52 protein-coding genes and 1 tRNA gene are annotated in these 52,434 nt (G+C 66.6%); 50 read left to right on the top strand and 3 right to left on the bottom strand.

The window, feature by feature from the left end; translation table 11 throughout:
* From B4F19_RS02760 to B4F19_RS02565, 40 genes are all read left to right on the top strand, one after another.
* Window positions 1–1,550: alanine--tRNA ligase-related protein (locus tag B4F19_RS02760; RefSeq protein WP_292732706.1), on the top strand; the 1,550-nt coding region annotated here is incomplete at its 5' end.
* Window positions 1,547–2,020: a Holliday junction resolvase RuvX gene (gene ruvX / locus B4F19_RS02755; protein ID WP_228178752.1), complete on the top strand. Its 474-nt coding sequence runs from the start codon at window positions 1,547–1,549 to the stop codon at window positions 2,018–2,020. The genes B4F19_RS02760 and ruvX, both read left to right, overlap by 4 nt.
* A 379-nt stretch (window positions 2,021–2,399) precedes the next feature.
* Complete coding sequence (mltG, locus tag B4F19_RS02750) at window positions 2,400–3,686, top strand: endolytic transglycosylase MltG (protein WP_292732704.1); 1,287 nt, start codon at window positions 2,400–2,402, stop codon at window positions 3,684–3,686.
* Between the two features lies 1 nt (window position 3,687).
* Window positions 3,688–4,527 carry a shikimate dehydrogenase family protein gene (locus B4F19_RS02745; protein ID WP_228178750.1) on the top strand — a complete coding sequence of 280 codons (840 nt, stop codon included), beginning with the start codon at window positions 3,688–3,690 and terminating at the stop codon, window positions 4,525–4,527.
* Window positions 4,528–4,531: 4 nt separating this feature from the next.
* A complete protein-coding gene (gene aroC, locus B4F19_RS02740) occupies window positions 4,532–5,776 on the top strand; it encodes a chorismate synthase (protein WP_228178748.1) in 1,245 nt (414 codons plus the stop codon).
* Entirely contained in the window at window positions 5,763–6,314 is a 552-nt protein-coding gene (locus B4F19_RS02735; protein WP_228178747.1) for a shikimate kinase, read from the top strand. Before aroC ends, B4F19_RS02735 begins: the two co-directional genes overlap by 14 nt.
* Window positions 6,311–7,387: a 3-dehydroquinate synthase gene (aroB, locus tag B4F19_RS02730; RefSeq protein ID WP_228178745.1), complete on the top strand. Its 1,077-nt coding sequence runs from the start codon at window positions 6,311–6,313 to the stop codon at window positions 7,385–7,387. Before B4F19_RS02735 ends, aroB begins: the two co-directional genes overlap by 4 nt.
* Window positions 7,388–7,455: 68 nt before the next feature.
* The gene (locus B4F19_RS02725) at window positions 7,456–7,944 is read left to right on the top strand and encodes a GNAT family N-acetyltransferase (protein ID WP_292732701.1); all 489 of its coding nucleotides are present in this window, start codon (window positions 7,456–7,458) and stop codon (window positions 7,942–7,944) included.
* A gap of 4 nt (window positions 7,945–7,948) precedes the next feature.
* On the top strand, window positions 7,949–8,410 hold the full coding sequence (gene aroQ, locus B4F19_RS02720; RefSeq protein ID WP_292732699.1) for a type II 3-dehydroquinate dehydratase: 462 nt from the start codon (window positions 7,949–7,951) through the stop codon (window positions 8,408–8,410).
* Between the two features lie 190 nt (window positions 8,411–8,600).
* Window positions 8,601–9,161, top strand: a complete 561-nt coding sequence (gene efp, locus B4F19_RS02715) for an elongation factor P (RefSeq protein WP_228178738.1) — start codon at window positions 8,601–8,603, stop codon at window positions 9,159–9,161.
* Window positions 9,162–9,174: 13 nt separating this feature from the next.
* The gene (gene nusB / locus B4F19_RS02710; RefSeq protein ID WP_228178737.1) at window positions 9,175–9,609 is read left to right on the top strand and encodes a transcription antitermination factor NusB; all 435 of its coding nucleotides are present in this window, start codon (window positions 9,175–9,177) and stop codon (window positions 9,607–9,609) included.
* 77 nt (window positions 9,610–9,686) lie between these two features.
* Window positions 9,687–11,252 carry a Rieske 2Fe-2S domain-containing protein gene (locus B4F19_RS02705; protein WP_228178736.1) on the top strand — a complete coding sequence of 522 codons (1,566 nt, stop codon included), beginning with the start codon at window positions 9,687–9,689 and terminating at the stop codon, window positions 11,250–11,252.
* A 71-nt stretch (window positions 11,253–11,323) separates the two neighbouring features.
* On the top strand, window positions 11,324–11,854 hold the full coding sequence (gene pyrR, locus B4F19_RS02700) for a bifunctional pyr operon transcriptional regulator/uracil phosphoribosyltransferase PyrR (protein ID WP_228178734.1): 531 nt from the start codon (window positions 11,324–11,326) through the stop codon (window positions 11,852–11,854).
* On the top strand, window positions 11,851–12,831 hold the full coding sequence (locus B4F19_RS02695) for an aspartate carbamoyltransferase catalytic subunit (RefSeq protein ID WP_228178733.1): 981 nt from the start codon (window positions 11,851–11,853) through the stop codon (window positions 12,829–12,831). The genes pyrR and B4F19_RS02695 overlap by 4 nt, the downstream gene beginning before the upstream one ends.
* Entirely contained in the window at window positions 12,828–14,138 is a 1,311-nt protein-coding gene (locus B4F19_RS02690) for a dihydroorotase (RefSeq protein ID WP_228178732.1), read from the top strand. Before B4F19_RS02695 ends, B4F19_RS02690 begins: the two co-directional genes overlap by 4 nt.
* Entirely contained in the window at window positions 14,135–14,656 is a 522-nt protein-coding gene (locus B4F19_RS02685) for a hypothetical protein (RefSeq protein ID WP_228178730.1), read from the top strand. Before B4F19_RS02690 ends, B4F19_RS02685 begins: the two co-directional genes overlap by 4 nt.
* On the top strand, window positions 14,653–15,810 hold the full coding sequence (carA, locus tag B4F19_RS02680) for a glutamine-hydrolyzing carbamoyl-phosphate synthase small subunit (protein ID WP_228178728.1): 1,158 nt from the start codon (window positions 14,653–14,655) through the stop codon (window positions 15,808–15,810). The genes B4F19_RS02685 and carA overlap by 4 nt, the downstream gene beginning before the upstream one ends.
* Entirely contained in the window at window positions 15,803–19,090 is a 3,288-nt protein-coding gene (gene carB / locus B4F19_RS02675) for a carbamoyl-phosphate synthase large subunit (protein ID WP_292732698.1), read from the top strand. Before carA ends, carB begins: the two co-directional genes overlap by 8 nt.
* The gene (gene pyrF, locus B4F19_RS02670; protein WP_292726650.1) at window positions 19,087–19,941 is read left to right on the top strand and encodes an orotidine-5'-phosphate decarboxylase; all 855 of its coding nucleotides are present in this window, start codon (window positions 19,087–19,089) and stop codon (window positions 19,939–19,941) included. The genes carB and pyrF overlap by 4 nt, the downstream gene beginning before the upstream one ends.
* Window positions 19,934–20,842: a guanylate kinase gene (gene gmk, locus B4F19_RS02665; protein WP_228178723.1), complete on the top strand. Its 909-nt coding sequence runs from the start codon at window positions 19,934–19,936 to the stop codon at window positions 20,840–20,842. The genes pyrF and gmk overlap by 8 nt, the downstream gene beginning before the upstream one ends.
* A gap of 60 nt (window positions 20,843–20,902) precedes the next feature.
* Window positions 20,903–21,157, top strand: a complete 255-nt coding sequence (rpoZ, locus tag B4F19_RS02660) for a DNA-directed RNA polymerase subunit omega (protein ID WP_267189766.1) — start codon at window positions 20,903–20,905, stop codon at window positions 21,155–21,157.
* A gap of 73 nt (window positions 21,158–21,230) precedes the next feature.
* A complete protein-coding gene (gene metK, locus B4F19_RS02655) occupies window positions 21,231–22,424 on the top strand; it encodes a methionine adenosyltransferase (protein ID WP_292726647.1) in 1,194 nt (397 codons plus the stop codon).
* Between the two features lies 1 nt (window position 22,425).
* Window positions 22,426–24,420: a primosomal protein N' gene (locus B4F19_RS02650; protein ID WP_292726645.1), complete on the top strand. Its 1,995-nt coding sequence runs from the start codon at window positions 22,426–22,428 to the stop codon at window positions 24,418–24,420.
* The gene (gene fmt, locus B4F19_RS02645; protein WP_292726643.1) at window positions 24,417–25,385 is read left to right on the top strand and encodes a methionyl-tRNA formyltransferase; all 969 of its coding nucleotides are present in this window, start codon (window positions 24,417–24,419) and stop codon (window positions 25,383–25,385) included. The genes B4F19_RS02650 and fmt overlap by 4 nt, the downstream gene beginning before the upstream one ends.
* A complete protein-coding gene (locus B4F19_RS02640; protein ID WP_292732696.1) occupies window positions 25,382–26,764 on the top strand; it encodes an RsmB/NOP family class I SAM-dependent RNA methyltransferase in 1,383 nt (460 codons plus the stop codon). The genes fmt and B4F19_RS02640 overlap by 4 nt, the downstream gene beginning before the upstream one ends.
* A 26-nt stretch (window positions 26,765–26,790) precedes the next feature.
* Window positions 26,791–27,486 (top strand): ribulose-phosphate 3-epimerase, encoded by a 696-nt coding sequence (gene rpe / locus B4F19_RS02635; protein ID WP_292732694.1) that lies wholly within the window; start codon window positions 26,791–26,793, stop codon window positions 27,484–27,486.
* 34 nt (window positions 27,487–27,520) lie between these two features.
* Window positions 27,521–27,784 carry a phosphoribosyl-ATP diphosphatase gene (locus B4F19_RS02630; RefSeq protein WP_292732710.1) on the top strand — a complete coding sequence of 88 codons (264 nt, stop codon included), beginning with the start codon at window positions 27,521–27,523 and terminating at the stop codon, window positions 27,782–27,784.
* A gap of 38 nt (window positions 27,785–27,822) precedes the next feature.
* Window positions 27,823–28,662, top strand: coding sequence for an ATP phosphoribosyltransferase (hisG, locus tag B4F19_RS02625; protein WP_292726638.1), 840 nt, complete (start codon window positions 27,823–27,825; stop codon window positions 28,660–28,662).
* Window positions 28,663–29,427 (top strand): imidazole glycerol phosphate synthase subunit HisF, encoded by a 765-nt coding sequence (gene hisF, locus B4F19_RS02620; protein WP_228178711.1) that lies wholly within the window; start codon window positions 28,663–28,665, stop codon window positions 29,425–29,427.
* The gene (gene hisI, locus B4F19_RS02615) at window positions 29,424–29,783 is read left to right on the top strand and encodes a phosphoribosyl-AMP cyclohydrolase (RefSeq protein ID WP_228178710.1); all 360 of its coding nucleotides are present in this window, start codon (window positions 29,424–29,426) and stop codon (window positions 29,781–29,783) included. Before hisF ends, hisI begins: the two co-directional genes overlap by 4 nt.
* On the top strand, window positions 29,780–30,367 hold the full coding sequence (locus B4F19_RS02610; protein ID WP_228178709.1) for a Trp biosynthesis-associated membrane protein: 588 nt from the start codon (window positions 29,780–29,782) through the stop codon (window positions 30,365–30,367). The genes hisI and B4F19_RS02610 overlap by 4 nt, the downstream gene beginning before the upstream one ends.
* A 42-nt stretch (window positions 30,368–30,409) precedes the next feature.
* Window positions 30,410–30,640, top strand: coding sequence for a DUF6704 family protein (locus B4F19_RS02605; protein ID WP_228178708.1), 231 nt, complete (start codon window positions 30,410–30,412; stop codon window positions 30,638–30,640).
* 2 nt (window positions 30,641–30,642) lie between these two features.
* Complete coding sequence (gene trpC, locus B4F19_RS02600; protein ID WP_228178707.1) at window positions 30,643–31,419, top strand: indole-3-glycerol phosphate synthase TrpC; 777 nt, start codon at window positions 30,643–30,645, stop codon at window positions 31,417–31,419.
* Complete coding sequence (trpB, locus tag B4F19_RS02595) at window positions 31,416–32,630, top strand: tryptophan synthase subunit beta (protein ID WP_228178706.1); 1,215 nt, start codon at window positions 31,416–31,418, stop codon at window positions 32,628–32,630. The genes trpC and trpB overlap by 4 nt, the downstream gene beginning before the upstream one ends.
* The gene (gene trpA / locus B4F19_RS02590; RefSeq protein ID WP_228178705.1) at window positions 32,627–33,412 is read left to right on the top strand and encodes a tryptophan synthase subunit alpha; all 786 of its coding nucleotides are present in this window, start codon (window positions 32,627–32,629) and stop codon (window positions 33,410–33,412) included. The genes trpB and trpA overlap by 4 nt, the downstream gene beginning before the upstream one ends.
* A 72-nt stretch (window positions 33,413–33,484) precedes the next feature.
* Complete coding sequence (gene lgt / locus B4F19_RS02585) at window positions 33,485–34,456, top strand: prolipoprotein diacylglyceryl transferase (protein ID WP_228178704.1); 972 nt, start codon at window positions 33,485–33,487, stop codon at window positions 34,454–34,456.
* Window positions 34,457–34,551: 95 nt separating this feature from the next.
* A complete protein-coding gene (gene gltB, locus B4F19_RS02580; RefSeq protein WP_292726627.1) occupies window positions 34,552–39,132 on the top strand; it encodes a glutamate synthase large subunit in 4,581 nt (1,526 codons plus the stop codon).
* On the top strand, window positions 39,125–40,591 hold the full coding sequence (locus B4F19_RS02575) for a glutamate synthase subunit beta (RefSeq protein ID WP_228178702.1): 1,467 nt from the start codon (window positions 39,125–39,127) through the stop codon (window positions 40,589–40,591). The genes gltB and B4F19_RS02575 overlap by 8 nt, the downstream gene beginning before the upstream one ends.
* 70 nt (window positions 40,592–40,661) lie before the next feature.
* Window positions 40,662–42,110, top strand: coding sequence for a pyruvate kinase (pyk, locus tag B4F19_RS02570; RefSeq protein WP_292726625.1), 1,449 nt, complete (start codon window positions 40,662–40,664; stop codon window positions 42,108–42,110).
* A gap of 110 nt (window positions 42,111–42,220) precedes the next feature.
* Window positions 42,221–42,571 carry an SHOCT domain-containing protein gene (locus B4F19_RS02565; protein WP_228178973.1) on the top strand — a complete coding sequence of 117 codons (351 nt, stop codon included), beginning with the start codon at window positions 42,221–42,223 and terminating at the stop codon, window positions 42,569–42,571.
* An 86-nt stretch (window positions 42,572–42,657) separates the two neighbouring features.
* On the opposite strand, the gene B4F19_RS02560 is transcribed toward B4F19_RS02565, so the two are convergent.
* A tRNA-Leu gene (locus tag B4F19_RS02560) sits at window positions 42,658–42,740 on the bottom strand.
* Window positions 42,741–42,778: 38 nt separating this feature from the next.
* On the opposite strand from B4F19_RS02560, the gene B4F19_RS02555 reads away from it, so the two are divergent.
* Window positions 42,779–43,399, top strand: a complete 621-nt coding sequence (locus tag B4F19_RS02555) for an ANTAR domain-containing response regulator (protein WP_228178700.1) — start codon at window positions 42,779–42,781, stop codon at window positions 43,397–43,399.
* A 64-nt stretch (window positions 43,400–43,463) separates the two neighbouring features.
* On the opposite strand, the gene B4F19_RS02550 is transcribed toward B4F19_RS02555, so the two are convergent.
* Window positions 43,464–43,919 carry a hotdog fold thioesterase gene (locus tag B4F19_RS02550; RefSeq protein ID WP_228178699.1) on the bottom strand — a complete coding sequence of 152 codons (456 nt, stop codon included), beginning with the start codon at window positions 43,917–43,919 and terminating at the stop codon, window positions 43,464–43,466.
* 49 nt (window positions 43,920–43,968) lie between these two features.
* Here B4F19_RS02550 and polA point away from each other — a divergent pair, with 49 nt between their 5' ends.
* From polA to B4F19_RS02520, 6 genes are all read left to right on the top strand, one after another.
* Window positions 43,969–46,617: a DNA polymerase I gene (polA, locus tag B4F19_RS02545; RefSeq protein ID WP_292732690.1), complete on the top strand. Its 2,649-nt coding sequence runs from the start codon at window positions 43,969–43,971 to the stop codon at window positions 46,615–46,617.
* A 27-nt stretch (window positions 46,618–46,644) separates the two neighbouring features.
* Entirely contained in the window at window positions 46,645–48,318 is a 1,674-nt protein-coding gene (locus tag B4F19_RS02540; RefSeq protein ID WP_292732688.1) for a DUF885 domain-containing protein, read from the top strand.
* Window positions 48,319–48,351: 33 nt separating this feature from the next.
* On the top strand, window positions 48,352–49,443 hold the full coding sequence (locus B4F19_RS02535) for an LLM class flavin-dependent oxidoreductase (RefSeq protein ID WP_292732686.1): 1,092 nt from the start codon (window positions 48,352–48,354) through the stop codon (window positions 49,441–49,443).
* Window positions 49,444–49,447: 4 nt separating this feature from the next.
* On the top strand, window positions 49,448–50,212 hold the full coding sequence (locus tag B4F19_RS02530; protein WP_228178695.1) for an SGNH/GDSL hydrolase family protein: 765 nt from the start codon (window positions 49,448–49,450) through the stop codon (window positions 50,210–50,212).
* Window positions 50,209–50,412, top strand: a complete 204-nt coding sequence (locus B4F19_RS02525) for a hypothetical protein (RefSeq protein WP_228178694.1) — start codon at window positions 50,209–50,211, stop codon at window positions 50,410–50,412. Before B4F19_RS02530 ends, B4F19_RS02525 begins: the two co-directional genes overlap by 4 nt.
* A gap of 121 nt (window positions 50,413–50,533) precedes the next feature.
* On the top strand, window positions 50,534–50,797 hold the full coding sequence (locus B4F19_RS02520) for a DUF6458 family protein (RefSeq protein ID WP_228178693.1): 264 nt from the start codon (window positions 50,534–50,536) through the stop codon (window positions 50,795–50,797).
* A 33-nt stretch (window positions 50,798–50,830) separates the two neighbouring features.
* Here B4F19_RS02520 and B4F19_RS02515 read toward each other — a convergent pair whose 3' ends face one another.
* Window positions 50,831–50,992: a hypothetical protein gene (locus B4F19_RS02515; protein ID WP_292732683.1), complete on the bottom strand. Its 162-nt coding sequence runs from the start codon at window positions 50,990–50,992 to the stop codon at window positions 50,831–50,833.
* Between B4F19_RS02515 and B4F19_RS02510 the strand changes: the two genes are divergently transcribed.
* From B4F19_RS02510 to B4F19_RS02500, 3 genes are all read left to right on the top strand, one after another.
* On the top strand, window positions 50,991–51,341 hold the full coding sequence (locus B4F19_RS02510) for a helix-turn-helix domain-containing protein (protein WP_349675941.1): 351 nt from the start codon (window positions 50,991–50,993) through the stop codon (window positions 51,339–51,341). The genes B4F19_RS02515 and B4F19_RS02510 overlap by 2 nt on opposite strands.
* Entirely contained in the window at window positions 51,338–52,000 is a 663-nt protein-coding gene (locus B4F19_RS02505; protein WP_228178691.1) for a cation diffusion facilitator family transporter, read from the top strand. The genes B4F19_RS02510 and B4F19_RS02505 overlap by 4 nt, the downstream gene beginning before the upstream one ends.
* Before the next feature lie 164 nt (window positions 52,001–52,164).
* Window positions 52,165–52,434: ArsR/SmtB family transcription factor (locus B4F19_RS02500; RefSeq protein WP_292732681.1), on the top strand; the 270-nt coding region annotated here is incomplete at its 3' end.

The following is a 52,434-nucleotide window of genomic DNA, read 5'->3' as shown; positions in this document are numbered from 1 at the left end:
GCTCGACGATTCTGGATCTCGCCGTAGCCGAGACCAAGAGCGCGGGTAAGGCCGAGATCCCGGGCTCCGAGGCTTTCCTGTTGCACGACACCTACGGCTTTCCGATCGACTTGACCCTCGAGATCGCCGAAGAGGCAGGCCTCTCGGTGGATCGGGCCGCTTTCGATTCGCTCATGCAGGAGCAGCGCCAGCGGGCGAAGGCCGACGCGAAGTCCCGCAAGCGCGCTATCGCCGATCATTCCGTGTACCGCGAGTTCCGCGCCCTCGGCGAGACGACGTTCACGGGATACACGGATCTTGAAACCGAGTCCCGCATCCTGGGCGTGCTCGTGGATGGGGTCTCGGTCGATCGCGCGACCACCGGTCAGGTAGCCGAGGTCATCGTCGCCGAGACCGCGCTGTACGCCGAGTCGGGCGGTCAGGTCGCCGACAAGGGCATCATCGTCGGTCCGGGCTATCAGCTCGACGTCATCGATGTGCAGAAGCCGGTACCGGGCCTGGTGAGTCACACCGTGGAGGTGACCAGCGGAGAAGTAGCTGTGGGCCTTGCCGCGACGACGATCGTGGATGCCGCCAATCGTCGTGCGGCAGCACAGGCGCACTCGGCGACACACCTCGTCCATGCCGCCCTCCGCGACACGCTCGGCTCGTCTGCCACGCAGTCGGGATCGCTGAACCGCGCGGGCTACCTGCGTTTCGACTTCGCGTGGACACAGGCCCTGTCGCCCGAGACCAAATCCGAGATCGAGGAGATCGCGAACAACGCCGTGCGGGACAACCTCCAGGTGACCACCCGCGTACTTGCCCTCGACGAAGCCAAAGAGCTCGGAGCAATGGCTTTGTTCGGAGAGAAGTACGGCGACACCGTGCGGATGGTCGACATCGGAGGTCCGTGGTCTCGTGAGCTGTGCGGTGGCACCCACGTCGCGACCAGCTCCGAGGTGGGCCTCATCAACCTGATCGGCGAGTCATCGGTCGGCGCTGCCAATCGCCGCGTCGAGGCGCTCGTCGGGGCGGACGCCTTCCGTGAGCTCGCTGCCGAACGGGCGATCGTCTCACAGCTGACCTCGTCGCTGAAGACTCCCCGGGATCAGCTGCCGGCGCGCATCGCTGAGCTGACCGCGAACCTCAAGGCAGCCGAGAAGAAGATCGCGTCGCTGCAGGCGAAGGCTCTGAGTGAGCAGGTTCCGGATCTCGTTGCCGGAGCTCGTCGTGTGGGTGCTCTGTCCGTGGTCGCTGCTGACCTCGGACGCGCGGGCTCGGCTGACGACGTACGTGCCGTCGCACTGAAGGTTCGTGAGCGACTCGGTTCCGACGCTGCGGTGGTGGCTCTCGGAGGCGAGGTCGACGACCGACCGGTCGTCATCGTTGCGACGACGGAAGCGGCTCGCTCGCTCGGGGTGAAGGCAGGTCCCCTCGCGAAAGCTGCGGCGACAACACTTGGCGGCGGTGGCGGGGGACGCGATGATCTTGCCCAGGGCGGTGGTAGCGACGTGAGCGCGCTGGCGCGGGCCCTTGATGATGTCGTGGCGGGGCTGCCCCGACCGTGAGCGGATTTCGCCGCGGCATCCGTCTCGCCGTCGACGTCGGCAAGGCCCGCGTGGGGGTCGCCCAGTGCGATCCGGACGGGATGCTCGCGACGCCGACTGAGACGGTTGCGCGCGGCGACGGCACGATCGGCCGCCTGATAGACCTCGTGCGCGAGGTCAGTCCGCTCGAAGTCATCGTGGGGCTACCGATCAATCTCCGCGGAGAGCGCACAGCCTCAACCGAGGATGCAGAGTCCTTCGCCCACGAGCTGAGAGAGCGAATCGGCGTTCCGATCCGGATGCTGGATGAGCGCCTCAGCACGGTCTCGGCGCACAGCGCACTACGCGCGTCCGGCAGAAACACCCGATCTTCTCGTACGATTGTGGATCAGGTTGCCGCCGTCGTGCTCTTGCAGCAGGCGTTGGACATCGAGAAGAGCACCGGCCGCCCACCGGGTGCGCTACTACCCCCCGCCGAGGAGCCCGCCTGACATGCCCGACGATTCGTCACCGTTCGACGATCCGTTCGCCGATCTTTTCGGGAAGCTCCCGGACGGCCGTTCGCGACCCACCGCAGGCGCAGCCTCATCGTCAGAACCGTCATCTTCCGCGAACACCGAAGGCGACCCCGCTGACACCGCGGCGGAAGACCACGCACAGGACCAGGGCAGCGGTCAGCCGACGTCGCCCTCGCAGGGCGAAAAGCCAGCATCGGTACCCGATTCCGAGGGATTACCCACGCAACCTCCGCCGTCGCGACGCGCAGCCCGCGAAGCGCGCGCCTCGGCCGCGAGCGGCAGCTCCGGGTCGGTTTCTCAGCTCCCCGCGCAGCCGAGGAGCGCGACCGGCTCTGGCTCGAATAGCGACGATGTGCCACCTGAGCTCTTCTGGGCCGCGGTCGCAGCTCCGCCAGCCTCAACCCAGACTCTCACCTCGACCTCGACATCCGTCCCTCGTGCGGATCGTTCCGCGCCGGCCTCGGCCGGCACCCTCGATGACCTCTTCACGGGAGAGCGCACCACGGATGACATCGGCATGACCCCTCCGCCCGCAGAACGCCGTCGCCGCCGTCGCGGTGGATGGATCGCCCTCATCATCGTGCTCGTGCTCGTCGGCGGTGCTGCGGCCGGTGGTTGGTGGGTGTGGTCGAACTACGAGGACAAGATCCGCGAGGTGTTGGGCTGGGAGGAGCCGCAGGAGTACGAGGAGGGGATGGCCACCGGTGAGGCGTTCCTCACGATCGTCTCGGGCGATACCGGCGCCTCGATCTCACCGAAGCTCTACGAGGCCGGGGTAACGAAGACGCCTGACGCGTTCTATGACTACCTCGTCGCCGAAGACTTGAATCCGCCGTTTGTACCCGGGGTGTTCCGTCTGCAGCAGCAGATGACCTCAGCTGCCGCACTCGAGGCGATTCTCGACCCGGCCAACAGGATGGAGAACACTGCGCAGCTACGCGAGGGACTCACGGTCGACCAGTCGATCCAGATCCTCTCGGAGAGCCTGGCGATTCCGCTTGAAGACTTCCAAGCCGCAGTGGCCGACCCCAGTGTCTTCGGCGTTCCCGTCAACGAGGCTGTCGTTGCCGCGGGCGGGCAGCCGCTGGAGGGCTGGCTCTTCCCGGCTACCTACACGTTCGACCCGGGCGTGACAGCGCAGCAGGTGATTCAGACCCTCGTCGACCGCGCGGTCCAGTCCTTGGATACCGCAGGCGTGCCTGTCGATGATCGGGAGCGCATCCTCACAATCGCCTCGATCATCCAGCGCGAAGCCCGTTTTGAAGCCGACTTCTACAAGGTCTCGCGCGTCATCCAGAACCGGCTCGATCAGGGCATGAAGCTGCAGATGGACTCGACTGCCCAGTACGGCTACGGCGAACTGCACGATGGGACCGTGAGTTCTTCTGGCGAGGCTCTGACCGACGACAATCCGTGGAACACCTACGTCATCGACGGGCTACCGGTTGGCCCCATCGCCAACCCCGGAGACCTCGCGATCGACGCGGCCATGCACCCCGAGGATGGCCCCTGGCTGTACTTCGTCACGGTGAACCTCAATACCGGTGAGACGGTCTTCACGACCAACTACGATGACCACCTCGCCGCCGTCGAGCAGTGGCGCCAGTGGTGCACGGATAACCCCGACGCCGGATGTTGAGGTGACGGATCGTCCTCCGCGTCTGGAGGTTTGGGGCGACCCGATCGAGCACAGCCGGTCGCCCCAGTTACACGCCGCCGCGTACCGCGTACTCGACCTGGACTGGTCCTACGGATGCCGCCGGGTCACGGCGGTGGGGTTCGCCACAGAACTGGCCTCGCTCGACGACACCTTTCGAGGCTTATCGGTCACCTACCCGCTGAAGGAAGCAGCTTTCGCGGCATCCGTGACCCGCGACGCGCGCGCGGAGCTCACGGGAGCAGTAAACACGCTGCTGTTGACCGGCGCTGGGCCCTCCGGCTTCAACACTGACGTCGGCGGAATAGTCAGTGCCCTCGCTGACTGCGGGATCGCCGAGCTGCGCCACGTCCGGATCGTCGGGGCAGGCGCCACAGCGACATCCGCGCTCGTGGCTGTCGCCGAGCTCGGTGCGGACCAGATCGAGGTTGCAGCGCGCCGGCCCGAAGCTGTCGCCGCGCTCAGCGAGATCGGCGAACGGCTGGGCCTGTCCGTTCACGGGGTCCCGCTCACGCGACCAGAGCCCGTACCGGTCGATCTGACGATTGCGGCACTGCCGGGCGGTGCGGTGGTGCCCGAGGCCGACGCCGACGCGCTTGCCTCCGGCGGCGGGCCGTTGTTCGACGTGGTCTATGGGCAGGGGATGACATCACTTCAGGCAGCCTGGTTGCGCGCCGGCCGTGACATCTATACGGGCGAAGCGATGCTGCTGCACCAGGCGGTACTGCAGGTGCGGATCTTCGTCGGAGGAGATCCAGCGGTTCCGCTTCGCGACGAGTCGGCTGTCGTCGGCGCGATGCGCGCGAGCCTCGTGGGAGACTAGACCAATGCTCCGCGTGCTCACGGCCGGCGAATCGCACGGCCCCGAACTGGTTGCCGTCATGGAGGGTCTTCCCTCCGGTGTGCCCGTTTCCCGTTCAGAGATCCAGGCCGACCTTGCTCGTCGCAAGCTGGGATACGGGCGCGGATCCCGCATGAAGTTCGAAGAAGACGAACTCACGATCTCCAGCGGCGTCGTGCACGGCCTGAGCCTGGGCAGCCCGATCGCGCTGCGTATCGCCAACACCGAGTGGCCCAAGTGGGTCGAGGTCATGAGCGCTGAGCCCGTCGAACTGACCGAGAGGTCGCGCGGTCGGGGAGCAGCACTGACCCGTCCTCGCCCCGGCCACGCCGACCTGGTCGGGATGCAGAAGTACGGCTTCGATGAGGCACGGCCCATCTTGGAGCGCGCAAGCGCCCGCGAGACTGCTGCTCGGGTCGCGCTCGGAGCCATCGCCCGCGCGTTCCTGGCAGAGCTCGGCATCCGTCTTGTCTCTCACACGGTGGGTATCGGCCCGGTCGAAGCTCCCCGGGACGCTCCGCTGCCCACGCCGGATGACGTGGAGGCACTGGATGCCGACCTGATGCGCTGCTTCGATCCGGAGACCTCAGCGCGGATGGTTGCCGAAGTCGATGACGCACGGAAAGCCGGCGACACCCTCGGCGGTGTCGTCGAGGTGCTCGCGTTCGGGCTCCCCCCGGGGCTCGGCAGCCACGTGCACTGGGATCGCCGGCTCGACGGCAAGCTAGCGCAAGCGCTCATGAGCATTCAGGCGATCAAGGGCGTCGAGGTCGGCGATGGATTCCTGACCACGCGGCGGCGGGGCTCGGAAGCCCACGACGAACTGTTCGCCACCGACGGCGGCATCGCCCGGGCCACCGATCGCGCCGGAGGCACCGAAGGCGGCATGTCTACCGGCACGGTGCTTCGGGTCCGGGCCGGCATGAAGCCGATTGCCACGGTTCCGCACGCGCTTCGGACTGTGGACGTCGCCTCCGGCGAGACCGCCAGCGCGCACCACCAGCGTTCGGACGTGTGCGCGGTCCCGGCAGCCGGCGTGGTCGCTGAAGCCATGACGGCCCTCGTGCTCGCTGATGTCGTGCTTGAGAAGTTCGGCGGCGACAGTGTCGCTGAGACACGACGCAACCTGCAGTCCTACCTCGACGCGATTCCTGGAACGCTGCGAACGAGCGCGGAAAGCGACGACTCGCTGCTGGATGCCGCGGTTCTCACCGGCGATGGCTCCCACTAGCCCGCTCGTTCTGGTCGGCCCCATGGGGGCGGGAAAGACGAGCATCGGCCGTCGCGTTGCCAAAGCGTTGGGCATCAGGTTCATCGACACGGATGCCGTGATCCAGCGCGAGCATGGGCCGATTGAGCAGATCTTCGAAACCCACGGCGAGTCGACGTTCCGTGCCTGGGAGCGTGAGGCAATCCAGAACGCCCTTGGGTGGGGCGGTGTTGTCGTGTCGCTCGGCGGCGGTGCAGTGTTGAATGCCGACACTCGTGCGGATCTGGCGACATGCGATGTCGTGATGCTCACTGTCGACCCTCGCGTCGTGGCGGGGCGGATTCAGGGAACCGCGCGCCCGCTCCTGACCGGTGAGGACCCCATGGAGCGGTGGCGGCGCATCTGGCAGGAGCGTCGTCCCCTGTATGAGAGCGTCGCCGACATCACGATCGACACCTCGACCGGCCCCCTGCAGCACGTTGTGGACGAGATCGTCGCTTGGGCACGCCCGCGTGCAGCGTCATCCGAACCATGCGACACCGCGAAGGAACAGTCATGACCCCTCCGACGACGATCGCCGTCACCGGCGACAACCCCTACGACATCACGATCGGGCGCGGCATCCTGGATTCGGTTGCGCAGGCCCTCCCGGCAGCCGCCCAGCGGGTACTCATCGTGCACCCGCCGACACTGTCAGCACAGGCCGAGGAACTCCGAGGACGCCTTCAAGGGGAGCGACAGGTGCTTCTCGCCGAGGTGCCCGACGCCGAGGCCGGCAAGCGCGTCGAGGTAGCCGCGTTCTGCTGGCAGGTGATGGGGCAGGCGAACTTCACTCGCACCGATGCCGTCGTCGGCTTCGGCGGGGGAGCGGTCACTGATCTCGCGGGCTTCGTCGCGGCGACCTGGCTGCGCGGGGTGGCCGTGGTCCAGATCCCGACGACGGTACTCGGCATGGTCGACGCGGCGGTCGGCGGAAAGACCGGCATCAACACGGCCGAAGGAAAGAACCTGGTGGGCGCCTTCTGGCCACCGACCGCCGTCGTCTGCGACCTCGACCTCCTCGAAACGCTCTCCCGCAACGAGACCGTCGCGGGATTCGCCGAAGTCGTGAAGGCCGGCTTCATCTGGCATCCGGAGATCCTCGAGCTGATCGAGCAGGACCCGGATGCCGCCACAGATCCGGCATCCGCATCGTTCCGACGGTGTATCGAGCTGGCGATCGGGATGAAGGCGCGAGTGGTCTCCGAGGACCTGCGCGAGGCCGGCCTTCGCGAGGTCCTCAACTACGGTCACACCCTCGGTCACGCCATCGAGCACACCGAGCGGTATCAGTGGCGCCACGGGGCCGCGATCTCGATCGGCATGGTGTTCGCCGCTGAACTCTCTCGGCTTGCCGGGCGCCTTTCCGACGATGCCGCCCAGCGACACCGCGACATCCTGACCTCGCTCGGTCTGCCCACCACCTATCGAGCGGGCGCATGGCAGCAGCTGCTCTCGACGATGCAACGCGACAAGAAGACGCGGGGGAGCATGTTGCGCTTCATCGTCCTCGACGACATCGCGCGTCCGACGGTGTTGCAGGCCCCCGACGAATCCCTGTTGTTCGCCGCCTATCAGGAGGTCGCCGAGTAGTGCGCGACCTGCCGCGTCCGGCAGCGCAATACGAAGTACGTCGAGTCCAGCTGCACGAATGGGCAGACGTGCGCGACCTGCGTATCCGTGCGACCGGCGACCCGGACGCGGCGCTGGCATTCCTCACCACCCAAGACGAAGAACTCGCCCGAGAAGACTCCTTCTGGCGGGAGCGAACGGCAGGCGGTGCCCTCGGCGAGAATGCTGCACAGTTCGTAGCCATCGCTGCCGGTGAGCGCTGGATCGGCACCGCGACCGTGCTGCTGCGTGCCTCCGGCGACATCGACCACCTCGGCCGCGCCCTCACGGCGCCGCGCGCAGATGTGGTCGGCGTGTACATCGACCCCGGACTCCGCGGGCGGGGACTGCTCGGCGATCTCATTGACGCCGCGTCAGCATGGGCCGCAGAACGCGGGCATGACGCTCTGACACTGGATGTCCACCGTGACAATCTGCGCGCACAGCGTGCTTATGCGCGGATCGGATTCACACCGACCGGCGTCACGCTCGTGAGCTCGATCGGGCCCGAGCTCGAAATGCGCCGGGCAATAGAGTGACACCGTGACGTCAACTCCTCGCCGGCTCCTGCTGCTCAACGGACCGAATCTGAATCTGCTCGGGACCCGCGAGCCCGACGTGTACGGACGAGAGACACTCGCGGATGTCGAAGCTCTCGTCTCGCGGACGGCCGCCGCATCCGGCTTCGAGGTGCGTGCACTGCAGTCGAACCACGAGGGCGTGCTCATCGACGCCATCCACGCAGCTCGAGAGGATTGCGCCGGAATCGTGATCAATCCCGGCGGGTTGACTCATACGTCGGTGTCGCTACGTGACGCTCTCTCGGGCGTCGCGCTTCCCGTCGCCGAGGTCCACATTTCTGACGTGTACGCACGCGAGGAGTTTCGCCACCACTCCTACATCCGCGACATCGCCGCCGTCCACGTGATCGGCGAGGGCGTACCCGGCTACGCGCGGGCGACCACGCTCCTCATCGACATCCTCACCGGCAGGGCCGACGGCTGATCGCTCGCACCGAGCCCACGCGCTGAGACACAACCTGACGCGTGAGGCGGATTGTCGTCTCTCGCGCCAGGTTGTGTTTCACGGATGCCGGATCTGCGCGCGTGCGGGCGGGCGCGGGACTCCCGTAGACTCGGATGTCGGCCGCGGACTGGCGCACGGCATCCACGCACACGAACGGAACTTCCCCCTCATGGCATCCACCGCAGACATCAAGAACGGCGTCGTCCTCAACATCGATGGACAGCTCTGGAGCGTCGTGGAGTTCCAGCACGTCAAGCCGGGCAAGGGCGGCGCATTCGTGCGCACCAAGCTCAAGAACGTCCTGACCGGCAAGGTCGTCGACAAGACCTTCAACGCCGGCGCCAAGATCGAGATCGAGAACGTCGACCGCCGCGACTACACCTACCTGTACAACGACGGCGACAGCTTCGTGTTCATGGACCAGACCGACTACGACCAGATCAACGTGCCCGCCGCCACCGTCGGCGACGCGGCGAACTTCATGCTCGAGAACCAGCAGGTCACCATCGCGATGAACAACGGCACCGCGCTCTACCTCGACCTGCCGGCATCCGTTGTGCTCGAGATCACCTACACCGAGCCGGGTCTGCAGGGCGACCGCTCGTCGGCCGGCACAAAGCCTGCAACCGTCGAGACGGGCTACGAGATCCAGGTCCCGCTGTTCCTCGAGACCGGCACGAAGGTCAAGGTCGACACCCGGACGGGTGACTACCTCGGCCGCGTCAACTGACGCGACAGCACCGATGAGTGCACGTTCGAAGGCGCGCAAGCGTGCGCTGGACATCCTGTTCCAAGCTGACGTCCGCGGTGAGGATGTCGCGCTGACACTTGCCGCAGAAGCCCGTCGCGCCGCGTCCGAACCGGCGCGCGAGGCGTCGTGGCTGTACGCCCGTGAAATCGTCGACGGTGTGATCGACAATGCGCCGGCGATCGACGAGGCGATCACGGCCGCCGCGAAGGGCTGGACGCTTGTCCGAATGCCGGCCGTCGACCGCGCGTTGTTGCGCATCGGCACGTGGGAGATCGTCTACAACGACGGCGTTCCCGCCGCCGTCGCGATCGATGAGGCGGTGGAACTCGCGAAGGAGTTCTCGACCGACGACTCCGGCGCGTTCGTGCACGGTGTGCTCGGTCGTGTGGCGCGCGGGGGCGAGACTGCCACGGGAAAGCTCGACTGACCCGCCGCATTTGCACGGCGTGATCCCACTGCCGACGCGCAGGAGCCGCCTACACTCGTCTCGGGAGAGGAGCGTCCATGCGCATCACCGGACTCGGACATGCCGGCATGTTCATCGAGACCACGGGAGGTTCGATCCTGTGCGACCCGGTCATCGGGCCGTCGTTCTTCGGATCCTGGTTCCCGTTCCCTGACAACCGGGGGTTGGATTGGGAGCGTTTCGGCGCCGCTGACTTCCTCTACATCTCTCACCGGCATCGCGATCATTTCGATCCCCGGATGCTGCACCGGTACGTCCGCCGCGACATCCCCGTGCTGTTGCCGGAGTATCCGACAGATGACCTCGAACGCGACCTGATCGACCTCGGCTACACGAACATCGTCCGCACGGAAGCCGGCGTCCCGGTGACGTTCGGTGAGATGACGCTCATGATCACGCCGCTGCGCGCCCCCTCCGACGGCCCGATCGGGGACTCGTCGCTGTCGGTGGACGACGGCACCGCCAGCATCCTGAACCAGAACGACTCGCATCCGCTGGACCTCGAGAAGCTGCTCGCCTTCGGTCGCCCGGACGCGTACTTCACCCAAGTCTCCGGAGCCATCTGGTGGCCCATGGTCTACGACCTGCCGCAGGATTCGAAGCAACACTTCGCGCAGCTCAAGCGCGACGCGCAGAACAAGCGCGCGATGTACTACATCGACAAGGTCGACGCCGGGCATGTCTTCCCGATGGCGGGACCGCCGATGTTCTTGCGCGAAGAGTTGTTCCGCTACAACGGCACCGGGCTTGAGAACGATTCGATCTTCACCGATCAGGCAGAGTTCCTCGAGCACCTGCGCGCGGAGCGGCCTGACAAGGCGGGTCACCTCTTCATCCCCGGAACCCAAGTCGACATCGTGGGCTCCGACGTGACGATCACCCAGACGCTGTACACCGATGCCGAGATCGAGCGCATCTTCCACGACAAGTGGACCTACCTCGCCGAGCAGCGCGACAGTCGGCAGGACGAGGTCCGCGCCGAGGAGTCGCGGCGTGCGACAGTACTCCCGCCGCAGGAAATGCTCGCGGCGATCAAGGAATGGTGGGAGCCGCTCCTGCGGCGGGCCCGGACGATCCGCGATGGCGTCGGTGGCAACGTCCGGTTCCGCATCGGCGAACTCGATATGGTCGTCGACTTCCCCAAGGCGAAGGTTCGCGAGTACGCGGGGGAGGAGTGCATCTACTGGTACACGATTCCGGCTGACCTCGTCTCGACCAATATCGCCGACCACGAGATCGACTGGTCCAACTCGATCTTCCTCTCGATGCAGTTCTCGGTCGGTCGCAGCGGCAAATTCAACGAGTTTCTCACCACGTTCCTCAAGTGTCTGTCGCGTGACCGCATCGAGTACGTCGAGAACTGGTACGCGGAGCAGTCAGATCAGACCGAGGATGTGCAGCTCGAGGACTGGGTCGTGCAGCGCCGTTGCCCGCACCTCCGGGCCGACCTCACCAAGACCGGCAAGATCGAGGACGGCGTACTGACCTGTTCCCTGCACGACTGGAAGTGGGATCTTGCCAGCGGCAAGTGTCTCACCACGACGGGGCATCCCATCCGGTCACAGCGGATCATCGAGACGGCTGACGCGCCTGCGATTCCCTGACGAGCGCTTCCGGTAGGCTCGGACTACAGCAACCTTTAACACCGTCCTGTGAGGCGGAGAAGGGAGCGACGATGAGCACCCGCGCAGTCATGCAGGATGCCGACATCTCACGCGCTCTGACGAGAATCTCTCACGAGATCATCGAATCCAATCGCGGTGCCGGCGAGCTCGTCCTCCTCGGCATCCCGACCCGCGGCGTGCCGCTGGCAGAGCGCATCGCTGCGCTGATCAGCGGCTTCACCGGCCAAGCGGTGCCCGTCGGCTCACTCGACGTCACGATGTACCGCGACGACCTGCACCGCAATCCGACGCGGACGCCCCACCCCACACGCATCCCGGACTCGGGCATCGACGGGAAGACCGTCGTGCTCGTCGACGACGTGCTCTTTTCGGGGCGGAGCATCCGCGCAGCGCTCGATGCCCTGCAAGACATCGGCAGGCCAGCAGCAGTGCGCCTCGCGATCCTCGTGGACCGCGGACACCGCGAGCTGCCGATCCGGCCGGACTTCGTGGGCAAAAACCTGCCGAGCTCCAGATCGGAGCACGTGGCGGTCCGCCTTCGCGAGATCGACGGCGAGGACGAGGTGAGCATCCGATCATGAGACACCTGCTCGACACAGCGACCCTCAGCCGGGCCGACGCGCTTCGTATCCTCGACACCGCCGAAGACATGTCGGACACGCAACGCCGAGAGGTCAAGAAGCTGCCGACCCTGCGCGGCAAGACCGTCGTGAACCTCTTCTTCGAGGACTCGACTCGCACTCGCATATCCTTCGAGGCGGCTGCCAAGCGCCTGTCAGCCGATGTCATCAACTTCGCAGCCAAGGGCTCGTCGGTCTCGAAAGGCGAGTCCCTGCAGGACACCGCACAGACGCTCCAAGCGATGGGCGCGGATGCCGTCGTCATCCGCCACGGAGCATCCGGCGCGCCGCACACCCTCGCCACGAGCGGCTGGATCAGTGCGGGCGTCGTGAACGCCGGCGACGGAACCCACGAGCATCCCACGCAGGCGCTGCTCGACGCGTTTACGATGCGCAAGCGTCTCTACGGCGATGACAGTCGTGGCCGGGATCTCGCCGGCACCCGGGTCGCGATCGTGGGCGATGTGCTCCATTCCCGCGTGGCGCGCTCGAACATGTGGCTGCTGCACACGCTGGGAGCGCACGTTACCCTCGTCGCTCCGCCGACGCTCGTGCCGCAGGATGTATCGGCCTGGCCCGCTCACGTCATCTACGACCTCGACGAAGCTATAGCAGCAGCTCCCGACGTGCTGATGCTGCTGCGCATCCAGCTGGAGCGCATGAACGCAGCGCATTTCCCGAGCGAGCGGGAGTACGCGAGGCGCTGGGGCTTTGACGCACGGCGGCTCGCGGCCCTCGGCGCCGATAGCATTGTGATGCACCCGGGCCCCATGAATCGTGGGCTCGAAATCTCCGCCGAAGCCGCCGACTCGGCTCAATCGACAGTCCTGGAACAGGTAGCCAACGGCGTGTCGGTCAGGATGGCGGTGCTCTACCTGCTGCTGGCGGGTTCGACGACAACCACAGCGACGACAACGACAGGGGAGGAACGAGCATGACCGAGGTCCTCCTGGTTCGCGGCGCCGAGCTCGTGGACGGCACCCGCACAGATCTGCTCGTGCAAGACGGCATGATCGTCGAGACAGGCTCCGCGCTGGACAAGCCCGGCGCGCGCGTGATCGACGCGTCGGGCCTCATCGCACTTCCCGGACTGGTCGACCTTCACGTGCACTTCCGCGAGCCGGGCTTCGAGGCATCCGAAACGATCTTCACCGGTTCGCGCGCAGCAGCTGCCGGAGGCTTCACCACGGTCTTCACGATGCCCAACACGTCCCCGGTTGCCGACACCGCCGGAGTTGTCGAACAGGAGCTGGCACTCGGCGAGGCCGCCGGCTACGTCACCGTCCAGCCCATCGGGGCCGTCACCGTCGGCCAGAAGGGAGAGCGGCTCGCGGAGCTCGGCGCCATGGCTACCTCCCGGGCCCGGGTCCGTGTGTTCAGCGACGACGGGTTCTGCGTCTGGGATCCCGTGATCATGAGGCGCGCCCTCGAGTACGTCAAGGCATTCGGCGGCGTCATCGCCCAGCACGCGCAAGACCCGCGCTTGACCGAAGGCGCGCAGATGAACGAGGGTGTGGTCTCGGCCGAACTCGGCCTGGCGGGATGGCCGGCTGTCGCCGAGGAGGCCATCATCGCCCGGGACGTGCTGCTGGCAGAGCACGTCGGGTCGCGCCTGCACGTCTGTCACCTCTCGACGGCGGGGTCTGTCGACATCATCCGCTGGGCCAAGAAACGCGGAATCGATGTCACTGCCGAGGTGACCCCGCACCACCTGCTGCTCACCGAGGATCGCGTTCGCGGCTATGACGCGCGGTTCAAGGTCAACCCGCCCCTTCGCACCGCCGAGGATGTCGAAGCCGTGCGCGAAGGCCTTGCCGACGGAACGATCGACATCGTGGCAACCGACCATGCGCCGCACCCGAGCGAGACAAAGGCGTGTGAATGGCAGGCGGCATCCCACGGGATGGTCGGTCTGGAAAGCGCCCTCCGTGTCGTGCACAGGACGATGGTCGACACCGGTCGGATGACGTGGACGGATGTCGCGCGCGCGATGTCGGCAGCGCCGGCGCGGATCGGGAGCCTCAGCGGGCACGGCACTCCCGTGGCGGCGGGCAACCCGGCATCGTTCACGCTCTACGACCCGGCGCCGAAAACCACCTTCTCGGTCGATGATCTTCGCGGGCGCAGCCGTAACTCGCCCTACCTCGGCGAAGAACTGCCTGGCGAGATCCGCTGGACGATCAACCGGGGCACCGTGACCGTGGCTGACGGAGCTCTTCTCGAGACGCCGGGGGTGGTGTCATGACCCGCGAGGCCGCCGTCCTCGTGATGGTCGCGGTGGCCGTGGTGCTGCTGGGACTCGCCGCCTGGGGCTGGGTGCGACGTGCCCGTCGCGATCGGACCCCCCTCATCCAGCCAGCCGAGCTGAACGCTGCGGACGTACCCCGCGAGACGATAGACGCGCTCTACGTCGCGACCACGGTCCACGATGCTCCGCTGGAACGGATCGCTGCCCCGGGCCTCGGTTTCCGATCACCGGTGACTGTCACCGTGACGGATGCCGCTGTCGCGCTGGACCTGACCAACCAGCCGCGAATCACCATCCCGGCTGACAGGATCACCGCCGTCACACAGGCCACCCTCACGATCGATCGTGTCGTCGAGAAGGACGGCCTCGTGCGTCTGAGCTGGCTCGCCGACACCGGCGTGGTCGTCGACACCTACCTTCGCCCCCGCGACACCTCGGCCAGACAGCTGGCCGACGCCCTCGCGCCGCTCGCCGATGCCACCGACCCCTCCACCGCAACCGGAGATTCCGAATGAGCTTGTTCACCACCGATCCCGCCGTGCTCGTCCTCGAGGACGGAACCCGATTCCGTGGGCGCGCCTATGGGGCGCGCGGCGTGACTCTGGGCGAGGTCGTCTTCGCGACCGGCATGACCGGCTACCAGGAGACCCTCACAGACCCGTCCTACGCGGGTCAGATCGTGCTGCAGACCGCGCCCCACATCGGCAATACGGGAATGAACGACGAGGACCCCGAGTCGCGCCGGATCTGGGTCGCCGGCTACATCGTCCGCGATCCCTCGCGCGTCGTGTCGAACTGGCGAGCCGATGAATCCCTCGACGAAGCACTCGAACGCGACGGCATCGTGGGGATCAGCGGAATCGATACCCGCGCGGTTACCCGTCACATCCGGTCGGTCGGGTCGATGCGCGGTGGCGTCTTCTCCGGAGACGCTGCATCCCTGGACGCCGAGGAACAGCTACGCCTGGTGCGGGAAGCGCCGCTGATGGCCGGCCAGAACCTCTCGGCATCCGTCTCGGTGACGGCCGCGGAGATCACCCCGGCGACGGGGGAGAGGCTCGGGTCTCTCGCGGTCATCGACCTCGGTATCAAGAAGGCGACGATCGAGAACCTCGCCGCCCGTGGGTTCGACGTCCACGTGCTGCCGCAGGATGCCACGATCGACGACATCCGCGCGATCGACCCGGTCGGGGTCTTCTATTCGAACGGCCCGGGTGACCCATCGGCCTCTGCGGATCACGTCTCGCTCCTGCGATCCGTGCTCGATGATCGGGTTCCGTTCTTCGGCATCTGCTTCGGCAACCAGCTGCTCGGCCGCGCCCTCGGCCTCGACACCTACAAACTGCCGTTCGGTCATCGGGGCATCAACCAGCCGGTCCTGGACAAGCAGACCGGCCGCGTCGAGATCACCGCCCACAACCACGGCTTCGCCGTCGACGCACCCTTGGATGAACCGTTCGACAGTCCCCAGGGTTACGGGCGCGTCGAGGTGAGCCACATCGGGCTCAACGACCGGGTCGTCGAGGGCCTTCGCGCCCTGGACATCCCGGCCTTCTCGGTCCAGTACCACCCCGAGGCCGCCGCCGGCCCACACGACGCCAACTACCTGTTCGACCGGTTCGCCGAGCTTGTTCGCGCGAACCTCAGCACGAAAGAAGCGAATGCCTAAGCGCGACGACATCCGCTCCGTCCTGGTCATCGGCTCCGGCCCGATCGTCATCGGCCAGGCCTGCGAGTTCGACTACTCCGGTACCCAAGCCTGCCGCGTACTCCGCGCCGAAGGCGTGCGGGTGATCCTGGTCAATTCCAACCCCGCCACGATCATGACCGACCCCGACTTCGCCGACGCGACCTACATCGAACCGATCACCCCCGAAGTCATCGAGACGATCATCGCGAAGGAGAAGCCCGACGCGATTCTGCCGACGCTCGGCGGTCAGACGGCACTCAACGCCGCCATGGCGCTGCACGACCGCGGCATCCTCGAGAAGTACGACGTCGAGCTCATCGGCGCGAAGGTGGACGCGATCCGCAAGGGTGAGGACCGCCAGGTCTTCAAGGAGCTCGTGATCGAAGCCGGCGCGGATGTCGCTGCCAGCCGCATCTGTCACACGATGGATGAAGTGCTCGCGGGTGCCGAGGAGCTCGGCTATCCGCTCGTCGTTCGGCCGTCGTTCACGATGGGGGGACTGGGGTCGGGCTTCGCGTACACCGAGGCAGACCTGCGCCGCATCGCCGGTGCCGGCCTGCACGACTCGCCGACCCACGAAGTGCTGCTCGAGGAGTCGATCCTGGGTTGGAAGGAGTACGAGCTCGAACTGATGCGCGACACCGCCGACAACACGGTGGTCGTGTGCTCGATCGAGAACGTCGACCCCGTCGGCGTCCACACCGGCGACTCGATCACCGTTGCGCCGGCGCTGACCCTCACCGACCGCGAGTACCAGCGGCTGCGCGATATCGGCATCGACATCATCCGTGCGGTCGGCGTCGACACCGGCGGCTGCAACATCCAGTTCGCCGTCGATCCCGCCAGCGGACGAATCATCGTCATCGAGATGAACCCCCGCGTGTCGCGCTCGTCGGCGCTGGCGTCGAAGGCCACCGGCTTCCCGATCGCGAAGATCGCCGCCAAGCTCGCCATCGGCTACCGGCTCGATGAGATCCCCAACGACATCACCAAGGTCACTCCGGCAAGCTTCGAGCCGACGCTCGACTACGTCGTCGTGAAGGTGCCGCGCTTCAACTTCGAGAAGTTCCCGGCCGCCGACACCACGCTCACGACAACCATGAAGTCCGTCGGCGAGGCCATGGCGATCGGCCGTAACTACGCGACGGCCTTGCAGAAGGCCCTTCGATCGCTCGAGAAGCGCGGCTCGAGCTTTCACTGGGGCCCAGAAGAACGCAGCGTCCAGGAGCTGCTCGAGATCGCTCGGACACCCACCGACGGTCGTATCGTCGTCCTCCAGCAGGCCCTCCGCAAGGGCGCGACCGTTGAGCAGGCGTTCGAGGCGACAGCGATGGACCCCTGGTTCCTCGATCAGATCGTGCTCATCAACGAGGTCGCGGCATTCATCGCCGCAGCGGGGGAGTTGGATGCCGAAACACTGCGGATCGCCAAGGAGCACGGCTTCAGCGACGCGCAGATCGCTGAGTTGCGGGGGATCACCGAAACCGAAGCGCGCGGCATCCGCCACGGTCTCGATATCCGGCCCGTATACAAGACGGTCGACACCTGCGCCGGCGAGTTCCCCGCGCTCACCCCGTACCACTACTCCAGCTATGACGCTGAGACCGAGGTCACGCCGTCGGAGCGCACCAAGGTCGTGATCATCGGCTCGGGACCGAACCGTATCGGTCAGGGCGTCGAGTTCGACTACTCGTGCGTGCACGCCTCGTTCGCTCTCAGCGACGCGGGCTTCGAGACGATCATGGTCAACTGCAACCCCGAGACGGTGTCGACCGACTACGACACCTCCGACCGGCTCTACTTCGAACCGCTCACGCTCGAAGACGTTCTGGAGGTGCTGCACGCCGAGGCGCGCTCGGGCACGATCCTCGGCGTCGTCTGCCAGCTCGGCGGGCAGACCCCGCTGGGGCTGGCCAAGGGCATCGAGGCAGCCGGCTATACGATCCTCGGCACGAGCCCGGCCGCGATCGACCTTGCAGAGGAGCGGAGCCTGTTCAGCGGCATCCTGGCTGATGCGGGTCTCGTCGCACCGCGCCACGGCACCGCCGTCGACGTCGAGGGCGCGGTTGCCGTCGCCGAAGACATCGGGTATCCCGTGCTCGTTCGTCCGAGCTTCGTTCTCGGAGGACGCGGCATGGAGATCGTGTACGACACCGCCAGCTTGCGCGACTACTTCGTGCGCATCGCCGACCAGGCCATCATCGGCCCCGGGATGCCGCTCCTGGTCGATCGGTTCCTCGACGATGCCATCGAGATCGACGTCGACGCGCTCTACGACGGCCACCAGCTCTACATCGGTGGCGTGATGGAACACCTCGAGGAGGCCGGTATCCACTCCGGCGACTCCAGCTGCACCCTGCCACCGGTCTCGCTAGGACGCACCGAGATCGATCGCGTTCGCGAAGCGACCCTCGCCATCGCGTCCGGTGTCGGCGTCCGGGGCCTCCTCAACGTCCAGTTCGCGATCAGTGCCGGTGTGCTCTACGTCATCGAGGCGAACCCCCGCGCAAGCCGCACCGTTCCCTTCGTATCGAAGGCCCTGGGCATCCCGCTCGCGAAGGCGGCCAGCCGCATCATGGCAGGCACGTCGATCGCCGATCTCATCGCCGAGGGGCTGCTGCCGGCATCCGATGGCTCTCGTGTGCCGCTGGACGCCCCGGTTGCCGTCAAGGAAGCCGTGCTGCCCTTCAAGCGCTTCCGCACCAAGGACGGTCAGATCGTCGACTCTGTCCTCGGGCCCGAGATGCGCTCTACCGGCGAGGTCATGGGCATCGACCGCGACTTTCCGACGGCTTTCGCGAAGAGCCAGGCCGCTGCATACGGCGGACTGCCGCTGTCGGGAACCGTCTTCATCTCGGTGTCGGATGCCGACAAGCGCGCGGTGATCCTCCCCGCCCACCGGCTGCAGGAGCTCGGATTCGAGCTGCTCGCCACCGAGGGCACCGCCGAGATCCTCGCCCGCAACGGGATCGCCGTCGAAGTCGTGAACAAGTACTCCGCGACGCAAGCCTCGGGTGAGACCAACGTCGTGGATCTCATCAACGAGGGACGCATCGACATCGTGGTCAACACCCCAAGCGGCGGGATGGCCCGGGCCGATGGATACGAGATCCGTGCCGCCGCTGTGGCCGGCGACAAGGCTCTGTTCACGACCATGGCGGTCCTCGGCGCCGCGGTGAGTGCCTTCCCGGTGCTTCGCGAAGGCTTCGAGGTCAAGAGCCTGCAGGACTACGCGATCGAGAGGGCTGAGCGCGCGTGAGGTCGTTCGGCGCTCGACTGTGGGACTCGCTAGGCCGGTTCGGTCCGCTGTGTGTGGGTATCGACCCGCATGCGAGCCTGTTGGAGTCGTGGGGGTTGGATGCCACCGCTGACGGAGCGCGCCGGTTCGGGCTCCGTGTGGTGGAGGCGTGCGCGGGTCGCGTGGGTGTCGTGAAGCCTCAGGTCGCGTTCTTCGAGCGCTACGGCTCGGCGGGATTCGCGGCCCTGGAGGACATCTTGGCAGCGGCCCGGAGCGCTGGGTTGATCGTGATCGCCGATGCCAAGCGCGGAGACATCGGCACGACGATGGACGGTTATGCCGCCGCGTGGCTCGAGCCCGGATCTCCGCTCGAGGCTGACGCCGTGACGCTGAGCCCGTACCTGGGTCCCGACTCGCTCTACGCCACCATCACGACGGCGATCCGCCGAGAGAAGGGCGTATTCGTTCTCGCTGCGACCAGCAATCCCGAGGGCCTTCCGGTACAGACCGCTCTCACCCGAGATGACTCGGCTCCCGGCGACGAGAGCGTCGCGGCCCGGGTGGCGCGCGAGATCGGTTCCCTCAACATCGGCCTACCCGGCGCACTCGGTTCGGCGGGGCTGGTCGTCGGAGCAACCGTCGACCGTGCAGCCTTCGGACTCCGCGACGTCATCCTCGCCGGAACGCCCATCCTGGCTCCCGGCTTCGGTGCGCAGGGGGCGCAGCCCGCCGATCTGACGCGGCTGTTCGGGTATGTGGCAACCAACGTCGTCGCGTCCGAGAGCCGAAGCATCCTCGCTGTCGGACCGGACCGCCTGGAGACGCGCATCGAGGAGCGTGCGGCCCTGTATCCGCGAACCAGCCATGACTGAGCGCCCCGCCCCTCCCGACGTCGACCGCGTCGCAGCATCGCAGCGTGCCGTCGCCGCGCGACGGGAGCGTGCCTCGCTGAAGCAGGATGTCGCCACTCGTGTGATCAGCCCCCAGGAGTTGCTCAGCCGAGCGCTTGCGGCTCCGCATTCACCGGCCGGCGCCATGCGTGTCACCGAGTTCCTCACCGCGATCCCCGCAATCGGCGTCGGAAAGCGGGACAGAATTCTCGAGCGTCTTCAGATCTCCCCGGTGAAGCGGCTCGGCGGGCTTGGCCGCCGACAGCAGCAGGCCCTGCGCGCGTTCCTCGATGACCGTGTACCCGAGCCGCGCCCACGCGCTGACCGGTCGGCGCTGGTCGTGCTCGCGGGGCCGACAGCTGTCGGCAAGGGAACGGTGGCTCAGTACATCCGCGCTCATCACCCCGAAATCCACCTGTCAGTCTCGGCGACCACTCGCCCGCCCCGCCCTGGCGAACGCGACGGCGAGCACTACTACTTCGTCGACGATGCCGAGTTCGATCGGCTCATCGCCGATGGCGAGCTTCTCGAGTGGGCTACCGTGCACAACGCGTACCGTTACGGCACCCCGCGCGCACCGATCCGCGCAGCTCTCGATCGCGGTCAAGCAGTTCTGCTCGAGATCGATCTGCAGGGCGCGCGACAGGTTCGCGCGGCCCAGCCCGACGCGACGCTGGTGTTCCTCCTTCCGCCCAGCTGGGACGAACTGGTCAACCGACTGGTCGGTCGAGGCACGGAGGACGCGGAGGAACGTTCGCGACGCCTGCGCACGGCACGGGTGGAATTGGCGGCCCAAGACGAGTTCGATTACCGCGTCGTGAACGGCGACGTCGCCGTTGCGGCGCGCGAGGTCGTAGAATTGATGAATGCGCCCGCGCGCTGAGCGCGACAGCGGCGCCACAGACCTCTCACCGACATCCGTCGCCAGCGAAGGGATTCCGCCATGGCCGGGAACAACCAGGGCATCATCGAGCCCCCCATCGACAGCCTTCTCGAGAAGGTCGACTCGAAGTACCAGCTCGTGATCTACGCAGCCAAGCGCGCGCGTCAGATCAATGACTACTACTCCGACCTGCACGAGGGGAACCTCTTCGACAACGTGGGACCGCTGGTCGACTCGACCGTCGAGGACAAGCCCCTGACCATCGCGCTCCACGAGATCAACGAAGACAAGCTTCGCCTCCGTCCGATCGACTGACGATCACCTCTTTGCGCGTCGGTGTCGTACGCCGTCGCGATACTGATCGACGTCCACCACTGACGGGAGCTCCATGACCGCGTTGCGTCTGTTCACGTCCGAATCGGTCACGGAAGGTCACCCCGACAAGATCTGCGACCAGATCTCCGACAGCATCCTCGACGCGATCCTCAGCGAGGATCCGAGCGGACGCGTCGCGGTCGAGACCCTCGTCACCACCGGACTCGTGCATGTCGCGGGTGAGGTGAGCACTTCCGCGTACGTCGAGATTCCCGCGATCGTTCGCGACGTCGTCAACCGCATCGGATACACCTCGAGCGAGACCGGCTTCGACGGCGACTCGTGCGGCGTGAGCATTTCGATCGGGGCGCAGTCCTCAGACATCGCCTCGGGGGTGAACAAGGCCTTCGAGCAGCGTGAACGCGGATCGTCCGACCCCCGCGACGAGCAGGGCGCGGGCGACCAGGGCATCATGTTCGGCTATGCGACGACCGAGACGCCGCAGCTGATGCCGATGGCCGCATGGACGGCGCACCGCATGGCTGAACGCCTCGCCGATTCCCGGCGCTCGGGTGCGCTGCCGTTCCTTCGTCCCGATGGCAAGACGCAGGTCACCCTCGGGTTCGAAGGCGCCGTCCCGCGCACCGTCGAGTCCGTGGTGCTCTCGACCCAGCACCATCCCGACATCTCGCAAGAGGACCTGCGCGCCCAGATACAGGAGGTCGTCATCGATCCGGTTCTGGAGAGCACCGGACTCGATCTCTCGGGCGTCACCTACTACATCAACCCGGCGGGCCCGTTCGTCATCGGCGGCCCGAAGGGGGATGCTGGCCTGACCGGCCGGAAGATCATCATCGACACCTATGGCGGCGCCTCGCGTCACGGCGGCGGAGCGTTCAGCGGCAAGGACCCCTCGAAGGTCGACCGCTCTGCTGCCTACGCCATGCGGTGGGTAGCGAAGAACGCGGTGGCTGCAGGACTCGCTGATCGGCTCGAAGTGCAGGTCGCCTACGCCATTGGCAAGGCAGCTCCGGTCGGCCTGTACGTCGAGACGTTCGGGACCGCCCACGTGGCCGATGAGATCATCACGACGGCGATTCTGGACGTCTTCGACCTGCGCCCGAAGGCGATCATCGACCAGCTCGATCTGCTCCGCCCGATCTATGCGCAGACCGCGGCCTACGGGCACTTCGGCCGGGAGCTTGCGGACTTCACCTGGGAGCGCACGGACCGCGTCGACGACCTGCGCTCAGCCGCCGGTCTCTGACATGACCACTCGGCGCATCGCGCGAGTGCTCCTGGATTCCCCGCTGCCACAACTGGATCGGCTCTTCGACTACGAGATTCCCGACGAGCTGGCACCTGAGGCTCGAGAGGGAGTCCGCGTGCGCGTGCCGCTTCGTGCGGCTGGCCGTATCGTTGACGGCTTCATCGTAGAGCTGGACGATGAACCCGCCGCTGACCGCCCCCTCTCGGAGCTCGAGTCAGTCATCTCTCCGGTACCCGTGCTGCCTCGGCGGCTCTACGACCTCGCACGAAAGGTCGCCGACCGGTCGGCGGGGTCGGCATCCGACATACTGCGCCTGGTCGTGCCGCGACGGATGGTGCGGGCCGAACGCTCGTGGCAGAACGCCGAACGGGCGGCCGCTCCCGAGGTTCAGGCATCCACCGCAGAATGGGCGGCAGCAGGGCTTGCAAGCTTCCCCGGTTTGGAGGAATCGCTCTCCCGAGGTGCTCGCATCGCGCTGACGGCACCGACCACTCCGGTAACGCCTGGCTCGCCCGCACCGGGGTGGGTGGGCGTTCTCGCTGCCGCGTCCGCGCAGCTGCTGGCGGCAGGACGCAGCAGCATCCTCGTCGTGCCCGACCACCGAGATCTCGACCAGCTCGAGCAGGGCCTGATCGCGCACGGACTCGGTGAGGCAGTCATCCGGACGGATGCAGCTCAAAGCGCCCCCGCCCGCTACGGCGCGTACCTGCGGGTACTCGAGCCCACGCCGTCGATCGTGATCGGCAACCGATCCGCCGTCTACGCGCCAGTCCACGCCCTCGGGCTTGTCGCTGTCTGGGACGACGGCGATCCGCTTCTGCGTGAGCCGCTCTCACCCGGCGTCCACGCGCGCGACGCCGCGCTGGTCCGGCAAGAGCAGGAACAGTTCGCGCTTATCTTCGCCGGGTTCACCCGCACCACCGACGTCCAACGTCTTGTCGATATCGGGTGGGTGGAGGAACTCCGCGCAGCCCGTCCAGCAGCTCCCCGCGTGGTGCTCACACCACTGCGCGAGGGGGAGACCGGGACCGCGCGGGTCCCCTCTGCGGCGTTCACCGCCGCGCGCGAGGCAGTTCGGAGCGGTCCGGTTCTGGTGCAGGTCGCTCGTCCCGGTTATGCGCCAGTGCTCGCCTGTGCCGACTGCCGGCATCCCGCACGCTGCCGCGCCTGCGGCGGATCGCTCCAGGCCGGAGCGCGAGGGGCGACACCCACCTGCTCCGCGTGCGGACGCCGCGCTGAGGGCTGGACCTGCGCGTCGTGCGGGGGCACACGCTTTCTGCTTATCGGCTCCGGGAGCCGCCGCACCGCCGAGGAGCTGGGTCGCGCGTTTCCCGGCGTCCGGGTCATCGTCTCGGACGCCGAGCATCAGGTCCTCGACGTGCCGGCCGCACCGGCCCTGGTCATCGCGACCCGGGGGGCAGAGCCCCGAACCGCGGGCGGATACCGCGCAGTCCTGCTCCTGGACGGCGAACGGATGCTGCTCGCCGACGATCTGCGGATCGCGGAGCACTGCCTGCGCTGGTGGTCGAACGCGGCGGCCTTGGCCGCACCGGGTGCGCCGGTGCACCTGGTCGGAGTCGCCGGGACACTCGGCCGAGCCCTGGCTACCTGGACCCAGCCGGCATTCGCGCGCGCGGAACTGGCCGAGCGCGCGGAGCTTCGCATGCCGCCCGCCGTTCGTGTCGCCGCGTTGGAGGGGGCCCGACCGGCAGTGGAGACCGCGCTGGCCGCCGTGAGGACGGACGTGCCGCGGTTGCGTGCCGGTGACATCCTCGGGCCCGTGCCGCTGCCCGCAACCGACTCACGAGATGACAACGTGCGCGCGCTCGTGCGCTGCGACTACCACGATGGACCCGACGTCGCGCGCTCCCTGCGCGCGGCTCTTGTCGCTTCAGCGCTGCGGGGACGGCGATCGCGGACACGCGGTGGCTCGCGCGCCACCCTACGCATCCGTATGGACCTGCCCGACCTGAACCTGGAGATACAGCAATGAGAATCGTGTTCGCTGGTACTCCGCAGCCCGCGGTACCGTCGCTTCTCGCCCTCGTGGACGCCGGTCACGAGGTGCCTCTCGTGATCACACGCCCCGATGCACCAATCGGCCGCCGACGCGTCCTGACTCCCTCACCGGTGGCCGCTGCCGGCCTCGAACTGGGCCTTGCAGTGCATCGCACCGCGCGCCTCGATGAGGAAGCGCTCACGGCGGTGCGAGAGGCGCAGCCCGATCTTGGCGTGATCGTGGCCTATGGCGGACTGGTCCGTGAGCCTCTGCTCTCGACGCCCCGGCACGGCTGGATCAATCTTCACTTTTCCGTGCTGCCCCGGTGGCGGGGTGCCGCTCCGGTGCAGCACGCGATCATCGCAGGAGATCCCGAGGTGGGAGCCGACGTCTTTCAGCTGACGCACGGACTCGACGAGGGCGACATTTTCGGCGAGATTCGTTTCCCTCGCCCCGCAGACGCGACAGCAGGCGATCTGCTGGCGACCCTTGCGGAGTCCGGCGCCGAGCTGCTCGCGGCGGTCGTCGGCGAGATCGCAGACGGCACCGCTCGGCCCCGCCCGCAACAAGGCGAGCCGACCTACGCACCGAAGCTCTCGATCGAGGACGGTCGCGTCGACTGGGAGCAGCCTCGGGAACAGGTCGTGTCGCGGATCTTCGGCGTCACTCCGGAGCCGGGCGCTTTCGCGACGGCTGACGGCTCACGGCTGAAGATCCTCGCCGCCGGCCCGGCCTCCGCCGACTCACCGCGCTTGCGCCCCGGACTGGCGGCATCTCACGCGAAGCAGGTGATCGTCGGAACCGCCACTCACCCGATCGCGCTGCAGCGTGTCCAGCCTGCCGGCAAGCCTGCGATGGATGCCGGAGATTGGTGGCGCGGCACCCGGCTGAGCGAGCTCCAGTTCGACACTGGCAACGCCGGCGAGCCGTCTCCCGGAGCGAGCGGGGCCACGGCATGAGCAGTGCACTGTCTGCCCGGCGGGTCGCGTTCGACACTCTGCGCGCGGTCCATGACGCCGATGCGTACGCGAATCTCGTCCTGCCGACAGCCATCGCCCGGGCACAGCTGAGTCCTGCGGACGCAGCGCTCGCGACGGAGCTGACCTATGGAACCCTGCGGCAACAGGGAACCTGGGATGCCGTCATCGCCGTCGCCGCGAACCGTCCGACCGAGACTCTCGACCCGCCCGTGCTCGACATCCTGCGTCTCGGCGTGCATCAACTCCTGGCCACGAGGGTCCCGCCGCACGCTGCAGTCAACGAGTCGGTTGCGCTCACGCGGGCAAGCGCGGGGCAGCGCGCTGTCGGCTTCGTCAACGCCGTTCTGCGCAGAATCGGCGGCGCGGATGCCGCGACCTGGATCTCCCGCGCCGAGGAGGCTGCCCGATCGGACGATGAACGCCTCTCGGTGCGCACCTCCCACCCGGTGTGGGTGATCCGGGCGCTCCGGCGGGCTCTGGACGACGAGGGACGCGCGGGCGAGCTCACCGATCTGCTCGCCGCCGACAACGACCCACCGCGCGTAACGATGACCGCGCTTCCCGGTCTTGCAGCCATCCCCGAAGGGTCGGAGCCGACGTCCTTTTCGCCGTACGGCTTCCGCGCACCGGCGGGCGATCCCGGCAGGCTCGTCGCCGCCTCCGGCGGCGCGCTACGGGTCCAGGACGAGGGATCCCAGCTCGCGGCCCTGGTCCTCTCGGAGGTCGACCCCGTGCGACCCGGAGAGCGCTGGCTCGACCTGTGCGCAGGACCCGGCGGAAAGACCGCTCTGCTGGCCGCGCGCGCACTGGAGGCGCGGGAGGTCGGGAGCCCTGTGGACCTCGAGGCCAACGAGGTGTCATCCACGCGCGCCGGTTTGGTTCGCCGGTCCCTCGAGCCGATCCCGTTCGAGGTTCCCGTCTCTGAGGAAGACGGGAGGGAAAGGGCAGGCTCTGCAGCCTACGACCGAATCCTCGTGGATGCCCCGTGCACGGGCCTCGGTGCACTGCGACGACGGCCCGAATCGCGGTGGCGAAAGTCCCCGCAGGATGTCGCGCCGCTCGCAGAACTCCAGGGCGAGCTGCTGTCCGCGGCAGTGACGGGGCTCCGCCCCGGCGGTGTCGTCGCGTACGTAACGTGCTCTCCGCACCTTGCGGAAACGCGCGATGTTGTCGCGGCGGTGCTGGACCAGCACCGCAATGAGCTGGAGGAACTGGATGCGCGGGGCGTGCTGCGTCGGGTCTCGCGAAACGTTCCGGATCTGGCGACCCCGGGCTCGGGCGGTGGACGCGCGCAGCTGTGGCCCCACCGGCACGGCACCGACGCGATGTCGATCACACTCCTGCGACGACGTGGCTGACGGGCGCCCTCGCCCATAATGGACGGGTGAGTTCCCCCGACGCCGCGACGCATGACAGTACGGTGCGCATCAATCCCAGCATCCTCGCCGCCGACTTCGTCAACATGCAGACGGAACTGCAGCGCATCGCCGCCGCCGACTTCGTTCACGTCGACGTGATGGACAATCACTTCGTCCCCAACCTCACGTTCGGTCCGCAGATGGTCGAGCGAATCCAGGCGACATCGCCCGTGCCGCTGGATGTGCACCTCATGATCGACGATGTCGACCGCTGGGCACCGGGCTATGCAGAGATCGGCGCGGCATCCGTGACCTTCCACACCGAGGCAACCGCAGAGCCCGTGCCTCTGGCGCGCCGACTGCGGTCCATGGGGGCACGCGCCGGAATCGCACTGAAGCCGGCTACACCGGTCGAGCCGCTCTTCGACATCCTCGACGAGTTCGACCAGATCCTCGTGATGACCGTCGAACCCGGATTCGGCGGTCAGTCCTTCATGGCTGACATGATGCCCAAGCTCCGGACCCTCGCCGATGAATGCCGCCGCCGCGGTTCCGCGGTGTGGTTGCAGGTGGACGGCGGCATCTCGGAGTCCACGATCGAACAGGCCGCCGCAGCCGGGGCCGACACGTTCGTCGCCGGATCAGCCGTGTTCGGGGCGGGCGACCCGGATGCTGCGATCGCAGGGCTGCGTTCTCGCGGTGCGCACGCCCATCGGCACTGACCGAGCAGGCCGCGCGGTTCGCTACCCTGGCATGGTGAAGTCCTTCGAAGAGCTGTTCGCCGAATTGACGGTGAAGGCGCAGACCCGTCCCGAGGGTTCGGGGACCGTCGCAGAGCTCGATGCTGGCATCCACGCGATCGGCAAGAAGATCGTCGAAGAGGCCGCTGAGGTGTGGATGGCCGCCGAGTACGAGTCTGACGAGGCTGCAGCTGAAGAGATCTCGCAATTGTTGTACCACCTGCAGGTGTTGATGCTGGCGAAGGGTCTTTCGCTCGAGGACGTGTACCGACATCTCTGAACCCGTCGCCCCCTCCCGCTTCGACCCGAAAGACCCCCATGCTCCGAATCGCCGTGCCCAACAAGGGCTCGCTGGCCGAGACGTCTGCCGCCATGCTCACCGAAGCCGGGTACACCGGCAGACGCGACCCGAAAGACCTCCACGTCATCGACCCTGCGAACGAGGTCGAGTTCTTCTATCTGCGGCCGCGCGATATCGCGACGTATGTCGGCTCGGGTGCCCTGGATGTCGGGATCACCGGTCGCGACCTGTTGCTGGATGCCAGGATGCCGGCGCGCGAGGTCGAGTCCCTCGGCTTCGCCGACTCCACCTTCCGCTTCGCGGGGCCTCCCGGAAGGTTCACCGAGCTCGCTGACCTCGAGGGAATGCGCGTGGCTACGGCTTACCCGGGCCTTGTGGACTCGTTCCTTGACGAGCGCGGGATCGCTGTCGACCTCGTTCCGCTTGACGGCGCGGTCGAATCCGCCGTGCGCCTGGGCGTCGCTGACGCCGTCGCCGATGTGGTCTCGACGGGCACGACCCTCAAGCAGGCGGGGCTGGAGATCTTCGGCCCGGTGCTTTTGGAGTCCGAAGCCGTCCTGATCGGAGGGCCCCGCGAGGTCGAGGGGACCGAGACTCTCCTGCGGCGTCTGCGCGGCGTCATGGTTGCCCGCCGATACGTTCTCATCGACTACGACCTCCCGGCGGACCTCGTCGATCGCGCAGTCGAGATCGCACCGGGTATCGAATCACCGACGATCTCGCCGCTCCGGGACCCGTCGTGGGTTGCTGTACGCGTCATGAGCCCGCGCAAGGGCGTCAATCAGGTGATGGATGCCCTGTACGGCATCGGCGCTCGCGCCATCCTCGTGACCGAGATCCACGCGGCGAGGCTCTAGATGGCTGTCGCGACGCGCGTCATCCCGTGCCTCGACGTCGCCGCCGGGCGGGTGGTGAAGGGCATCAACTTCCTGAATCTCCGCGACATGGGAGACCCCGTCGAACTTGCCGCGGCGTATTTTCGGCAGGGCGCTGACGAGATTACGTTCCTCGACGTCACCGCGACTGTCGACGAGCGCGCGACAACCTACGACGTCGTTCAGCGCACCGCCGAAGAGGTCTTCATCCCGCTCACCGTCGGGGGAGGGGTACGCTCGGGCGACGACGTGGCTCGGCTCCTCGGCGTCGGAGCAGACAAGGTCGGGGTCAACTCCGCCGCCATCGCTCGCCCCGGGCTCGTCGACGAGATCGCCGATCGCTTCGGCGCGCAGGTCCTCGTGCTCTCACTCGATGTGAAGCGCTCCGCAGCGGTCGACTCGGGATTCGTCGTGACCACCCACGGTGGCCGCACCGAGACGACGCTGGATGCGCTGGCATGGGCTCGCGAGGCCATCGATCGAGGTGCAGGCGAGCTCCTGGTCAACTCGATCGACGCCGATGGCACACGGGAGGGTTTCGATCTGGAGCTCGTGTCGCTGATGCGCGAGATCTCGTCGGTACCGGTGATCGCCTCCGGCGGTGCGGGATCGGTCGAGCATTTCGCGCCGGCCGTTCACGCCGGAGCAGACGCTGTGCTGGCCGCGAGTGTCTTCCACTCCGGTCAGCTCACCGTCGGTGATGTCAAGTCTGCACTGGCAGCCGAGAACGTGGAGGTGAGAGCGTGACCGATGTCGATGACCGCATCACGGCAGTCTCCTTCAACCCAGACGGACTTGCGCCGGCGATCATCCAGCAGTGGGACACCGGAGAGGTGCTCATGCTCGGATGGATGGATGCTGAAGCGCTGCGGCGTACGCTCACCAGCGGCCGCGTGACCTTCTGGTCGCGCTCGCGTCAGGAGTACTGGCGCAAGGGCGATACGTCCGGGCATGTGCAGTATGTGCGCGGTGCGAAGCTGGATTGCGACGGCGACGCGCTCCTGATCGAAGTCGAGCAGATCGGTGCAGCCTGCCACACCGGTACGCGAAGCTGCTTCGACACGACCGACCTCGAACCGGCTGTCACCCACGGGGACGCATGATCGCGCGGGCCCGGCTCGTCGGAGTTGTCGCTCTGCTGATCGCTGGTGCGACGGGCCTCATCTCCTCGACCCAGACGTGGCTCCTCGTGTCGTTGACAGACGGTGCCGCGGAACCGCTCGCCGTGGCGGGGGCGTCCGCGGTGGTGCTCCTCGCGCCGCTGAGCCTGACGGCGCTCGCGCTCGGAGCCGCTCTATCCATCGTCGGTCGGATCCTCCGTCCCGTGTTCGGTCTGATCGGGGCCGCCCTCGGGGTCACTCTGGCCGTCCTCGCAGCACCGATCGCCATCAACGCCCCCGTAGACGCCGTCGCAGCCGAAGTTGCAGCCGTGACCGGCATCCGCGGCGAGAGCGCGATCGCGGAGCTTGTGGCAGGGATCACCGTCACGGCCTGGCCCGCCATCACCCTCGTCGCGGCCGTCATTATGGCTGCCGCCGGGACCTGGGTTCTCGCGACAGCCCGCCTGTGGCCCGAGGGTGGGAAACGGTACCAGGCCGAGCGCGCCGAGCGACGCCAGAGCGGCGAACCCCTCGATGCCATCGACTCGTGGGATGACCTCTCCCGTGGCGGGGACCCCACCACCTGACCGCTAGACTGGCCACAGCCCGCGCACTACCGGAGGATATCCATGAGCAACCCCATCGGCGACCCCGGCCACGGACACTCGCCGGCGGCCTGGACGGCTGTCGTCATCATGCTCGCTGCCATCGCCCTGGGCACAGTGGCGTTCTTCCTGGAGATCGTCTGGCTCGTGTGGGCGTCGGTAGTCCTTGTCGTGGTGGGGGCGCTCGTCGGTTGGATCATGGCGAAGGTCGGCTACGGCGTGGGCGGCTCCAGGTACACCGCGAAAGAGCATTGAGCATGCTCGCCGACCTCACGGCCGGCGCTCTCGAGGACGCCCGGTCGCGCGAAGCCGTGCGGCCGCTTGCGGATGTCGAACGCGCCGCACGTGATCGTCCCGCCGCGCTCCCGGCACTCGAAGCACTGGCACCCACCGAGAACGTGCGCATCATCGCCGAGGTCAAGCGTGCCAGCCCATCACGCGGCGACCTCGCCGAGATCCCCGACCCAGCCCACCTCGCATCTCTGTACGAGCGCGGGGGAGCATCGGCCATCTCGGTTCTGACGGAACAGCGTCGGTTCAAGGGGAGCCTCGCGGATCTCGAGTCAGTCCGTGCTGCAGTATCCCTCCCGGTGCTGCGCAAGGACTTCGTCTCCACCGAGTATCAGGTCTTCGAGGCCCGCGCGGCAGGCGCCGATATCGTTCTGCTCATCGTCGCGGCCCTCGACCAGCCGGTACTCGAGCGGCTGATGCGCCTTATCGAACAGCTCGGGATGACGGCACTGGTCGAAACACACTCGCTCGAGGAACTGCAGCGTGCCGCGGACATCGGTGCACGCCTGGTCGGCGTCAACGCGCGCGACCTTTCCACGTTCGAACTCGACCGCGGTCTGTTCGGGCGCCTGCGCGAGTCCATCCCCGCGGATGCCATCGCTGTCGCGGAGTCCGCTGTGCTAGCGCCGGCCGATGTCGCGCACTACCGGGCTGCGGGCGCAGATGTCGTCCTCATCGGCGAGGCGCTGGTTACCGGTGACCCCGTCGCGACCCTCACCACGTTCCTGGAGGCAGGATCATGACCACGAGCCTGCGCGAACAGCGCGGTCCCTTCTTCGGCGACTTCGGCGGGCGTTTCATGCCCGAGTCGCTCATCGCCGCAATCGACGAGCTCACTGCCGAATACGAGGCAGCTCGCATCGACCCGGCGTTCCAGGCGGAGTTCGTTCGGCTGCTGAACTCGTACGCCGGCAGACCTTCTGCCCTCACCGAGGTGCCGCGGTTCGCCGAGCACACCGGCGCCGGGCGGGTGTTTCTCAAGCGTGAGGACCTGAACCACACGGGGTCCCACAAGATCAACAACGTGCTCGGCCAGGCTCTGCTCACGCAGCGTCTGGGCAAGACGCGGGTGATCGCGGAGACCGGAGCCGGCCAGCACGGTGTGGCAACTGCCACGGCTGCGGCGCTGTTCGGTTTCGACTGCACGATCTATATGGGCGAGGTCGACACGCAGCGCCAGGCGCTGAACGTCGCCCGCATGCGGCTGCTCGGAGCCGAAGTCATCCCGGTCACGACGGGCTCGCGAACGTTGAAGGATGCCATCAACGAGGCATACCGCGACTGGGTCGCCAGCGTTGAGAACACGAACTACATCTTCGGCACCGCCGCGGGCCCGCACCCGTTCCCTGCCATGGTCCGTGACTTCCAGAAGGTCATCGGCGAAGAAGCGCGCGCTCAGCTTCTGGATGAGATCGGACGGCTTCCCGATGCCGTCTTCGCGTGCGTCGGCGGCGGATCGAATGCCATCGGCATGTTCGATGCATTCCTCGACGACGAGGGCGTCGCCCTCTATGGCGTCGAAGCGGCCGGGGATGGCGTCGACACGCCCCGGCACGCGGCATCCATCGAGCGGGGCACGCCGGGCATCTTGCACGGCGCCAAGACCTTCGTCCTGCAAGACGAAGACGGCCAGACGGTCGAGTCCCACTCGATCTCGGCAGGCCTGGATTATCCCGGGGTCGGACCCGAACACGCCTGGCTCGCCGACATCGGTCGTGCCCACTACATCCCCGCCACCGACACCGAGGCGATGGAGGCACTGCGCCTGCTTTCGCGCACCGAGGGCATCATCCCGGCGATTGAGTCGGCTCACGCCCTCGCCGGTGCCCTGCGCATCGGGCGCGACCTCGGACCGGAAGCGGTTCTGGCCATCTCGCTGTCCGGTCGCGGCGACAAAGACATGGACACCGCGGCCCGGTGGTTCGAGCTGTACGACGAGGGAGCCCAGCCGTGAGCGCCGTCGCCACCGCGATCGACGCGGCCCGGGCTGAGGGCCGTGGCGCCCTGATCGGCTACCTTCCCATCGGCTATCCCGACCTGCAGACCAGCATCGAGGCCGCCGTCACGTTGGCCGAGGCCGGCGTCGACATCCTCGAACTTGGACCGCCGTACTCGGATCCGGTGATGGACGGGCCGGTCATCCAGGAGGCAACCAACGCTGCGCTGCAAGCGGGCTTCCGGATGCGTGACACCTTCACCGCGGTTCGCGAGGTGTCAGCACGCACCGACGTTCCCGTCCTGGTCATGACGTACTGGAACCCCGTAGTCCAGTACGGAGTCTCCCGCTACGCCGACGACCTCAGCGCCGCCGGTGGCGCCGGGCTGATCACACCCGACATCACCCCCGACGCGGCATCCGACTGGCTCGCCGAGAGCACGCGAACGGGCCTTGACCGGGTGTTCCTCGCCGCACCGAGTTCGACCGATGCCCGCCTCGAGATGATCGTGCGCGAAACCACCGGGTTCGTGTACACCGTGTCAACGATGGGCATCACGGGGGAGCGGGCGCAACTGGATGCTGCAGCCCGCGCTCTCGTCGCCCGCCTTCGCGAGCACGGTGCAGAGCGCGCGTGCGTGGGCATCGGCGTCTCCAACGCCGACCACGTGCGCAGCGTCCTTGAATACGCCGACGGTGCAATCGTCGGCACGGCGCTCGTGCGGGCGCTGCGTGATGGCGGGCTCGACGGCCTCGCTGCTGCAGCGCGCGAGCTCGTCGCAGGCACCGTTCGCGAGTGAGCCCGCCCCACTCGAACTAGACTCACGTCGTCGGCCCTCCGGTCGGCGCCCGACCAACCGAGGACGATCGACATGATCAGCGCTTTCCAGAACGTCCTGACGAGCATCCCCAGTCCGAGTGTCAGCTACATCGACCTCGGGCCGCTGCGCATCCACTTCTACGCGTTGTGCATCATCGCCGGCATCATCGTCGCCGTCCTGCTTACGAACTACCGCCTGACCAAGCGCGGTGCCGAGAACTGGATCGTCATCGACATCGCGCTGCTCGCGGTTCCCCTCGCGATCATCGGCGCTCGGATCTACCACGTCGTCACGCACCCCGGCTTCTACTTCGGCGAGGGAACCGACATCTGGGCGGTCTTCCGCATCTGGGAGGGTGGCATCGCCATCTACGGCGCGCTCATCGGCGGGGCAGTCGGGGCGTGGCTCGGATGCCGCTGGACCGGCATCCGATTCTGGTCATTCGCCGATGCTTTGGCGCCAGGTCTGATCATCGCCCAGGCCATGGGACGACTCGGCAACTGGTTCAATCACGAGCTGTTCGGCCTTCCGACCGACCTCCCGTGGGGCTTGGAGATCGAGTCCACCAACGCCGCGTTCCCTCCGGGCCTTGCCCCCGGGACCCTGTTCCACCCGACGTTCCTGTACGAGATGATCTGGAACCTGCTCGGCGCTGCTGTGCTGCTGTGGGCGGGGCGTCGTTTCGCGCTGCAGTGGGGACGCCTGTTCGGTCTCTACCTGATCTGGTACAGCGCCGGCCGCATCGTCTGGGAGTCGATCCGCATCGATCCCAGCGAGATCTTCCTCGGCATCCGCACCAACGTGTGGGCAGCGATCTTCGGCGTCGTCATCGGCCTCGCGATCATGATCGTGCAGAGGCGCCGCCACCCCGGGCGGGAGCCTTCACCGTACGTTCCCGGTCGCGAACGCGCCGCGAAAGGCACTGTACAATCGCAGGACACTCCCGACTTCGTCGACGTCAGCGAACCACCGGCCCCCGAAGTCACCGCCGGCAGCGCCACAAGCACCACACGGCCGCAGTGATCTGATCACCGGAGTAGTACCCCGATCACCGCGTACACCACACACAGCCGGGCCGACGTCGTCCCATCTTGAGCATCAACGTGAGGACGGTAGCAATGGCATCGAGCCCCCGTCGCATCGCCACCGGCGAATCCGGCTTCCCCGCCAAGCAGGGGATGTACAACCCTGACTTCGAACGGGACGCGTGTGGCCTGGCCATGGTCGCGACCCTTCGTGGGGAGCCCGGTCACGACATCATCGACCTCGCTCTGACCGCCCTTCGCAACCTGGAGCACCGGGGTGCAATCGGGTCGGATGCCGGTACTGGCGACGGCGCCGGCATCCTCACGCAGATGCCGGATGCCTTCCTTCGCGCTGTCGTGGACTTCGACCTGCCTCCGATGGGGGAGTACGCGGCGGGCATGGTCTTCCTTCCCCTGGATCACGAAGCTCGGGCCGAGCAGAAGGCTGGCATCGAGCGCATCGCGGCAAGCGAGAACCTCGAGGTCCTCGGCTGGCGTGAAGTCCCCACCGACGAGGAGCACCTCGGCAAGCTCGCGTTTGAGGCGCGCCCGGCCTTCGAGCAACTGTTTGTTTCGCGTCCCGCGGTCGGTGACGCCCCTGCGCTGTCGGGAGTCGCGCTGGATCGCCGCACCTACCGGCTCCGCAAGCGCAGTCGCACCGAGCTCGGCGCATATTTCGTCTCGCTGTCGGCACGCACCCTCGGCTACAAGGGCATGGTCACGACGCTGCAGCTCGAGCCGTTCTACCCCGACCTGCAGGACGAGAGGTTTGCATCCGAGCTCGCCGTGGTTCACTCGCGGTACTCGACCAACACCTTCCCCTCGTGGCGACTGGCGCAGCCGCTGCGCATGCTCGCACACAACGGCGAGATCAACACCGTCAACGGCAACCGCAACTGGATGCGCGCACGCCAGTCACAGCTCGAGTCCGAGCTGATCGGCGACATCCGTCCGCTGCTTCCGATCTGCACCGACGGCGCCAGCGACTCGGCCTCCTTCGACGAGGTGCTCGAGTTGCTCACGCTGACCGGCAGAAGCCTGCCTCACGCCATCATGATGATGGTCCCCGAGGCCTACGAGAAGCAGGTCGGGCTCGACCCTGATCTGCGCGCGTTCTACGACTATCACGCGATCCAGATGGAGCCGTGGGACGGCCCCGCAGCCCTCATTTTCACGGATGGCACGCTCGTCGGCGCGACTCTGGACCGCAACGGCCTGCGTCCCGGACGATGGACCGAGACCACCGACGGCCTTGTCGTCATCGGCAGCGAGACCGGTGTGCTCGACTTCGAGCCCGAGCGCATCAAGCGACGCGGACGCCTGCGCCCTGGCCGCATGTTCCTCGTGGACACGGCGCAGCGCCGGATCATCGAGGATGACGAGATCAAGCGCGATCTGGCGACGATGCAGCCCTGGCAGGAGTGGCTGGACGCCGGTCGCGTTCGCCTGGCGGAACTGCCCGAGCGTGAGCACATCGTGCATCCGATCGCGTCGATCACCCGCCGTCAGCGCACCTTCGGTTACACGGAAGAAGAAGTCCGCATTCTGCTGACCCCCATGGGGCAGAAGGGCGCGGAGCCGCTCGGCGCTATGGGCAGTGACACCCCCGTCGCGGTCCTGAGCGACCGCCCGCGCCTGCTGTTCGACTACTTCACCCAGCAGTTCGCTCAGGTGACCAACCCGCCCCTGGACTCGATCCGAGAAGAGGTCGTCACCTCGCTCTCGCTCGGTATCGGCCCCGAGCGGAACCTCTTGGACTGGGGCCCGAGCCACACGCGCACCGTGACCCTGGACTTCCCGGTCATCGACAACGATGAACTCGCGAAGATCCAGCACATCGATACCGCAGTGCCCGGACGCTCCTCGGTAACCATCCGTGGCCTGTACCGCGTCGAGGCTGGCCACAAGGGGATGCAGAAGCGCATCGCGCAGATGTGCAGCGAAGTCGACCAGGCGATCGAGGACGGTGCCGAGTACATCGTGCTCAGCGACCGCGACTCCAACAAGGACCTCGCCCCGATTCCCTCGTTGCTGATGGTCGCCGCCATCCACCACCACCTGATCCGGCGCGAGACGCGAATGAAAGTAGGGCTGGTCGTCGAGGCTGGAGACGTCCGCGAAGTTCACCACGTCGCGACGTTGCTTGGTTACGGGGCGTCAGCAGTGAACCCTTACCTCGCCATGGAGACCGTCGAGTACCTCGTGCGCGCCGGGTACATCACCGGCGTTTCGCCCGAAAAGGCCGTCAAGAACCTCATCTACGCCCTCGGCAAGGGCGTTCTGAAGATCATGTCCAAGATGGGGATCTCGACAGTGTCGTCCTACGCGGGCGCCCAGGTGTTCGAGGCCGTCGGCCTGTCGCAGGAGTTCGTGGACGCGTACTTCACCGGCACCGAGACCAAGCTCGGCGGCGTCGGGCTCGACGTCATCGCCGCCGAGAACCGTGCCCGACACGCCTACGCGTACCCCGAGGACGAAGCAGAGCGCGCGCACGAGCGCCTCTGGACCGGTGGGGAGTATCAGTGGCGCCGAGACGGCTCGCCTCACCTGTTCAACCCTGAGACGGTCTTCCGCCTTCAGCACTCGACCCGCACGCGCCGGTACGACGTGTTCCGCGAGTACACCAAGCTCGTAGATGACCAGGCGAGCGAACTGAAGACCCTCCGCGGACTCTTCCGTCTGCGCACCGGTGTGCGCCGTCCCGTGCCGATCGACGAAGTCGAGCCGGTGTCGGCGATCGTGAAGCGGTTCTCAACCGGCGCGATGAGCTACGGCTCCATCTCGAAGGAAGCGCACGAGACACTCGCTATCGCGATGAACCGGATCGGCGGCAAGTCCAACACCGGTGAGGGCGGCGAGGATGTCGACCGTCTCCTCGACCCCGAACGCCGCAGCGCCATCAAGCAGGTGGCATCGGGGCGCTTCGGTGTCACGAGCCTGTATCTGACGGAAGCCGACGACATCCAGATCAAGCTGGCACAGGGGGCGAAGCCGGGCGAGGGTGGGCAGCTGCCCCCGACCAAGGTCTACCCGTGGGTGGCGCGCACCCGGCATGCCACCGCCGGTGTCGGCCTCATCTCGCCGCCGCCGCACCATGACATCTATTCGATCGAGGACCTCAAGCAGCTGATCTTCGATCTCAAGCGTGCCAACCCGCAGGCCCGCGTGCACGTCAAGCTGGTGAGCCAGTCGGGCATCGGTGCGGTAGCAGCGGGTACGGCAAAAGCGCTGGCCGACGTCATCCTGGTATCCGGACACGACGGCGGCACCGGTGCCAGCCCGTTGAACTCGCTCAAGCACGCAGGCACGCCGTGGGAGCTGGGCCTCGCCGAAACGCAGCAGACCCTGATGCTCAACGGCATGCGCGATCGTGTGGTCGTGCAGGTCGACGGCCAGATCAAGACAGGACGAGACGTGATCATCGGCGCACTGCTCGGCGCCGAGGAGTTCGGATTCGCCACCGCTCCGCTGGTCGTTTCCGGATGCATCATGATGCGTGTCTGTCATCTCGACACCTGTCCGGTCGGTGTCGCCACGCAGAACCCCGTCCTGCGGTCGCGGTTCACCGGCAAGCCGGAGTTCGTCGAGACCTTCATGGAGTTCATCGCTCAGGAGGTGCGCGAGTACCTGGCAGAGCTCGGGTTCCGCTCGCTCGACGAGGCGATCGGTCATCATGAACTGCTTGACACCAACCGTGCGATCGCGCACTGGAAGGCAAGCGGAATGGACCTGACACCCGTGCTGGAGGGTCCCGCGTTCTCCGACGACGAGCCGCGCCGCAACCTGCGTCCGCAGGATCATGAGCTCGACGAGCACTTCGACGTCCCGATCATCGAGCGGGCGCAGGATGTGATCGCGCACGGCGGCCAGATCACGATCGACCTGCCCGTGCGCAATACGGCCCGCGCGGTCGGTACGTTGCTCGGCCACCACGTGACGAAAGCTCAGGGCCAGAACGGTCTGCCTGCAGGTTCCATCACGATCAACCTCACCGGTTCGGCAGGGCAGTCCTTCGGTGCGTTCATGCCCGCAGGGATCACGCTGCGGTTGACGGGAGACTCGAACGACTACGTCGGCAAGGGGCTCTCCGGCGGTCAGATCGTCATCCGGCCTCCCGAGGATGCTGCCTTCGATGCGTCGCAGAACGTCATCGCCGGCAACGTGATCGGCTACGGCGCAACGCAGGGAACCCTGTTCCTGCGCGGCATCGTGGGCGAACGGTTCTTTGTCCGCAACTCGGGGGCGACCGCTGTCGTCGAAGGGGTCGGTGACCACGCGCTCGAGTACATGACCGGTGGTCTCGCCGTCATCCTGGGACCGACGGGCCGGAACCTCGGTGCCGGCATGTCGGGAGGAACCGCGTACATCTACCGGCTCGACGCCGACCTCGTCAACCGGGAGGCGCTGGCCACCGGTGAGCTCGAACTCGGACCGCTGGGTTCCGGGGATGCCGAGATGCTGCGCGATCTGCTCGCGCAGCACGTCGAACAGACCGAATCCGCGCTTGCCGCAGACTTCCTCGCGCGCTTCGACGAGGAGGTCGCCAACTTCGTCCGCGTCGTTCCTCGGGACTACGCCGCCGTGCTGCGTACACGGCAGGAGGCTGTCGACGAGGGCCTCGACCCCGACGGCGACGTTGTTTGGACCCGCATCCTGGAGGTGACCGGTGGCTGATCCCAAGGGCTTTTTGAAGGTGACCGAGCGGGAGCTGCCCGCACGCCGTCCGGTGCCTGTTCGCATCATGGACTGGAAAGAGGTCTACGAACCGGGCGACAGCGCTGTGCTGCGCCGGCAGGCGGGACGCTGCATGGACTGCGGCATCCCCTTCTGCCACCAGGGATGCCCGCTGGGAAACCTCATCCCCGAATGGAACGACCTCACGTGGCGTGGCGAGGGGCGTGCGGCGATCGACCGTCTGCACGCCACGAACAACTTCCCGGAGTTCACGGGTCGGCTCTGCCCCGCGCCGTGCGAGAGCGCGTGTGTGCTGGGGATCAACCAGCCGGCGGTGACGATCAAGCAGGTCGAGGTCTCGATCATCGATCAGGCCTTTGCGAGCGGGTGGGTCGAGCCCAAGCCGCCGGGCCGCCTGACGGGGAAGACCGTCGCAGTGGTCGGTTCAGGCCCAGCGGGCCTCGCCGCCGCGCAGCAGCTCACGCGGGCTGGTCACACCGTCGCTGTCTACGAGCGGGATGACCGTATCGGCGGCCTGCTGCGCTACGGCATCCCGGACTTCAAGATGGAAAAGCGCCACCTGGAGTCGCGTCTTCGTCAGATGCAGGATGAAGGAACCCGGTTCCGTGCCGGCGTGAACATCGGCACCGACATCACCTGGGATGCCCTGCGTGCCCGGTACGACGCTGTCGTCGTCGCAACCGGCGCAACAGTTCCGCGGGACCTTCCGATCCCAGGACGCGATCTCGCCGGCGTCCATTTCGCGATGGAGTACCTCGTCGAGTCGAACCACGCTGTCGCCGGGGATGCCGTAGCCAACCAGATCACGGCGGAGGGCAAGCACGTGATCGTGATCGGTGGCGGCGACACCGGTGCGGACTGCATTGGAACGGCACACCGCCAGGGCGCGCTGAGCGTCACGAACCTCGCGATCGGTCGCCGCCCTCCCGAGGCGCGCCCTGAAGCGCAGCCATGGCCGATGGCCCCCACCCTGTTCGAAGTGCAGTCAGCCCACGAGGAAGGCGGGGAGCGGATGTACCTCGCGTCCACCGTCGAGTTCCTCGGTAACGACGCAGGCGAGGTGCAGTACCTGCGGGTAGCTGAGACCGAGTTCGTGGACGGCCGACGCATCCCGAAGAGCGGCACCGAACGCGAGATCCCCGCAGATCTCGTGCTCATCGCCATGGGCTTCACCGGCCCCGAGCGACTTCTTCTGGAAGACCAGCTCGGCACCAGATTCACCGATCGCGGCAACGTTGCCCGTGAGGACGATTACCAGACGACGCATCCGGGGGTGTTCGTTGCCGGTGACGCCGGGCGCGGCCAGTCCCTCATCGTCTGGGCGATCGCCGAAGGACGCGCGGCCGCTGCAGCGGTGGACCGGTATCTGATGGGCGACACGGAGCTTCCGTCTCCTGTTAACCCGACGGATGTCGCCATCGGTATGGCGCACGCGTAGGCTGGGCCCGGCCCCTGCCTATACCCGCAGGCCTTCTGCCTGCATCACGCAAACAACGGAGCATACTCGGATGAGACGCGCGAAGATCGTCGCAACCTTGGGCCCGGCAACCTCGACATACGAGATGGTTCGCGCCATCATCGATGCCGGTGTTGACGTGGCCCGCTTCAACCTCTCCCACGGCGACTACTCGGTTCACGAGAACAATTTCGCCAATGTCCGCAAGGCTGCCGACGACGCACAGCGCGCCGTCGCGGTTCTCGTCGACCTGCAGGGACCAAAGATTCGCCTAGGCAAGTTCGAGAACGGACCCCACGACCTCGCGGTCGGCGACATCTTCAAGATCACGACCGAGGACATCCTCGGCACGAAAGAGATCGTCTCAACGACGTTCAAGGGTCTTCCTGCCGACGTGAAGCCGGGAGACTTCCTCCTCATCGACGACGGCAAGGTTCGCGTCAAGGTCGTCGAGACCGACGGCACGGTCGTCACGACCGAAGTCATCGTCGGCGGCCCGGTGTCCAACAACAAGGGCATCAACCTTCCCGGGGTCGCGGTCAACGTTCCCGCCCTCTCCGACAAAGACGAGGCTGACCTCCGCTGGGGTCTGCGCACCGGCGCCGACCTGATCGCCCTGTCGTTCGTCCGGGATGCCAAGGACGTCCAGCGTGTTCACGTGATCATGGCCGAGGAGGGCCGCCGGGTTCCGGTTATCGCCAAGATCGAGAAGCCGCAGGCCGTCGACAACCTCGAGGAGATCATCGACGCCTTCGACGGCATCATGGTCGCCCGTGGCGACCTCGGCGTGGAGCTTCCGCTGGAGGCCGTACCGATTGTGCAGAAGCGCGCAGTCGAGCTGTGCCGCGCGATGGCCAAGCCGGTCATCGTCGCCACGCAGATGCTCGAGTCGATGATCAACAACCCGGTTCCCACGCGCGCTGAAACGAGCGATGTCGCCAACGCGGTCCTCGATGGAGCCGACGCGGTGATGCTTTCGGGCGAGACCAGCGTGGGGGAGTACCCCGTGGTCGTCGTACAGACCATGGCTCGCATCATCGAGTCGACCGAAGAGCACGGCCTTGAGCGCATCGCACCTATCCACACCAAACCGCGCACCCAGGGTGGCATCATCACGCTCGCCGCCAACGAAGTTGCCGACTTCGTGGAGGCCAAGTTCCTGTGCGTGTTCACGGAGTCGGGCAACTCAGCCCGCCGCCTGTCGCGGCTGCGACCGAAGATCCCCATGCTAGCCTTCGCCCCAGACCCGGCGATCCGCCGTCGTATGGCGGTCACCTGGGGCATCCAGTCGACCCTCGTCGAACACGTGTCACACACCGACCGGATGTTCCTGCAGGTGGATGACTATCTGCTTGCGAACGACCTGGCCAAGGTCGGAGACAAGGTTGTCGTGATCTCGGGTTCGCCTCCCGGAATCGAAGGCACGACCAACGACATCCGCATTCACAATGTGGGGGATGCGGTGCACGGCAAAGCGCCCGCGTACCAGAACGCGGGCTGACACTCGCTTCGCACGACACGGTCGCGCTCGGCACTATGCTGAGCGCGACCGTTTCGCATTCGGAGGTAGCCGTGCTCGGCATCTGGGACATTTTCTAGTTCGCGCTCGTGATGTTCTACATCGCCGCCTACATCTACGTCGTGGCGCTGATCATCATCGATCTCTTCCGCGACCACACTCTGGCAGGCGGCTGGAAGGCGCTGTGGATCATCTTCCTGGTGCTCGTGCCGTTCCTGACGGCTCTGGTCTACGTGATCGCGCGAGGACGCGGGATGGCCGCTCGCGCGAGCATCCGTCGCGGGGTGGTTCCCGAGACCGACGAGTATCGTCCCGCCGCTGCCGCGAACCCGACTGCCGAGATCGAGCGCGCCAAAGCGCTCCTGGATGCCGGCACAATCTCGCAGGGCGAATTCGACGCGCTCAAGAGCAAGGCACTCGGGAACCAGTTCTTCGGCGCCTGAGCCGCGCCCATCGTGCGCTCTTCCCAAGCCGCACGATCGAGACATGAGAAGAGCCGCACCCCTGGCGGGTCGCGGCTCTTCTCACGTGCCGGTGGTGGGAGTCGAACCCACACGCCCTTTCGGGCAACCGATTTTGAGTCGGTCGCGTCTGCCATTCCGCCACACCGGCCTGGCACGTCCGCATTGACCATACCGTAGGATTCAAAGGTGACAGAGCAAGAGCAGGCCGCTACGTCCGCCGCCCGGACCCCCCGTCGTGTCGTCGTCGCCGAAGATGAGTCCCTCATCCGGCTCGACATCGTCGAAATCCTTCGCGACAACGGCTTCGATGTCGTCGGCGAAGCCGGCGACGGCGAGAGCGCGGTTCAGCTGGCCACGGAGCTACGCCCAGACCTTGTCATCATGGACGTCAAGATGCCACAGCTCGACGGCATCTCAGCCGCCGAGAAGCTCAACAAGAACAACATCGCACCCGTCGTTCTGCTCACCGCCTTCAGCCAGAAGGAACTCGTCGAGCGAGCCAGCGAAGCTGGTGCCCTCGCGTATGTCGTGAAGCCCTTCACCCCGAACGACCTCCTTCCCGCGATCGAAATCGCTCTTGCCCGCCACGAGCAGATCCTCACGCTCGAGGCAGAAGTTGCCGACATGGTCGAGCGGTTCGAGACGCGCAAGCTCGTGGATCGGGCCAAGGGCCTGCTGAACGAGAAGATGGGCCTCTCCGAGCCTGAGGCATTCCGGTGGATTCAGAAGGCCTCGATGGACCGCCGCCTCACCATGCAAGACGTCGCGAAGGCGATCATCGAGCAGCTGGCGCCGAAGAAGGCCTGACACCCCGGCCCGCTCAGCCCGGGCATTCGCTCACGCGCAGAGTCGACGAGCGCGCGACGCTGGTTCACGCCTCAGGGCGCGTGAGTTCCTCGGGGAGCGGCACATCCTTGATGAGGTTCGTGATCCGAATTGTGGAGCAACGACGGCCCTCATCGTCGGACACCACGATCTCGTGAACGGTCATGCTGCGGCCCAGATGCACGGGCGTGCACACGCCGGTCACGAGACCCGAGCGCGCGGACCGCGTGTGCGTTGCGTTGATGTCGACCCCGACCGCGAGGCGTCCGGGGCCCGCCCAGAGGTTCGCGGACATCGATCCCAGCGATTCGCCGAGAACGACGTACGCGCCACCATGCATGAGGCCGACAGGCTGCGTGTTGCCCTCCACGGGCATCGTCGCAACGGAACGCTCCACGGTGAACTCGACGAACTGCATGCCCATTTTTTGGGCGAGAGTCCCCATGCCGCGCTGCGCCGCCCACTCCATACCGTTGACATTAGCCGGATGCTGCGTGCTCATGACCACCCTCGGGAGAAGTGCTGTCGGAAGCCGTGGGTAGGCTGACAGAGTGACGGACTCCTCGAAGCCTACCCTCCTGGTCGTCGACGGCCATTCGCTGGCCTTTCGGGCGTTTTTCGCCCTCCCCGTCGAGAACTTCACAACCAAAGACGGGCAGCACACCAACGGGATCTACGGTTTCCTGTCGATGTTCGTAAACCTGCTGAAAGCCGAAAAGCCCACGCACGTCGCCGTCGCCTTCGACACCTCGCGCCAGTCGTTCCGTACCCGTGAGTATGCGGAATACAAGGCCAATCGCGCCGAGACGCCCAAGGAGTTCCAGGGGCAGATCCCTCTGCTGCAGGACTGCCTGCGTGCCATGAACATCACGGTGCTCCAGCAAGAAGACATCGAAGCCGACGACATCCTCGCCACGCTCGCCACCCGCGGCGCCGAGGCCGGCTACACCGTGCTGGTCTGCTCAGGCGACCGCGACACGATCCAGCTCGTTGATGAGCGCATCACACTCCTCTACCCGAGCGTGCAGGGAGTGTCCCAGCTCAAGCGGTACGACCCCGAAGCCGTGCGCGAGCGTTACGGCGTCTCCCCTGAGCAATACCCTGACATCGCGGCTCTGGTCGGCGAGACCAGCGACAACCTTCCCGGCGTCCCGAAGGTGGGGGAGAAGACCGCGGTGAAGTGGCTCACCCAGTTCGGCACCCTCGACGAGCTGCTCGAGAACGCCGACCGTGTCACGGGAGTGGTGGGCAACAACCTGCGGGAGCACCTCGATGACGTCAAGCGCAACCGGGCGCTGAATCGGTTGTTGCGCGACGTCGAACTGCCGGTCGGCCCCGACGAGCTCGCTGTCACCGGCATGGACGCACAGGGCATTCGCGACATCTTCGCGCGCTTGGAGTTTCGTACCCTGCTGCCCCGAGTCTTCGATGCTTTGGGTGGCGAGGAACCCGCGGATTCGGCGCCGGCGGTGCAACTCCCCGCAGCCACAGAGGTGGACGCTGACGCTGCGGCTGCTTGGCTGGCAGGGGGCGAGGGCGAGGTCGCGGTCACCGTCGTTCCCGGCGCAGGTGCCGCGAGTTCCGCATCCCTCCCCGCCCGCCTCGGGTTCGCGCGCGAAAGCGACGTCGTCGAGACGAGCTGGACGAGCGAGTCCGCAGCGCGCCTCTCGGCATGGTTCTCGTCCGATAGCCCGAAGGTGTTCGCCGACGCCAAGCCGCAGATCAAGATGTTGCGCCGGGCGGGCATCACCGTGGGGGGAGTCGCGTTCGACACTGCGCTGGCCGGGTGGCTTCTTCGTCCGAGCTTCCCCGACAAAACACTCGGAGATCTCGTCGACCGATACCTGGGAGAAAAGCTCCCCGAGGCCGATCCGACGCAGCTGATTCCCGAGACCGAAGGGGCCACTCCCGGACAGCTGTCATGGTTCACGCTGCGAGTCGCAGACGCGCTGCGGGCTGAACTGCCGGACGACCTCGCCGGCGTGCTCCGCGAGATCGAGCTTCCGACGCTCGACGCACTCGTCGACATGGAGCTGGACGGGGTGGCGGTCTCGCACGAGACGCTCGCCGGGTTCTCGGCAGAACTCGGCACCCGCGCCGACGCGATTGCCGCCGAGGCGTTCGAGACGATCGGTCGCGAGGTGAACCTGGGTTCCCCGAAGCAGCTCCAAGAGGTGCTGTTCGAAGAACTCGGGCTCCCCAAGACGCGCAAGACCAAGACCGGGTATTCGACGGATGCCGCGGTCCTGGCCGATCTGCAAGAGACCAATCCGCATCCGTTCCTCGGTCTGCTTCTCCAACATCGCGAAGCGACGAAGCTCCGGCAGATCATCGAGTCGCTGGATGCCGCGATCGGCGCCGACGGTCGCATTCACACCACCTACGTGCAGACGGGAAGCCAGACGGGGCGCCTCTCGAGCACCGACCCCAACCTGCAGAACATTCCGATTCGGACCGAGGACAGTCGACGCATCCGTTCGGCCTTCGTCGTCGGTGACGGCTACGACACCCTCCTGACCGCTGACTACTCGCAGATCGAAATGCGCATCATGGCGCACCTGTCGGAGGACCCCGGGCTTATCGAGGCCTTCAACTCCGGTGAGGACCTGCACCGCTTCGTGGGCGCGCGCGTGTTCGGTGTGGACCCCGGCGATGTCACTCCACAGATGCGGACGAAGGTCAAGGCCATGTCGTACGGCCTCGTCTACGGCCTTTCAGCCTTCGGGCTGTCCAAGCAGCTTCGCATCGAACAGGCCGAGGCCAAACAGCTCATGATGGAGTACTTCGCGCGATTCGGTGCGGTGCGCGACTACCTCCGAGCGTCCGTCGAGAAGGCGCGGATCGACGGGTACACCGAGACGATTTTCGGCCGTCGTCGCCCCTTCCCTGACCTCACCAGCCCCAACCGGGTTCTGCGCGAGAACGCCGAGCGCGCTGCGCTCAATGCTCCCATCCAGGGCAGCGCTGCCGACATCATGAAGATCGCGCTGTTCCGCATCCACCAGGACCTCCGCGACAGCGATCTACGTTCGCGGGTGCTGCTGCAGATCCACGACGAACTCGTGGTCGAGGTCGCGCCGGGGGAGTGGGACCGGGCTGAAGAGATCGTCAGGCAGAGAATGGCTGACGCGGCGACACTCTCCGTACCGCTGGATGTCGAAGTCGGCCGCGGCGGCGACTGGAATCTTGCCGGGCACTGACCGCCTGTTCTGGCTAGGCTCGAACGCATGACTGAAGCTCCTCGATCTGCCACGCCCATCGACGCGATCGCAGATGCGTGGGTCGACACGCTCGCGGAGCGTGTCCCCACTCTCGCCACCTACATCGGTCGCTCTGAGCACAATGCACGCTACGGCGACTACTCGCCCGCCGGCGCTGACGCACTCGCCGTCGAAGCCCGCAAGACGCTTGCCGCGCTTCGCGCCGAAGAGCCTGTTGACGACATCGACAGAGTCACGAAAGCAGACCTCACCCGCGAGCTGGAACTCGACCTTGAGCTCCACGACGCCCAGTGGCATCTTCGCGACCTGAACGTGATCGCCTCGCCGCCGCAGGACATCCGCGCGGTCTTCGATCTCATGCCCACCGACACCGCCGACGAATGGTCGGTCATCGCGACGCGACTGGGAGCGGTGCCAGAGGCGGTGCGCGGCTACGTCGAAACGCTCCGCGCCGGCGTGTCGGCAGGGGTTGTCCCTGCACAGCGGCAGGTGCGCGAGGTCGTGACGCAGATCGGCCGGTACACGAGTGACCGTGGCTTCTTCGCGGAGTTCGCCGCTGAGGCAGCGCCCTCCGACGGGCAGCTTCCGGCATCCCTCGCGCGCGAATTGTCCGACGCAGCCGGTGCTGCCCGCGTGGCGTACGAGGAGCTCGCCGACGTGCTTGCCGGCGAGGTTGCGCCGGTCGCTCCGGAACAGGATGGCGTCGGCCGGGACCTGTACGCGCTGCATTCACGGCGCTTCCTCGGCGCGACCATCGACCTCGACGAAACCTACGAGTGGGGGATCGAAGAGCTCGCGCGCATGGTAGCCGAGCAGGAAGAGATCGCCGACGAGATCCTCACCGGAGCCAGCGTCGAAGAGGCTGTCGCGTTTCTCGAGAAGGATGCTGCGCGAAAACTCCACGGGACGGAAGCGCTGCAGAGATGGATGCAGCAGACGAGCGATCATGCCGTGGCGGAGCTCGGGGAGACGCACTTCGACATTCCCGAGCCGATCCGCACGCTCGAGTGCATGATCGCGCCCACCAAGGAGGGCGGGATCTATTACACCGGCCCGACCGACGACTTCTCACGCCCCGGGCGCATGTGGTGGTCAGTGCCCGAGGGTGTCGAGGAGTTCGACACGTGGCGGGAGCTGACGACCGTTTACCACGAGGGCGTTCCCGGTCACCACCTGCAGATCGCGCAGGCCGTCTACAACCGGGCACAGCTCAACTCGTGGCGGCGTCTGCTGGCCGGCACCTCGGGCCACGCCGAGGGGTGGGCGCTCTACGCCGAGAGACTCATGGAGCAGCTCGGCTACCTAGATGACCCCGCCGACCGGCTCGGCATGCTCGATGGCCAGCGGATGCGCGCGGCGCGCGTCGTGTTGGACATCGGTGTGCACCTCGGCAAGCCCCGCTTGGACGGCGACGGCGTGTGGGACCACGACTACGCTCTCGCCTTCATGCGCCGCAACGTGAACATGTCGGATGAGTTCATTCAGTTCGAGGTGAACCGCTACCTGGGCTGGCCGGGCCAAGCACCGTCCTACAAGGTCGGCCAGCGAATCTGGGAGCAACTGCGCGACACGGTTGCCGAGCAGCAGGGTGATGCTTTCGACATCAAGGCCTTCCACAAGCGCGCGCTCGACATCGGTGGCGTCGGGCTCGATACGCTGCGTGCGGCGTTGCTGACCTGAGGATCGGAATAGGGACCGGAATCGTATGGTTCTATGCAAGTGCATGGAAAGGATGCCGTCATGATTCAGTTCGGTCTCGATACCTTCGGTGATGTCACTGTTGATGAGAGCGGAGCGCCCCTCTCGGATGCACAGACGCTGCGAAATCTCGTCGAGCAGGCTGTCCTGGCCGACGAGCTCGGCATCTCGTTCATCGGGGTGGGGGAGCACCACCGCCCCGATTTTGCAGTGTCGAGCCCCGAGATGGTGCTCGCGGCCATCGCTGGCCGAACCCGCGACATCCATCTCGGCACTGCCGTGACCGTTCTGTCTTCAGACGATCCGGTGCGGGTCTACGAGCGGTTCGCGACCCTGGATGCCATCTCGAACGGGCGTGCCGAGGTGGTACTGGGCCGGGGTTCCTTCATCGAGTCTTTCCCCCTGTTCGGGTACGACCTGAAGGATTATGAGGCCCTCTTCGAGGAGAAGCTCGAACTGTTTTCTCTCTTGCGCCAGGAGCGCCCGGTCACGTGGTCGGGCACGACCCGCGCCGCGCTCACGAACGCGGACGTCTACCCGAAGACCGAGGGCTCCGGCCTCACGACCTGGGTTGGTGTCGGCGGATCACCGGAGTCCGTCGTCCGGACAGCGCGGTACGGCTTCGGCCTCATGCTCGCGATCATCGGCGGGCCGGCTGAGCGCTTCGCACCCTACGTCGAGCTCTTCCACCGGTCGCTGGCCTCCTTTGGGCACGATCGCAGGCCCGTCGGTGTCCACTCGCCGGGTCATATCGCCGATACCGATGAGCAGGCGTGGGAACAGGCCTACCCCGCGTTCGAAGCGATGAATAACCGCATCGGAGCCGAACGTGGGTGGCCGCCCTATAGCCGCATGCGGTTTCAGCACGATGTCGGAGCCGGGGGAGCGGTCTATTCCGGATCTCCCGATCGGGTGGCACGCAAGATCGCCGACACTGTCTTGGCGCTCGGCATTGACCGGTTCGATCTGAAGTACTCGAACGGCACACTCGGGCACGACAAGCTGATGCGCTCGATCGAGCTGTACGGCACGAAGGTCATCCCGATGGCGCGCGAAATGATCGCAGAAGGCGCGGAGACACAGCGCGACGAAGCGACCGTAGGCTAGGGGAGTGCACGAGATCCGCTATGTCGCCATCGGTGACTCCTTTTCCGAAGGCGTCGGCGACGAGCTGCCTGATGGCACTGTGCGCGGATGGGCGGACCTCACCGCTCTCGGCTGGGCGAACGCGCTCGGCGCTCCGATTTCGTACGCGAACCTTGCTATCCGCGGCAAGCTTGCGTGGCCGATCGTCGAAGAGCAACTGGAGCCGGCGCTGGCTCTTCGACCGACGCACCTCTCGTTCAACGGCGGCGGCAACGACATGCTGCGGCCCCGCACGACGATCGCGAGCATCGCGGATGCTTTCAGCACCGTGCTGCGCCGGTGTGATGAGGAAGGGGTTCGCCTGGTTTTGCTCTCGGGCGCCAACCCGTCGGCTCAGCTGCCCTTCCGCTCGCTCATCCAACGCCGGGGAGACGATCTCTCGCGCGCGGTCGTGGCCCGAATCGCCGACCGTCCGGATGTCGTCCGTGCCCTCAACTGGCCGGATCGCGAGTTGTCGCATCCATCGTTCTGGTCTGCGGACCGCCTCCATATGAACTCTCGCGGGCATCACCGGGTGGCTGCACGCCTCCTCGGTGCCCTGGGTCATCCAGCACCAGGGGAGTGGTGGTCGATGCCCGCGCAGTCCACTGCCGACGCCGTTCGAGGATTGGCGTACTATCGCGCGCACGTTGGTCCGTGGGTTCGTCGACGGCTGACGGGCACGTCATCGGGTGATGGCCGGGTACCGAAGTTCGGGGATTGGGTGACGATCGAGCCCGAAGCGGCGTGAGCTGGTCTATCGTGGGGCACAAGGGGGTGGCGATGATGACGTTCTGGAACCGGCTGACTCGCCTCTTTGTCCGTAAGCCCGTCTCGTTCTCCGAGGCGAAAGAGGGTCGCGAAGCGCAGGAAGCTGTTGGGCGAGCGCGTGCCGCGGCTCAGCATCAGTTCCAAGACAGAACCGTGCGCAACAGCGGCTGGTTCATGTGACTCCGCCCGGATGCGGCCATATGCCACATCCGGAATCTAGTGTCAAGGCGCTTTCGACCGTGCGGTGCGTCCACCAAGGTGTTGGGTGTGGCTTCTGCCGCACTGACGAAAGGGACGCTCCATGAGTATTGGTACCGGCATCGTGCTGTTCGTGATCGGCGCGATCTTGGCTTTCGCCGTGAACGTCGAGGTCGAGTGGATCAACCTTGACCTCGTCGGCTACATCCTGATGGGCGCCGGTGTTCTCGTGTTCCTGTTCGGGATCATTCTGTTGGCGCGGCGGCGCCAGACCGAAACTGTGACTCGGTCGAGCGTCGATCCCGCAACGCAGGAGCGCGTGGATCGCCGCAGCACGAGCACGACCGACGACGGCGCGGGCCTCTGATCCTGGGGAGCTGCGCGACAGGCTCCTAGAGGGTTAGCGCCCGATCAGCTCCGCAGGGTGCGTCAGTCGCCACCAATCAGCGGGAGGGTCAATTGACTCGGTCACGATGAGGTCAGCGCGCTCCGTGTGAGGACCGGCGGTCCAGGCGATCTGACCCACGACGTCGCCCGTCGCGAACTCCGTCGGGTCAGCCATGGTGACCTCCACGGAAATCGGTGTGTCGGACCAGGTGAAGAATCGACGTCGCGCGAGATCACGACCTCGGTGGTTCCACCCCACGGTGCCGGGCGTCCTCCTGGCGCTGCGGAACGGCCCGGCCTATCCGTCAGACCTCGCTGTGACGCTCGGTGTGTCGCGACAGGTGATGTCGAATCAGCTCGCATGTCTGCGCGGCTGCGGACTCGTAGAGGCGGTTTCCGAGGGTCGGCGAGCGTCATACCGCCTGACAGAAGAGCACCTCACCTCGGCGTTGGGGGAGCTTCTGCACGTCACCCTGGCCGTCGAGCCTGACTGCTGCACAGGGGAGGGGTGCACCTGCGCATGACGATCGCGTCTCTCTCAGAGCAGCGGCGCGACACACTTCATCGACGCGTGCGCTGGATCGTGGCAGCCACCATCGGTTACAACGCGATCGAAGCGACCGTAGCGATCGCCGCAGGCCACGACGCGTCATCCGGCGCGCTCATCGCGTTCGGGTTGGACTCGATCATCGAAGTCCTGTCCGCAGCAGCGGTCGCGTGGCAATTCACCCGCCGCGATCCGGAGCGGTGGGAGGCCGGAACGCTGCGAGTCATCGCCGTGGCGTTCTTCGCGCTGGCTGCCTACGTCATCACCACGTCGACGCTCGCACTCATTGTGCGCGCCGAGCCAAACGACAGTCCGCTGGGTATTGCGATTACCGCGTTGAGCGTCATCATCATGCCGTTCCTCTCACTGTTCGAACGGCGAGCCGGTCGCGAGCTCGGCTCCGCGACGGCGGTAGCCGATTCCAAGCAGACGCTCATCTGTACGTATGTGTCGGCTGCGGTTTTGGGCGGGCTCATCCTGAACAGCACACTGGGCTGGTGGTGGGCTGACGCGATAGCCGGACTGGTGATCGCAGCGTTCGCCGTGCGAGAGGGAGTCGAGGCCTGGCGAGGCGATTCCTGTGCAACCTCGGTGGGCATGCTCATGGATTCGGATTCAGAGCACGAGCACGCCTGAGCCGCGGCGGTTTCTCACCGTCGGGGAGCGGGTATCGGATGTCCGGCTGCGACAGGAGCACGCGGTTCTCTCCTGATGGTGAAGTCAGTTACTCGTTCTTCCAGAACTCTCTGACTTGTCCGCCTGGATTGGCGGTTTGGCGTCGTTAATGCAACTATCTGCGTATGAATGCAGATAACAAGTGTGGGCTGTCGCCGGATAGTCAGTACGTTGAGCTCGCCGTCGAGGTGTTCTCGATGCTCGCGGATGCCACTCGCATTCGGATCATCCTCGCGTTGCGCGATGAGGAGCTGTCGGTCAACCATCTCGCGGACATCGTCGACAAGTCTCCGGCGGCCGTTTCGCAGCACCTCGCGAAGCTGCGCCTGGCTCGAATCGTGGCGACTCGGCAGGAGGGCACTCGGGTGTTCTATCGGCTCGCGAATGAGCACGCT

The sequence above is a fragment of the Microbacterium sp. UBA1097 genome, from assembly GCF_002313585.1.
Taxonomy (GTDB): domain Bacteria; phylum Actinomycetota; class Actinomycetes; order Actinomycetales; family Microbacteriaceae; genus Microbacterium.
This window is presented reverse-complemented; position numbering and strand designations above follow the sequence as displayed.

Excerpts from the sequence above, each read along its gene's own strand:
- B4F19_RS02735 (WP_228178747.1), top strand. The coding sequence starts at position 5,763 with ATGGCTCCCACTAGCCCGCTCGTTCTGGTCGGCCCCATGGGGGCGGGA.
- fmt (WP_292726643.1), top strand. The coding sequence starts at position 24,417 with ATGAGAATCGTGTTCGCTGGTACTCCGCAGCCCGCGGTACCGTCGCTT.
- rpoZ (WP_267189766.1), top strand. The coding sequence starts at position 20,903 with ATGGCCGGGAACAACCAGGGCATCATCGAGCCCCCCATCGACAGCCTT.
- B4F19_RS02565 (WP_228178973.1), top strand. The coding sequence starts at position 42,221 with ATGTTCTACATCGCCGCCTACATCTACGTCGTGGCGCTGATCATCATC.
- gltB (WP_292726627.1), top strand. The coding sequence starts at position 34,552 with ATGGCATCGAGCCCCCGTCGCATCGCCACCGGCGAATCCGGCTTCCCC.
- B4F19_RS02685 (WP_228178730.1), top strand. The coding sequence starts at position 14,135 with ATGACCCGCGAGGCCGCCGTCCTCGTGATGGTCGCGGTGGCCGTGGTG.
- B4F19_RS02515 (WP_292732683.1), bottom strand. The coding sequence starts at position 50,992 with ATGGCTGACCCGACGGAGTTCGCGACGGGCGACGTCGTGGGTCAGATC.
- B4F19_RS02540 (WP_292732688.1), top strand. The coding sequence starts at position 46,645 with ATGACTGAAGCTCCTCGATCTGCCACGCCCATCGACGCGATCGCAGAT.
- B4F19_RS02605 (WP_228178708.1), top strand. The coding sequence starts at position 30,410 with ATGAGCAACCCCATCGGCGACCCCGGCCACGGACACTCGCCGGCGGCC.
- trpC (WP_228178707.1), top strand. The coding sequence starts at position 30,643 with ATGCTCGCCGACCTCACGGCCGGCGCTCTCGAGGACGCCCGGTCGCGC.
- carB (WP_292732698.1), top strand. The coding sequence starts at position 15,803 with ATGCCTAAGCGCGACGACATCCGCTCCGTCCTGGTCATCGGCTCCGGC.
- B4F19_RS02705 (WP_228178736.1), top strand. The coding sequence starts at position 9,687 with ATGCGCATCACCGGACTCGGACATGCCGGCATGTTCATCGAGACCACG.
- efp (WP_228178738.1), top strand. The coding sequence starts at position 8,601 with ATGGCATCCACCGCAGACATCAAGAACGGCGTCGTCCTCAACATCGAT.
- hisF (WP_228178711.1), top strand. The coding sequence starts at position 28,663 with ATGGCTGTCGCGACGCGCGTCATCCCGTGCCTCGACGTCGCCGCCGGG.
- B4F19_RS02505 (WP_228178691.1), top strand. The coding sequence starts at position 51,338 with ATGACGATCGCGTCTCTCTCAGAGCAGCGGCGCGACACACTTCATCGA.
- B4F19_RS02690 (WP_228178732.1), top strand. The coding sequence starts at position 12,828 with ATGACCGAGGTCCTCCTGGTTCGCGGCGCCGAGCTCGTGGACGGCACC.
- gmk (WP_228178723.1), top strand. The coding sequence starts at position 19,934 with ATGACTGAGCGCCCCGCCCCTCCCGACGTCGACCGCGTCGCAGCATCG.
- B4F19_RS02640 (WP_292732696.1), top strand. The coding sequence starts at position 25,382 with ATGAGCAGTGCACTGTCTGCCCGGCGGGTCGCGTTCGACACTCTGCGC.
- metK (WP_292726647.1), top strand. The coding sequence starts at position 21,231 with ATGACCGCGTTGCGTCTGTTCACGTCCGAATCGGTCACGGAAGGTCAC.
- B4F19_RS02695 (WP_228178733.1), top strand. The coding sequence starts at position 11,851 with ATGAGACACCTGCTCGACACAGCGACCCTCAGCCGGGCCGACGCGCTT.
- B4F19_RS02535 (WP_292732686.1), top strand. The coding sequence starts at position 48,352 with ATGCAAGTGCATGGAAAGGATGCCGTCATGATTCAGTTCGGTCTCGAT.
- B4F19_RS02510 (WP_349675941.1), top strand. The coding sequence starts at position 50,991 with ATGGTGACCTCCACGGAAATCGGTGTGTCGGACCAGGTGAAGAATCGA.
- lgt (WP_228178704.1), top strand. The coding sequence starts at position 33,485 with ATGATCAGCGCTTTCCAGAACGTCCTGACGAGCATCCCCAGTCCGAGT.
- nusB (WP_228178737.1), top strand. The coding sequence starts at position 9,175 with ATGAGTGCACGTTCGAAGGCGCGCAAGCGTGCGCTGGACATCCTGTTC.
- B4F19_RS02520 (WP_228178693.1), top strand. The coding sequence starts at position 50,534 with ATGAGTATTGGTACCGGCATCGTGCTGTTCGTGATCGGCGCGATCTTG.
- aroC (WP_228178748.1), top strand. The coding sequence starts at position 4,532 with ATGCTCCGCGTGCTCACGGCCGGCGAATCGCACGGCCCCGAACTGGTT.
- B4F19_RS02650 (WP_292726645.1), top strand. The coding sequence starts at position 22,426 with ATGACCACTCGGCGCATCGCGCGAGTGCTCCTGGATTCCCCGCTGCCA.
- trpB (WP_228178706.1), top strand. The coding sequence starts at position 31,416 with ATGACCACGAGCCTGCGCGAACAGCGCGGTCCCTTCTTCGGCGACTTC.
- carA (WP_228178728.1), top strand. The coding sequence starts at position 14,653 with ATGAGCTTGTTCACCACCGATCCCGCCGTGCTCGTCCTCGAGGACGGA.
- pyk (WP_292726625.1), top strand. The coding sequence starts at position 40,662 with ATGAGACGCGCGAAGATCGTCGCAACCTTGGGCCCGGCAACCTCGACA.
- aroB (WP_228178745.1), top strand. The coding sequence starts at position 6,311 with ATGACCCCTCCGACGACGATCGCCGTCACCGGCGACAACCCCTACGAC.
- hisG (WP_292726638.1), top strand. The coding sequence starts at position 27,823 with ATGCTCCGAATCGCCGTGCCCAACAAGGGCTCGCTGGCCGAGACGTCT.
- pyrR (WP_228178734.1), top strand. The coding sequence starts at position 11,324 with ATGAGCACCCGCGCAGTCATGCAGGATGCCGACATCTCACGCGCTCTG.
- B4F19_RS02550 (WP_228178699.1), bottom strand. The coding sequence starts at position 43,919 with ATGAGCACGCAGCATCCGGCTAATGTCAACGGTATGGAGTGGGCGGCG.
- B4F19_RS02610 (WP_228178709.1), top strand. The coding sequence starts at position 29,780 with ATGATCGCGCGGGCCCGGCTCGTCGGAGTTGTCGCTCTGCTGATCGCT.